This is a genomic window from Paenibacillus sp. J22R3, from assembly GCF_056269305.1.
Genome location: NZ_JBWDNS010000001.1, coordinates 230,687 through 288,357, shown reverse-complemented (window position 1 = coordinate 288,357; position 57,671 = coordinate 230,687). Strand labels below are relative to the sequence as shown.

Genomic DNA, 57,671 nt, shown 5'->3' with positions numbered 1-57,671 from the left:
GATGATGGCAGTATTGATGATGGCAATACAATTATTGGAACCGATAAGCTATTCTACTAATATGGGCTGTCCCAAAAGTGCGAGTACCGGCTTCTGGGGCAGCTTTTTTTCGGCTTTACCTACCACATCAAAAAAGAGGCTGCACCCGGGCAGCCTCCTTCCCATTTAATCCCTATCGTACAGTAAGCCGCCTTTGGTCGTAGACGCACTTCCGTAAAACTCGGTATACACCTTCTCCGCATAGGCATCCGTCATTCCCGCGATATAATCGGACACCATCCGCTCCCATGACCACACGTCCTTGAGGCGCTCGTAGCTCTCCAGCCAATCCGGCGGTATGATGAGACGCCCCGAGTCCTGCACTTTGAAGCTGTCCCATAAACGTTTAATGATGATCTCACTGCGTTTATGAAGCCGCTGCACGCGGAAATCCTTGATCAGCATGACCCATGCCAGTTTCTTCAAGATCTCCATCGTACGGAGCAGCTCTAAGTCCTGCACCCCGTCGCGAACGAAGGTAACTCGTTTCCAGCCTGTTGCCGGATCGTCAATGATCCCTACTCCGCTGACAAACTTCCTCACCCACCGCGCTTTCATCTCTCTGCGCGTGCGCGACGGCTCCCTGCCGCATTCCACGTAGATGCTTTCCCACTGCTCCAAATAATGATGCAGCGCCTGCTTCACCATGAGCTTCATATCGACTTGCTCCCAGTGCATCACTGCATTGCCGGGATCGTTGATGATTTCCTGCATGACGTTCGCAACGAGACGATCATCCTCGAACAAGCTGGGATTCATCTGAATCTTCCCTGCCCGAATTCCATCCTCTATATCATGCGTCGAGTAAGCAATATCGTCACACAGATCCATGAGCTGCGCCTCAAGCGTCGCACAGCCGTCAGGCATCCCCCAAGCGGTTCGCAGCGCGCTGATCCCTTCCCATTCCATGCTATAGACACCTTTTAATCGACCGGGATCATCGAGGCAGAACGGGTATTTATTAATGGCGAGCAGTACCGCAGCTGTCAGATCGAGCCCGCTGTCACTTCCTGCACGCTTCTCCAGAAACATTAGGATCCTGTAATTCTGAGCGTTGCCTTCGTATTTAAGTCCGCACTCTTCCATGAGCAGTTCATTGAGCACTTCTTCCCCTTTATGGCCGAAAGGAGGATGCCCCAAGTCATGCGCAAGCGATGCGCATTCCACTACCTCCGGATCGAGCATCAGTCCCGGATGTTCTTTGTTCGCCAGGAACGAATAACTCTTCCCGAGCTTACGAGCCACTTCTCGGGCGATTTGCGACACTTCAAGCGAATGTGTCAGCCGTGTTCGATAGTAGTCACCGGAGCCTGCTCCGAATACTTGTGATTTGCCTTGCAGGCGACGAAATGCCGGGGATTGAATCAATCTGGCATAGTCTTTCTCATACTCATCCCGATCCTCGCTGGAGTGGATGTTCCCGAAATCAAATAACCGCATTTTGCGTACGTTCATCTGCATTCGCCTCCGTTTCTCGCTGTCTTACCCTCATTCTATGTAGAATGTGTACCAATAGCAAATAAAAAACCTCACAAGCTGACGTTCAGGGATAGATGCCCTAACGTCAGAAAGTGAGGTTGATGTTTGTCCGCCGAAAGAACTAGCCCTCAAGCAGCAATGATTCTGGATCTTCAAGCAATTGCTTCACGGTAACGAGGAAGCGAACCGCTTCGGAGCCATCGACGATACGGTGATCGTACGAAAGCGCAATATACATCATCGGACGGTTCTCCATGCGCACATCGTCAATCGCCATAGGACGAATTTGGATTTTGTGCATACCGAGAATACCGACTTGCGGTGCATTAAGAATTGGCGTGGACAACAGCGAACCGAATACGCCGCCGTTTGTAATCGTAAATGTGCCGCCTTGCAGATCATTCAGTGCCAATGTATTGGCACGTGCTTTACCGGCAAGATCAGCAATTTGCTTCTCGATTTGAGCGAAGCTCAGACGATCCGCTTCACGCACGACCGGAACAACAAGACCTTCTTTGGCAGATACTGCGATACCGATATCGTAGTATTGCTTCACAAGGATCTCATCCCCTTGGATTTCTGCATTCAGCAGCGGGAATGCTTTCAGCGCGCCGATTACAGCTTTCGTGAAGAAGGACATGAAGCCAAGACCGATGTCATGCTTCTCTTTGAATGCGTCCTTCCGGCGTTTTCTAACCTCAAGAATCGCCGTCATGTCGACTTCGTTGAACGTTGTCAACATTGCAGCGGTTTGCTGCGCTTCTACTAGGCGTTTCGCGATCGTAATCCGGCGACGGGACATCTTACGGCGTTCAGCCGGTTTGCCCGGCTCCGCTGCAGGAGCAGACACCGCAGGAGCTGCTTGTACGCTAGGCGCTGCTGCCGGGGCTTTCGCCGCTGTGTTATGAGCTTGAATATCCTCTTGACGGATACGGCCCATCGGATCTTGCGCTTGCACTTGCGTAAGGTCAATGCCGCGCTCTCTTGCCAGCTTGCGTGCTGCAGGCGTAGCAGCGAACACAGCTGCATTCGCATCGGAAGCAACCGGAGAAGGCGCTGCTGCAGGTGTAGGAGCAGCCACTGGCGCTGCAGGAGTCGTTGCAGGCGCTACAGGAGCTGGTGCTGCTGCAGGGTCGCTGCTAGGCGACATTGGCTGAGAAGCCGCTGCACCGGAGCCGCTTCCGATCGAGCCGATCGTCTCGCCTACCGCTACGGTTTCCCCTTCGCCGCGAAGAAGCTGCTCGACAACGCCGGCTTGCTCCGCACTGATTTCGATGTTAACTTTATCCGTTTCCAGCTCAGCAAGCACATCGCCTACATTAACGCTGTCACCTGCTTTAACATGCCATTTAGAGATCGTGCCTTCTACGATCGATTCGCCCATTTCGGGTACTTTAATTTCACTCATGGCTGTTCTCCCCTTTAGTCGTCGTTGTTAGAGTACTGCGATTCAGCGCAACGGATACGATACGTTGCTGCTCCATGTTGTGTACGTATTGGAATCCGCTTGCCGGGCTCGACCGTTTCGGACGACCGATATAACGAACGGTTGTATTAGGTGTTACACGCGCGCGGATCCGCGGCTCGACATAGTTCCATGCACCCATGTTTTGCGGCTCCTCTTGAACCCACAGCACTTCTTTCACATTCGGATAACGGTTAATGATTTGCTCGATATCGGATTTCGGGAACGGATACAGCTGCTCCACGCGAACGATATGAACCCAGTTCCATGTATCCGCTGCTTGACCGTCTTTAAGCTCTAACGCAGCTTCCAGATCGATAGCCACTTTACCTGTACAGAAGATCAGTCGCTCTACTTGCGCCGGTTGCTTGCCAAGACCTGGCTGTTCCAGCACTAGTCTGAACGAGCCATTGCTGAATTCAACCGGATCCGAAGCGACGCTTGGGTTTCGGATCAAGCTCTTAGGCGACATCACGATGAGCGGACGCGCTTCGTCCGTATTGATAATCGCAGCTTGACGACGAAGCAAATGGAAGTATTGCGACGCTGACGTCAGGTTTACGATAGTCAGGTTATCTTCCGCTGCCAAAAGCAAGAAACGCTCAAGTCTCGCACTGGAATGCTCTGGACCTTGACCTTCATAGCCATGAGGCAGCAGCATGATCAGACCGGACTTCTGCGACCATTTCACACGGCCAGCCGTGATGAACTGGTCGATAATAACTTGCGCACAGTTGGCAAAGTCTCCGTATTGTGCTTCCCAAATAACAAGTGTTTCCGGAGAGAACACGTTATATCCATAATCAAACCCAAGTACAGAAGCTTCAGCTAACGGACTGTTATGCACCGCGAAGGAAGCATTGGCTTGAGGTAGCTTGTGAAGCGGCGAGAACGTTGCATTCGATTCATAGTCATGCAGCACGATGTTACGGAATGCAAAGGTTGCGCGCTCCGAATCTTGTCCGCTCAAACGAATTGGCGTACCGTCGGATAGGATGGTTGCAAACGCAAGCGTTTCTGCCAAGCCCCAATCCACTTTGCTGCCCTTATCCAGAGCATTAGCACGGCGCATCAGAATACGTTCAAGCTTCTCGTGCACCTTGAAACCATCAGGCCATTTAAGCAGCTCTTCGTTAATGGCACTGAGCTTCTTCAGCGGAACGGAAGTAATGACTTCTTTCTTGCGACGTTTGCTCGTATCGTCGATCTTAGGCTGCTTGAACGACTTATCGCTCGACTTAACCTCATCTAGAGCGGCTTGCAGCTTCGCAAGACTTGCTTGTCTAATGGCGGTGACTTGATCCTCAGACAGAAGCCCTTTCTCTTTCAGCTTCTCACTGTAAATTCGGCCGACAACCGGGTGGTTGCGAAGCTTCTGATAAACAAGCGGTTGCGTTGTTTCCGGATCATCCGTCTCGTTGTGACCGTAACGGCGATAGCCGACCATGTCGATCAGGAAGTCTTTGTGGAACTTCTGACGGTATTCACAGGCCATCCGAACCGCAGCAATACACGCCTCCGGATCGTCGGCGCTAACATGTACGATTGGGATTTCATATCCCTTTGCAAGGTCACTCGCATAATGCGTGGAACGCGAATCCCTGCTCTCGGTCGTGAAGCCGAGTTTATTGTTTACGATGATATGAATCGTTCCGCCGTTCTCATAACCTGCAAGCTTCTTGAAGTTTAGCGTCTCAGCCACGATACCTTCACCTGCGAACGCCGCGTCACCATGCATCAGAATCGCTGCTGCGCTGCCGAAATCAGGCTTCGGATAGCCGGCTTTGCTGCGATCATCTTGCGCTGCACGTGTATAGCCTTCAACAATCGGATTTACGTATTCCAAGTGACTCGGGTTGTTTGACAGCGAGATACGTGTTTCAACGGTTTCATTCTCTTTAAGCGAACGATGCGCGCCTAAGTGATATTTCACGTCGCCTGTCCAGCCGATATTAATACCCATCGCGCCTTCGGATGGCAACAAATCCTTCTCTTTGTTTGGCGAATGATGGAATTCAGCGAAAATAGCTGTGTATGGTTTGCCGAGAACATGTGTCAGTACGTTCAAACGTCCACGGTGCGCCATCCCCATAAGAATGTGACGAGCGCCGTCATGCGCGAGCTCACGGACAATCTCGTCCAGCATCGGCACAAGTGTATCCGTTCCTTCGATGGAGAAACGCTTCTGTCCTACGAACGAGCGATGCAGGAAAGTCTCGAATTGCTCGACATCAACTAACCGTGCAAACAAAGCGATTCGTTCTTTGGCACTCATCGGTTTGCTTGCCATGCCAATTTCAGCTTGGCGTTGCAGCCAAATGCGCTCATCTTCAGCATGAATATGACCGAATTCGAAGCCGAATGACTTCGTGTAAACTTCTTTCAAATGAGCAATAGCTTGGGCACCTGTCCGAATCGTCTCCGGTGCTTCCTCCCAGATGAGAGAAGCAGGAATCGATTCCAGATCTTCCGATGACAGTTTGAATGTCACGGGCTCAAGCAGCTGTGTATCCGATGCGGCAGATAAACCGAGCGGATCGTTGTCGGCTGCCAGATGGCCGTAAGTACGGATGTTCCTTACAAGCTTGCCAGCGTCGACGATTTTCTTCAAGAACGCAGGATCAATCGATTTGATGCTATCAGAGCCCGAAACGCCGGATGCGAGTGGTGGATTCACGTTCACAATGCCCTTCGCCGATGTGGACGGCGGCGGTCCCCACTTCGCAAAAGAATCTCTGAATGCTGGCTCAACCGTTTCAGGGTTTATCAGGAACTTTTCATACATTTCCTCGATATACCCTAAATTCGGGCCGTAATAGAGTTCCCATGGCGACTTCTGACTATTATTCTCTGCTGTCATTACAGGCTACCTCCAACTATTTAGATGCGCTTATTTAATTAATTAACCCTTTGTACTTCCATCCATACATGATAGCAGAAACATCATAGTTGGGACAAATGAACAGGCAAAAGTCCTTGGAATGTTCATATTTAAAAGCCGGATTCCCCGTTGACTGAGAAAATGCATACTCACAACCGCATAATGCAAGTAAATTAGCTCCTAATTTCACAAAAAAAAGAAGTCCCGAAGGACTTCTACTCTTATTATAAGGTGGAACGTTCACCCAGCTCTTCATCCGACTCGTCTTGCTCGGAATCCTCATTGGCTTCTTCAGCCGTGCCGCGCGCATTCAGCATCAGCATCGTAATCAGGGCGAAAGCGATCAAAGCCAGGAATGGAATGGTGACGTAACCGCCAAACCAATCGAGGTAATCTTCGCTGCACGGAACACCGACGGTACAAGGAAGCATTTTGGCCAGTGCCGGAATTTGCTGTTCCGCATAATGATACAAGGCAATCAACCCGCCAATTAATGAAAGCGGCCAAATATAGGGGATCAGCCTCCGGTCATTGCGGTAACTCGCTATTCCGAGGAGTACGACAAGCGGATACATGAATATTCGTTGATACCAGCATAAATTGCATGGAATAAAGTGCATGATTTCGCTTAAATACAGACTGCTGCCCGTTGCGACGATCGACACGATCCACGCCAAATAGAGCGCGTATTTGCTAAAGAACCCAAGGCTCTTCGACGTTTGGATCATTTGTCCCCGCCGGCCAGCGCGTCATCGATGGCTTTCTTAATACCGGGATAGTCACCGAATTGACCTGTAAATTCTTCTCCGTTAATAAACAGAGTCGGCGTGGAGTTTACGTTAGCGGCGATTGCTTTGGATTTATGCTTGCTGACCTCGGACGCATACGTGCCTTCTTCGATATCTTTCTTCAGCAAATCCAAATCGACATCGATCGCGTTATCTTTAGCTAGCTGAACCAAATATTCAGGCGTTGCCCAGAGAGTATGCTCGTCTTGCTGGTTCTTATAAAGGATATCGAAATATTTCCAAAAAGCGTCATTATTCTGATGATACACGGACTGAGCGGCCAGTGCGGCTGTCGTTGAATCCTCACCGATGAACGGGAAGTTCATGAAGTAGAATGCAACTTTGCCCGACTCCACGTAGTCCTTCTCGATCTGCGGTTTAATTTGCTGACTGAACACTTGGCAGGATGGGCATTTGTAATCGCCGAATTCGACGATCTTCACCGGCGCATCTGCTTTGCCCAGAATAGGCAGCTGTTCATAATCAAACGCGGTCGGATCAGCCTTCGGTGTGAATATCAGGGCTGCAATAATACCCAGAATAACAACGATACCTGTACCCCACATCAGCTTCTTCATAAACTTGCGCTGCTTCTCCAGCTTCTCTTGCTCGGCTTTGCGTTGACTCTTATACGTGGATTTCTTCATTGGCTGCGACATTTGCTCCCCATCCTTTTCTATGAGCCTATTCTAGTTAAATTGTAGAGATCGATTTACTAGATGTCAATTCATTCAAACGCTTAGCGTCTCCGGCTTAACGCCTGCCGGAAGAATGCGCTCTACTTGCTCCATTACGCGTGCATCCGCCAGTTCTTCGCCCATTATCGTGATCATCCCGCTATCCTCACGACCACGAATCAATCGGCCCAAACCTTGCTTCAATCGAAGCAGCATATGAGGCATGTCCACCGTTTCGAATGGAAGTTCGGCATCTTTGCGTTTGGCTGTGAAGACAGGATCATGCGGTGGATAAGGAAGCGACCACATCAGCACATGAGACAGCGACGGACCCGGAATATCAAGCCCTTCCCATAACGTAACCGCACATAGAACACTGGCTTCATCGTGTTGGAACGTCTCGATGAGATGACTGATCTCAGCGGTCCCTTCAAACAGAAACCGGAAAGCATCGAAATCGGGAATCGAAACGATATCTGTTCTGAACTGCAGCAGCTCCTCCTTGGACGGGAACAAGATAAGCGCTCGTCCTTCTGATTGCTGCAGTCTTCGCAGCGCAAGCTTCAATTTGTCAGCTTGGCTGCTAATCGGCGCAACCGCCGCACTCATTTGCGTCTCATAATCATATGGCGACGCTACCGAGAAGGATAACGCCTTCTGGATTCCAAGATTGTCTGCAATATAATCAAACGAATCATTGACGGACATCGTCGCAGAGGAGAACACGATCGGCATATGCTTCGAGAAAACGCGCTCCTCGAGAATCTCCTTCACCAGCTTCGGCATAATGACAAGCGTAATGCCGTCCTGCTCTTCTTCGATCCAAGTAATCAAACCGCTCGGCTTTTTGAATAAGTTCAATGCCAGCTGGAGCATCTCGATGTGCTCTTCCACAATGGTGAGCTGGTAGGCATCGATCGTGAACATCCCGCTCTCGAAGACAAGCTCCTCTTCAATCGCTGCAAGCACCGCCCCGAAGCGAGTGACTTCCTTCAACAACCGATCTGACATGATCACTTCACGCCGGTCCGAAGCTGCAATGGAACGGCTGCTGGAATCCAGCAGTCTAAAGAGATGCTCGCTCTGATCAATGGCTTCATCTATCGTGACAGCAAGTGTCTCGCGGATCTCTCCTTGAAGCAGCCGCGTGATGATAGATTCAAACACATTGTGCTTCAGCTTATAGGTGAGCGCCTTCTGAGCCGCAGTCTCCAGCAGATGGCCTTCGTCAAATACGACAGAGCTATGTTCAGGCAGAAGCGGCAGCTGTCCTTCGCGCTTACGCGCCTCATACGTCCACACATGCTCCATATAGAAGTCATGCGAGCAGATGATAATGTCAGCTGCTTTGCGGTAATGCTCGCGCGAGAGCGTCTGGCCGCAGCGATGTCTCCGAGAACAAACCAGGCAGTCCTGGAATACGTCCCAGCCAACCGCTTTCCACTGATCGTCGGTCAGATTCGGGTAATCTTTGCGATTGCCATAGGGGTAGAAGGCTTGCATCGTGCCCGGATTATGGACGAACTCAGGCAATGCCGCATGCATATCCCGATAAATTTCCGTATCCGTGAAGCCGCCTCTTGCATCTTCAAGCTTATTCAAGCAAATATATTGATCCATCGATTTGCCCAGCCGCGCATCAATCGTCAAATCCAGATATCGTGCCAGCTTCGCGATATCGCCTTCCGGCTTCACCAGCTGCTCGATAAGCGATTCATCCGCGCAGGCAATGATGGCCGGTTTGCGCGTATATCGTGCATAGTTAATGGCATAAAGCAAATAGACGAACGTTTTCCCCGTCCCTACGCCAGCCTCTGCAAAAATCGTTTGTTTCTCGCTATAAGCCCGTTCCAGCTGAAAAGCCATATAAATTTGCTCATCTCGGAGTTCAAATCCGGCCTCAGGAAGCCGTTCATAGAACACATCCGCAATCCAATCACTGGCTTGCTGGACGAAGGATTCTTTCGGGTCAAAGTCAAAAGGGTACTTGTTCACCAGTTTCAAAGCCTCCAGCACTACTCAATTTCAAACAACTTCAAACCGTTATCATAACATGTTTTCACTCAAAAAGGCTAATCCATCTCGTGGATTAGCCTTGATGAAAGAATTGCCACATGTGCTTACACGACATCGAATCCTTGATCTTCAATCAACGTTTTGATGCGGTCCAGAGAGATCGATTTCTCTTCATAATCGACCGTAACCCGGTTGCCGGGCAAATCAACCTTTGCCGCTACGCCGTTCTTCTTCAGTGCTCCCTCGATGCTGTTCACGCAATGCTGGCAGGACATGCCCTTCACTTGAATGGTAGTTGTCATTCGAAATCGCTCCTCTAATCAAAGTTATTTGCGGAATCGTTGAAGTCTTAAGGCGCTGAGTACGACGGAAACAGAGCTCAGTGCCATCGCAGCCCCTGCCACCCATGGGGCGAGCCAGCCGGCTGCGGCAATCGGGATCCCGACTGCATTATAGGCAAGCGCCCAGAATAAATTCTGCTTGATGTTGCTCATGGTTTTGCGGCTAAGCGCGATTGCTTCGGGAATGCTGCTTAAATCGCCGCGCATCAGCGTAATATCCGCAGCCTCTATGGCAACGTCTGTACCTGTTCCCATGGCCATGCCGATATCTGCGGTAGCGAGTGCCGGTGCATCATTGATGCCATCGCCAATCATCGCTACTTTAAGTCCGCGCGCTTGAAGCTTCTTCACTTCCTCTGCCTTACCTTCCGGTAAAACTTCGGCAAGGACGGTACCGATCCCTGCTTGTTCCGCGATTGCCCGCGCGGTTGAAGCGTTGTCCCCTGTGATCAATACAACTTCCAAACCAAGTGCTTGCAGCGCCTCGACGGCCGCGCGAGATGTCGGTTTGATCCGATCGGCAACCGCGAGGTAACCTGCATACACGCCATCTACAGCTGCGAGTACAACCGTATTACCGGCATTCTCCAGCTCTCTAATCTGTGATTGATCCGCAAACTCGACGCTATGCTGCGCTAGCAAGCGCCGAGTGCCGACAAGCAGTTCCTTCCCTTCGATACGCACCTCGATCCCGAAGCCAGGTATCGCCGTGAACGATTCGATGGCCGCTGCCTTCTCGATCCCCCGCTCAAGAAGACCTGCGACAATGGCTTCGCCAAGCGGATGCTCCGAGCTGCTCTCTGCTGTAAGAACCAATCGAAGCAGCTCTTCCTCTTGAAACCCCGCCTCAACCTGATAACCCGTCAGCTTCGGTTTCCCTTCAGTAACGGTTCCCGTCTTGTCGAGCAGCACAGCGTCAATGAGATGCGCTCGCTCAAGGTGCTCTCCGCCTTTGAACAAGATGCCCAGCTCAGCAGCCCGACCTGACCCGGCCATTATTGAGGTTGGCGTAGCGAGACCAAGTGCACAAGGGCAGGCAATAACAAGCACAGCAATCGCTTTGCGCAGCGCCTCCGGGAATGCACCGGGCTCGAGCGCAAAGTACCATACGAGGAACGTCACTGCAGCGATTCCGATCACAATTGGGACGAATATGCCGGAGATAACATCCGCAATTCGCTGGATTGGCGCCTTCGAGCCTTGCGCTTCCTCCACGATACGGATAATGGAAGCCAGTACGGTTTCTTTGCCCACCTTCGTGGCTCTCATGACAAGAGCTCCGTTTCCGTTAATCGTTGCCCCGATAAGCGGATCATCCGCTTGCTTGTGAACAGGGAAACTCTCTCCGGTTAGCATCGATTCATCCACGGATGAGCTGCCTTCCAGCACAACGCCATCGACGGGGATCTTCTCCCCCGGCTTCACGGCGACTAAATCACCGGGCTGCACCTCTTCAATCGGCAGGCGAACCTCGATTCCTTCTCTTATGACGACGGCTTGCTTAGGTGCCAGACCAATTAAAGCACTAATCGCTTGTGAGGAACGACCTTTCGCCAGCGCTTCGAGTAACTTCCCGAGCAGCAGGAAGGTGATGAGCAGCGCACTCGTTTCATAGTAAAGTTCAACACTATGCATGCTATCCCCCAGGGATGCCAGCGTCTCGACCAAACTATAGAAATAAGCCGCAGATGTTCCGATCGCCACTAACACATCCATATTGGCGCTTCTTCCGCGTAATGCCTTATAAGCGCCTATATAGAACGGAGCTCCGATTACAAATTGAACCGGTGTAGCCAAAGCGAGCTGCAGCCAAGGATTCATTAACCAGCCCGGAATGTGAAGAAATGATGCAAAAGCGAAATGATCTGCCATAGCTAACAGCAGCGGCAAAGAGAGCAGCGCCGAAACAAGTAACCGAAGCTTCAGCTGCTTCAAACCCGCTACGCGTTGTTCGCCGAGCTGCGACATCTCTTTATGTAGCTCAGCATGAAACCCAAGCTGATCCACTTTGCTCATCACGTCGCCTACGGCGATGACATCTTCATTATATTCCACACGAGCGGTTTCCATCGTCAAATTCACGCTGGCACTCGTGACACCTTCAAGTCTCGATAGCCCCTTCTCGATTCGAGCTGCGCAAGAGGCACATGTCATGCCGCTGATCTGCAGAGTAGTCTTCTGTGTCGCCACGATAGGTTCCTCTCTCCCTTCCATATACCTCTGGAGGGTATGTTCTCAACATCATCTTATCATACCCCATGGGGGTATTACAAGTGGTGTAAAAAAGACCGCACAGCCTGCTCTTCCGGTCTGTCGGTCTGTTATTTCATCAGCTTGTTCATGGTCACCAGCAGTTCCTTAACGACATCATGATCTCCCTGCTGGATGCGTTCGATAACGCAGCTATTCATGTGATGCTCCAGCAGCAGCTTCCCGACCCCATTTAAGGCCGACTGAGCAGCGGCAATCTGATTGAGCACATCATCGCAATACGTATCCTTCTCAATGAGCCCTTTCAAACCGCGAATTTGACCCTCAATTCGGTTCAATCGCGTAATTAAGCTGTTCTTGATTTCATCGGTATGCGCACTGCGCCGGACAGAACCGGCTTGATCGTTGCAATGCTCGTGCTCGGTATGGTTCATCCCACATCCCCCTTTTCCTATCTTTCACTATATCATACCTCCAGGGGGTATACAACTTCACTCTCCCGCCTCTTCGCTGCGCTGCGTTCGCTTAACCTTGATACAGAAACACGGCTGCAAGCACGAATATGCCAAGCCCGAATACGAGCGGATGCAGCAGCGACGTCTGTTTACTGCTTTCCTGCGCTTCTATGTTCACTTCCTGTGATTCTTCCCGAATCAGCTGCAGAACAACCAGATGAACGAACAGATACAGCACATCGACGAACATCACCATCATCACGGCATGAGTGCCCATCATGACGCCAAGCATGGCACCCATCATGCCTCCCATAATCCCTGCGAGCATGCCGTCAAGCGCTGCCATCGTACTGACAGGCTTCCCTGCCAAGTAACCGCAGACAAGCCCAACCAGCACCGAGGCCGCTGTAGGGAAGGTTAAATCCTTAGGATACATGACCCCTGCAATTGTACCTACAGTGACGCTGGTCATCATCCCAATCGTCATTGCAATCATCATGCCGGCCATACAGCTAATGAACTGACTTCTTAAATATGTACGAATGATCGACCAGACGGACATGCCTGCAACCCCAACAATACTGCCGATATAGAAGTAATTCATCAATCAAACGCCCCTTTGTCACCCCATCATTCCATGATAGTATTCCGCGGCGTCTGTCAATATTCGTTCGATGAAGAATTTCTAATGCATTTCTCATACTTCGGCTGAAACCCTTGTCATTCCTTGTGAATCCGCTTTCCAAGTAAATGTTGGGATTTTTTTATGTGCTATGATGTTCCTAGGTCGTTTGTCCCAAGGCAAAGGCAATTAAAACTACTTAGATGAACATCACAGGGGGAATTCAACATGAAAACAAAAATCAGCAAACTTGTAATGAGCATCACATTGAGCTTCACTTTACTTACAGGCGGTACAGTGGCATTACAGGCTACTCCGGCTCATGCAACTTCAGCTTCGAAAGCAAGCAGCGTTATCAGCACAGCCAAAAAATATCTCGGTACACCTTATAAATATGGCGTTTCCACTTCGACAACACGTTACTTTGATTGCTCTTCTTTTACCAAATACGTATTTAAGAAGTATGGTACAACGCTTCCGCGTACGTCTAAGAGCCAATCCAAAGTCGGTTCTTATGTAAGCAAAAGCAACTTGAAGCCAGGCGATTTGGTTTTCTTCTATAAACCGATTCACCATGTCGGCATCTACATCGGCAACGGCAAAATGATTCACACCTACGGTAAGCCGGGCGTCATGATCTCGAGCATCAATTCCGGTTGGTGGAGCGATCACTACGCTACAGCACGCCGCGTATCCTAGAAGCAGGTTAACTTAAAAGGGAAGAAACGCTCACCGCTGAGCGTTTCTTCCCTTTTCTCGTTTCGAATGCAGCATGCTTAGACCGGGCACTTTAATATAATAGCGCGGCTTGGCGACGCCGATTAATTGCGAGCTGTAGATGCCGTTATGTCCGGAGAACATATAACTGACGAGGCATGCCAGAAGCATATAGCCGGCTCCGGAAGTACCGAACAGCTCTATACCAAGAACGGCGCAAGCAAGCGGTGCGTTGGCAGCTCCGCTGAATACCGCAATTAACCCAAGCCCGGCTAGAAAGGCAACACTTACATGCAGAAGCGGCGCGAGCGCATTGCCGAGCGCGGCTCCAATGACAAACAGCGGAGTAACTTCTCCTCCAAGGTAACCCGTGCCTAACGTAATAACTGTAAACAAAGTTTTCCATAGGAATGCTGCACCCGGCACCTGCTCCTGAAACGATTGCACAAGAAGCGGTAAGCTTAACCCCAGATACTCTCGTGTACCGGCTCCTAAGACTAATCCAATGATGAGCAATCCTCCGACGAAAGCTCTAATCCAGCCTAGTGGAATATGCTTCGAGGAGATTCGCTTAACGAATTGAATCGCGGCCGTGAAGATCAGGCTCATCCATCCGAACAAGATCGATGCAATCAACACCTTCAGCAATACAACCCAGCTAAGTGAAGGAATATCACTCCCCATACTGTACTTGATATGGTGAATCCCCCAGGCCAGTGTCGTATAATTCGCTACGAATGCTGCAACGAGGCATGGCAAGATCGCGTTATAGGCAAGCTTCCTGCCCCTAATTACAACTTCAAGCGCAAAGACCGCACCAGCCCATGGCGTCCCGAATACAGCACCGAATCCGGCACTTATGCCACCTAACAGCAGGATTCTTCTGCCTGCTGCATCAGCTTGAAATGTCCTTCCAAACCAATCGGCAAGGCTGCCGCCCATCTGAACAGCCGTTCCTTCTCGGCCGGCTGATCCGCCGAATAAATGCGTGATCCATGTACCCAGCAGGATGAGTGGAGCCATCCGAATTGGGACTCGTTCATAGAGATGGAGATGATCATCGCGCCTGCGTATTTGTTCAATAATGAGATTATTACCCTTTGCGGTATTCGCTCCATATTTCACAAATAAGCAGCTCATCCCTGCTCCGGCAACAGGCAGAAGCAGCATCAGCCAAGAAAAGGAATTCTGAAGATAAGTTGCATATTCGAGTCCGGCTAGAAATAAAGCAGCAGCCGAGCCCACCGCAATTCCCGTTACCACACTATACAGCATCCACAGGATACTCTTTCGCATCATCGTCATCGTCGCCCTTGCCATCTATTTGCTCCCTATCATAGCCGCTTCACAGCTATACAGGCAATAAACTTCTGCAACAGCGTATAAAAGGCATGCCAAAACGACCATCCTAAATGAGAACGGAGGTGAGTTCAGATGGCGAAAGATGTACTTTGCGAAGTTAACTCCTGCAAGTATTGGGCTGCAGGCAACCATTGCAACGCTTCTTCCATTTATGTGGTGAGTAACCGCGGGAAACAAGCAAACAATTCCGAAGAGACAGATTGCAAAACCTTTGAACCGAAAATCTAGCTGAATGTTCCGATTGTGTAATAATTCCTGATGAAACAACAACGAGCCGCCTCGACCAGAAGGCGGCTCGTCCTGTCCTTCTATACCGTAGTATAGCCAACAGTGATAATAATTATCATTGAGAATGGAAATTGCAATTTTTTTTTACGCTTACCAGATCTTCACGTTCTCACGGAAACGTTTGTAGATCCAATCGTTCACTTCCCACAGATCTGCAACCGGTTGGTTCGTGTGTGGAAGTGTGTGCATGTAGCCCGGAGGTCCGAATTCAGGCACGACCGTGGAAACAGCATGTCCTTGTGCCGCACGGCTTTGGATCATTTCTTTCCACCAGCCTTCGAACAATGACACTTCGTAAGCGTATTCCGGTGCCGATGGATCCGGTACTTGCGGTCCTTCCGCATATCCTACACGCGCATGAATATGAAGCGTACGGGAAATCGCAAGCTCGATATCCGCTCTGTTATCTTCCAGATGCGACTCACAAACGCAAGTCCAGTGGCTGAAGTCTGCTGTGATTTTGAGCTCAGGGAGCGCTTCAAGCAAACGAGCCGTTGTCCATGGCGTGAACATCGCACGTTGACGGTGCGTTTCATGACCAACCGCAAGGCCGGTTGCACGTTCTACTGCAAGCGCTTGTTCGAAGAAGTTAACTTGCTGCTCGAATGTCATATGATCACGTGCGCTATGGGAGTTTACGAAGAGCGGTTTAAACGAAACCGCGCGCTCCACTTGCTCAGCGAAGCTTGCTGCATGATCAGCGCCGCCTGTGAAGATTTGCGGGATAAAGTCAAATTTGAACTCTTCCAGCAGTTCCTTGAATTCATTCTCTTGATCGGCCTCAGGCATCGGTGTTTCAACACCGTCAAAACCTGCTGCTTGAATCCGGGTAAACATATCCCGATATGTGCCTTCCATTCCCCACAATGCTTTCAGAAACTTCGTTTGCATTTCATGTTCCTCCTCAGACCTATACCTGTTTTAAAATTACCACAGTTTACTATACACGTGCTCGTCCACGCTGACTACTCTAATTCTACGGTTTCTCGTTCATTTAAACGAAGCTGCTGCGTGGCAAATTCCAAGTATAACGGATGAGATTCAAGAAGCTCATCATGCGTCCCGCTTCCGGTCAGCTTCCCTTTCTCAATGAACAGAATTTGATCGGCATCTACAACCGTTGATAACCGGTGTGCAATGACCAGCGTCGTTCGCCCCGCCATTAAATTCTTCAGCGCTTCTTGAACAACAACCTCGGATTTACTGTCAAGACTTGATGTCGCTTCGTCCAGCATCAGGATCTTCGGATCACGAAGCAGCGCTCTGGCAATGGCAATACGCTGACGCTGACCACCGGAAAGCTTGATGCCGCGTTCGCCGACTTCCGTATCATAACCATTCGGCAGCTCGCTGATGAATGTATGGGCATAAGCCATTTCCGCTGCATGAACAATTGAAGCTTCGCTGACTTCATGATCCATGCCATAACACAAATTGTCTCGGATCGTGCCTGCAATCAATGGACTTTCCTGCGACACATACCCGAACTGACTTCTCCAAGACCTCAAGTTGTAGTTGTCGATGGATTCCTTACCAAGCTTGATTGAACCGCCTGTCGGCTCATAATACCGTTCCAGCAGAGAGAACAGGGTTGTTTTCCCGCCACCGCTAGGTCCCACGATTGCCGTAACCGTACCCGGCTCCACGCGGAAATTCAGCTCAGCCAGCACCGGCTCGCCATTCGCATAATTGAAGCTGAGATCATTAACGGATATCGCTTGATCTGTACGATCAACCGGCTTGCCCCCCTCGTGATCTTCTTCCGGCGCTTCCAATATCGTAATGATCCGTTCCGTCGCACCGACTGTTTTCTTAAACTGCGTGAAGAATGAAGTGATTTGCGTCATCGGCATGACAATTTGAATGAGGTACAGAATAAAGGCAACGAGTTCGCCTGCCGATAAGGCACCTGAGGACACCCGCACACCGCCGTAACCGATAATGACCACAAGCAGCATCATCATAACGAAAAACATGAGCGGTGCAATCATCGCTTGAATTCGCGCTTCTTTCAAGCCGAAGCTGAACAGACTGCTGATTCTCGTGCTGCCTGCCGTGTATTCGCGTTTCTCGGCATTCATGGACTTCACAAGTCTGACTTCAGAGAGAACCTGTGTCAGCGTAGTCGTGAACGATGCGGTTTCTTCTTGCAATCCTTTCGAAACGATATACATTTGACGTCCCAACGGGATCAGGAATACGGCAGCAATCGGAATAACGCCGAGCATGACTGCGGTCATTTGCCAATCCATATAGAACAATACGGCAACCGATCCGATCACCGAGATAATCCCCGTTAAGAAATTCGTTAAATTCTCAGAGATCAGCTGCTTCACGACGCCGGTGTCATTGGTCATTCGGCTAATCGTCTCACCTGTACGATGATTGTCATAGAACGGAATCGGCAGCTTCAGCAGCTTCTTCCACAGCCTGTCGCGCAAGTTGGCCACGATGCGCTGCCCTATCGCATTCAGCATATACATCGAGAACCCGCTGGCTAGAGCTTGTAGGACAAAAATACCGCCGAACAGCGTTATTTGCTGCCAGCTGAGATTGCTGATCGAGAAGCCGTCCACGAGATTTTTCGTAAACAACGGTATGATAAGCGAAATTAATGTCCCGATTAAACTCATCGATATGGCTGTAATAAGTAGTCCTTTAGACGGTCTTGTTTGTCCGATCAATCGCAGCAGCGGTTTCCAGCCGCCGCTTGGTTGTGCCTGGTCTTTCATTGCAATCAGTTCCTTCCTCTGCGTATCTATTCTGTAGTACGCGTTAAGCATATCAGCGGTTTTTGAACAGATTATGAACAGAACGGAAGGATATGCTGGAACAGAATTTGTTTGGCTGCCACCGCGCTGCTCTTGCCCTCAGGCTCTTTACGAATAGCAGCAACGAGATCGTAAGACGGTACGATGAAAATATATTGTCCCCCGTAGCCCTTGGCGAAGCAGTAGTCTACCACACCATTATGCGCCTCTGTCGATATCCACCAATGGTACCCGTATTCGCCGAATATCGGAGGCTCATAATGAGCCAGTCCTTTATGATGAACCGTGGTTGAAGTTTCGACCCAGCTCCGTGGAATAACCTGCTCCCCCTCCCATAGCCCGCCCTGCAAGTACAGCTGACCGAAATTCGCCATATCTCTGGACGTCATATGCAGTCCCGCTCCACCTTCGTAAATGCCATCGTGACTGTTCCATCTCGGTTTACGAAAACCCAGCTTCTGAAATAAATGCTCCTCAGCGTAGGCATAGGTTGATGCTCCTGTTGCTTTCGTCAGAATGGCAGATAATAAATGAGAACCTCCGGAATTATAGGCAAAAGCTTCTCCTGGTTCATGCGCCATTGGCTGCGAGAGAATGAAAGATATCCAATTGTCCGCACGCTTCATTTTCCAATACGGCTTATCGAAATCCGGCCAATCCAGTCCGGACGTCATGGATAGCAGATGCTTGATTCGAATGGAACGTTTGCGTCGATCATCAGTTGCTGCAAGCGCGGGAAAGTAGTCGGCAATCGGCTCGTCAATGCTGTTAATATGGCCATGCTCTATGGCGATGCCGATTAAGGCAGAGAGAATACTCTTCGTACAGGAGTAGATCGCGCTGACTCGGTCCGCATTCTTGTCATGCCACTCCCATAGCAGCTCGCCGCCCCGCAGGATGACGACATCGTTTATTTTCCAAGTTTCCAGATGATTTCGTAATTCATCCGTATCGAGTTTAGCCCTATTGGATGACGCAGGCGTAAGTAAGTCCATATGTATTTAGTTCCTTTCTGACTGGCTGAATGGAATGCCGGCATGTAAAATAAGAATAGCTTGTCCAATCCTTACAAATGCGAATAAACCGGAGGTATTGAACTGTATGGCTCTTATTCAATGTGATTTCTATTCGGAAGTGCTTGGCTTGTCCATGTCGATGAACGTTATATTACCACAGGTTGCTCCTTCACAGATCGGAATGGCATCTCATGCCGGCCAGACGAAACATAAGACTTTATTCCTGCTTCACGGCTTATCGGATGACCACACGATTTGGCTTAGACGAACGTCAATTGAGCGTTACGTAGCCGCGCTTGGCATCGCTGTTGTTATGCCATCCGTACACCGCAGCTTCTATACGAATATGGCCTTAGGAGGCAATTATTGGACTTTTATTAGCGAGGAGCTTCCTGCCATTGCCCGTTCCTTCTTCCCGCTGTCGGACCGCAGAGAAGATAATTTCGTTGCAGGCTTGTCTATGGGTGGTTATGGCGCATTTAAGCTCGCACTGAATAAACCGGAGTCCTTCGCGGCTGCGGCCAGCTTGTCAGGCGCGCTTGACTTGAGTGACTTAAACGATCGTGTCTCCCTTGATTATAACTTGATTTTTGGCTCACAGGAAAAGGTCGATGAGCTGCCCAACAATTTGTTCCTGGCTGCGGAGAAGCTTGCTGCATCCGGCAAACCGATTCCGAAGCTCTATCAATGCTGCGGAACCGAGGATTTCTTATACAGCCACAACGTGCGGTTCCGTGAACATGCCGAGATGCTTGGACTGCCCCTTACCTATGAAGAAGGGCCCGGCGAGCATGAATGGGGCTATTGGGACGAGCACATTCAGCGTGTGCTTGCATGGCTGCCGCTGGAATAAAGACAACAAAGCCGCGGAAGGATTGAGCTCTTATGCTCATTCCTACCGCGGCTTTGTTTGGTCAATCCAGCAGAATCGGCGATATCGCAACACCGGACGGGAAACTGCCCGTTGGCAGAATCGCAATCGGCAGTTGACTGGCAACCTCAATTACCGCAACATAACCAAAGGTTAGTATCGTCACATATACCTTCAAACCATCTGCAGTAATCGCGATATCACTCGTATTGCTCCCTGCCGGCAGCTCGATACGAGTTAGAATTTCATTTCGCGACAGATTGATGACCACGATCTCGTCGCCACCACGGCTCGCCACATAAGCTAATGCACCATCCGGCGTAATAACAAGCTTCTGCGGATCATTGCCCGTATCCAGCTTGATTGTAGCCGTAATGGTGAACGTAGAAGTCCGAATCGCATATACTCGTTCAAATTGCACATCGGTTACATAGGCGATTTCACCGTCTGGGGTAAACGCGATCGCGGATGGCTTGGCCCCATGAGGCAGCTTGATCGTGGACACAATAGTATGGGTGATCGTATCTACGACCGCGATGCAGCCTTTGTTAATTAAGCAGCAATAAGCCTTCTGTCCATCAGGCGCGATTGCCACCGCAACCGGATCACTGCCCGAAGGCAGCGAAATCAGCTTAATAAGCGAACGGGTTTCCGTATCAATGACGACGATGTAGTCCTCTACCATCGTCGTCACGTAAGCTTTGCCGCTATTGCGCGATACGGCAACCGCAAGCGGCACTGCACCTACCGGGAACGTGATTTCTCCTGCGATGGTATGCGTGAGCGTATTGATGATTTTGACCGTTTTATCCCCTTGGCAGGTCACTAACACTTCTCGCCCATTCGGGGTAAAGTCCAGCTGACGCGGACTGCTTCCAACCGGGAACGGGATCGTTGCCACTCTCGTATTCGTTGCCGTCTGAATTACGGTTACGGTGTGACCGGTATGATTGGCTACGTAAGCGTGCATCATCTCATCCATCAGCGAGGACATGACCTGCAAGTTATGCTGGGCGATCACCTCTCCTTGGTCATCAACCTCCGCCATCGTAGCAAACACTTCACCGGCCGCAAGACCGTTCGCCGTAATACTAACGCCAAATTGATCCAGTTCTCTGACCTCATGCTGGACCGTGAACGTGCCGCTTGAATAACCGACAGGCTGAAGCTCTACGATAGCCAGCCTGCGCATCACAAGCTTCCCGTACTCCCCTCCTACTTGATCACTGTTTACCAGTTTCGAATCCATTGAAGCTGCCGCTTCGGTTGCAATCGTATACACTTGAATGCCTGCCGATGCTTGCTGTCTTCCGCGATTCATGACCGTAATTCTAAGGCTTTCCGTTCGTCTTCGTTCTCGATTAATCAGCAGCCCGGTGTCCAAGATCGGCAAAGGGGACGCCTCCTCTACTCTTCCATTCCTCTATCCTATGAGATGCTAGAGTAAATGGCGCGAGACATATCACTATCTCGTGCTGGTAGATTATGCAGGCTCGGTTGCATCCTGTATCTTCAGTAACTTATTTTAAACCTTTAAAACCCATGCCATATACACCGGGGATCGACGTTTCTTTGCCAAGAACGGCAGCTGCCTCAAGCGTCCAGTATGGATTTCGCAGCATGCCTCTTCCGACAGCTACGAGATCCGCGTCTTCATTGCCGATGACAGAGTTAGCGAGCGATGGCTCGTCCAGTCTGCCGACGGCGATAACCGGCACATCCAAGGCATTCTTGATCGCTCTGGCCATCGGTACTTGGTAAGCAACATGCGTTCCCGGTCTGCCATGCGCAAGAATAGGTCCTTCGCCTCCGGAGCTCACATGGAACATATCCACGCCGGCGTCGCGGTACGCTTTAGAGAATGCAATGCTTTCATCAAGGCCATAGCCGCCATCCACGTATTCTCTGGCCGAAACGCGCATGATAAGCGGCATAGTCTCCGGCATTACACTTTTGACTGCATGGATGACTTCGCAACCGAACAGCGTCAAATCCTTGCCGTATTCATCGGTACGTTTATTCGTGAAGGCGGATTGGAATTGGTGAATCAGATAGCCGTGAGCACCGTGAATCTCGATGGTGTCTACGCCGGCTTTGATCGCTCGTTCGGCGGTCAAACGGAATTTATCTACCATTGTCTTTGTTTCATCCGTCGTCAATGCCCTCGGCGTTTTGGATTTCTCGTCGAAGGGAATTGCCGATGGAGCGACGGGAACTTCCGCATGCTCGGCTTTACGTCCGGCGTGAGCGATTTGGATGCCTACTTTCGCACCGTATTCATGACATGCGTCAACAATGCGTTTGAGCGGACCGATTTGCTCGTCGGACCACAAGCCTAAATCGAAATCCGTGATGCGGCCGTCCGGCTCGATATCGGTCATTTCGATAATAACAAGCCCCGCTCCGCCGATCGCCCGGCTTACATAGTGCACGTAATGCCATTCCGTGGCGATACCATCATTATTTCGGACGGCATATTGGCACATCGGAGGCATGACGACTCGATTTTTCAGTGCCATGCCTTTGATATGAAAATCATTAAACAAATTGTACATGGTTCCGCATGCTCCTTTATACCCTCAACTGCTTCTCGGCAGAAGTGGCGTTGATTTACTTAATAGGAATGTGAGAAACGACGATAAAGCTACACAATCGTACCATTACAAAATGGTCAATTGTACTTCGTTTATGTTAGGTCTGACATAACCAATCGTTATGACGTATGCGACTATATGAAATCTAACAGCTGTCTGCTGACTGATTCTTCGCGTGTAATGACTGAGATTTGACGCGTCGTTCCAAAGTCCGAAATCGGAACGGCTTTTATCGTATCCTTCTTCTGAATAATGAAGATTTCAGGTAAAATGGCAATCCCCAGGTTGGCGTGCACGAAACCAAGGACGCTTTGTCCCAGTTCGATCTCGATTGCGATATTCAGCTCTTTCCCTCTTTGCGTAAATTCCTTCTCGACTAACATCCTGACATCGCAGCCTTCCGGCAGCATCACAAACGATTCATTCTGAATCTCATCAAACAGCACTTCTTCTTTGTTGCCATATAGCGGGTGGTTGACATGAACAAACAAGAAGAACCGCTCCGTAAACACTGGCGTCGTGTTGAAGGAGTGCTTAACACCTCTGTCATCAAAAAAAGCGGCATCGATCGTTCCATTTTCCACATTGGTTAACAGGTCATGAAAACTATAAAACACCCGTACCTTAATCTCCAATTTTGTTTGTGCCTGTTGATTGCCTGCTATTCGACCGGGCAAGTAAATCGTCGCGATACTCGGCCACGAACCAATTGTGAGGACGACCTTCCCTTCGTCTTGACTAAGCGCAATCTCGCGTCGCAAGGCGTTCACTTCATTAAGGATACTTTTGCTTCGTTCAAGCAAAATCTGGCCGGCTGCCGTTAACGTTACGCCGACGGTTGAACGCAGCAATAATTGTGCCCCTAATTCATCCTCCAAATTGCGAATTTGCTTGCTTAAAGCCGGCTGACTGATATGTAAGCCTTCGCTGGCCTTCGTCAAGCTCTTCGTTTCCGCCGTCTGCTGGAAGGCCTCCAACCATTCGATCCTCATCTTCATCCCTCATAACTTTGGGTTACTCCCGATCAACATAGCGGAAGTACGGCTAGTGACCCATCATCATTGCCGCATCCGCTTCGTCTCCGGTGCTTACTTTATCTTCTTCCTTCAATCTAGGCTTCCGAAGGATCAGCGAAAGGACAACACCTGCGGATGCAATACATGCGGAGAGAAAGAAAGTATCTCCATAACCCGCCACCACCGCGGACAGGGGATTTGCACCTTCCGCCCCGCCTGCTGCGTGGGAAGTAATTTGCGAAGTCAGATACCCGGTAAGGCCAGCAACCGCGAACGAGACGACAACTTGCTGCGCGGCTGTTGTAAGCGGCGTTACACGGCTGACCAATCGACGTGGTGCCGAGTTCAGAACATGGGTATTCAGCGGCATCATGGAGAAGCCCATTCCGAGTCCCATCATGCAGATGGATACGATAATAAGCCACAGGCTGGTGTCTACCGAAACGCCGGATAAAATAAACAATGCGCAGGATACTACGGTCAAACCGCAGAAAGCAAGCGGTCTGGCCCCGATTTTATCAAACAGCCGTCCGCTGATCGGCATGCCGATGCCTGCGCAAAGCGCTTGCGGCATCAGAATCCAGCCGGTTTCAAGTGCTGTATAATGTTTCACGCTTTGCAGGTAAAGCGGGACAATCAACATAGCACCAAACAACGCCAGCTGTACAATCCAAGTTAAGATGATACCGCGGGTAAAGTCCGAAGATTTGAACACTTTCAATTCCAGCAGCGGCTGCTCCTGTCTCAGCTCCACGAATATAAAGGCGATCAATGCAGCTCCGCCGACTGTCAGTCCAGTAATCGTAGCCGTTGAAGACCAGCTTGTTCCTCCTTCACTCACACCAAAGGCAAGCATCGTAAACGCGATCGGAGCAAGGAACATGCCGATAACGTCCAGATGCGGTGCTTGATGACGATCAGACTTAGGCAAGTATTTCACTCCGAGGATGAATGCAATGATGCCTATTGGCAAATTGATAATAAAGATCCAATGCCAGCTGACCGAATCCACCAACCATCCGGACAAGACTGGGCCAAAAGCCGGCGCCATCAGCATCGGAATGCCTAATACGCCCATAATTGAACCGCGTCGTTCCGGAGGCGCAAGCTTGAACACCATCGCCATCCCAATCGGAGATACCATACCTCCCCCCAGCCCTTGAATAACACGGTAAATGATCAGTTGTTCCGGGCTTTGCGCAATTCCGCATAAGAGCGAACCAATCGTGAATAACGTAATCGTCAGCAGAAAGATCTGCTTGGAGCCGAATTTATCTGTCAGCCAACCGGCAAGCGGAATGACAGCGGACAAAGCAAGCGTATATCCTGTAACTGTCCACTGAATCGTCTTCAGATCGGTATCGAAATAATCCACCAGATGCGGAATGGCATTATTGACGACCGTGCTGTCGAGTATGACCATGATCATCCCTACGATAATAGCCATAAGCGGCGGAAGAATGGCTTTAAATGAGAAGTCGTCATCTTTATTCGGTACTGGTCCCGATTGTGTTCGTGCAGACATGTGCGTCCTCTCCTTCTTTACTACTGCTGATTAGGTTCTCCCGCGACCCGCAGTAATAATTGATGAAGACCGCAATTGTATCTGCCAATTGCTGCACGATTATTGACGGATTACCATGTTCCCCTATTCCTAACTCCCCGGCACCACTCGATAAACGTTATTTTTCCCAACCTGCTGTATAATTCGCGTTCTCACACGTGACATCCTCACCACATCTGTCACGCCTTTCGCATTTTTCGTTATGGTTAACAGCAGGATTGCGCCTCTAAGCCTGGCTTTGTGCTGGGGGAGTTCGGTGGATACGAAGTTACCGAGTGACGATGCAGCAACCCGGTTTCGTATTTGTCCATCGCGATCCTTCATCTTAAACATCTTTATCGGATGCAGCACATGAGGATGCGCGCCCAACACGACATGTACACCATTTCGAAATAACAGCTGCATGAGCCGGATTTGTCCGCGGTCGGGGTAAGCTCGAAATTCTTTGCCAAAATGGAGGCAGACGATGATTAAATCCGTTCTACGCTTCAAACTGCGCACGTCCGCAATCATTTTGTTCCGGTTTAACCGGTTGACCATCCACGTCTGAGGCACGGATATCCCATTCGTTCCTTTGGTATACGCCAGAATGCCGATGCGAATTCCCTTCACATGAACAATCAGTTTCTTGCGTGATTCTGAGGCTGAGCGATTCGTCCCCGTATGTCGCAGCCCGTTACGATCGAGGATGTTTAATGTCCGCTTCAAACCGGAGACTTTCCCGTCCATACAATGGTTGTTGGCTGTGCCTAAGACATTGAAGCCCAAGCTTCGCAAGGTAGCCGCAAATTTGTCCGGGGAGCTGAACAACAGTTTTCCACGCTCGGAGCGGAAGCTGGGACCGGAGAAGGTCGTCTCCAAATTACCTATCGTGAAATGGGAATTCCGCAGATAGGGCTTCACTTTGGCAAAGATCGGTGCGAATCCGCCTTCTCGCTGGGCCGAGGCGATCATCTTCCTCTTCATCAGCAAATCCCCGACAGCCGCAATTGTGATTCTCATTCATTCACCCACTCCTCTCGCGTTACACCACCTTATTCGACGGACAATCGATCCGCTTGCAAGTTGGGCAATCCTAGATACGGAATCGGGCAGAAAAAATCCGCAGTTCATGAAACCGCGGATCGTCTGCTGTCTATCTGGTTTCTCTATGCAGCGTTACCTTCTTATGCGTCGGGCAATACTTGCGAAGCTCGAGTCGCTGCGGATTGTTTTTCTTGCTCTTGGTCGTCATGTAGTTGCGTGTCCCGCATTCCGTACATGCCATCGTAATAATGACGCGCATGCTCTCATCACCTTCCTTTATCCATAAGTTATGAATGAAGGTGTCTGGGTGACAATCACAAGTTGACGATTTACTGCTCGTCATTCCTCTGGCTGCTCTAACGAAACGTAGAGGTCTTATTCGGGAGAAAAAGTTAGAAACACTTGAGTTTATGGCCAAATAAGACCTGTAGGATTCGTTAGAATTTCAAATCTCTATTTTCCAATCAAATAAGACCTGTACGGTTCGTTACAATAATTTCTCGTAAGCAAATTGCCGGCAAGCCCTCGCTGGTCTCAGCCTGACCACTAACAAAAAGAGCCAAGCGCAACAAGCCGCTTAGCTCTTTCTCTACCATCTAACCTGTCGGACCATCTGCGAACAAGACACGCAGCTCTTCCAGCCTCGCCAGCATATGTTTAAGCTCAATCGCCAGAAACTCTTCGTTCGCGGCTTCAAACGCCGTTCTCAGCTTCGCTAAACTCTCCGTTGCTTCCGGAAGCAGCTTGAACGCCTCTTCAGCATGTTTGTAGAAGGGATGGACTTGGACCGCCTGATGATCTGTCATCGATGCTCACTCCTTGCACGTATGTAGGTACTCTACACTCTACCATCGCGCAAGCCATTTTGCAAAATCCTGCCAGTTTAACTTCCTCTATATGTGCTGTAACCGCCTGGAGCGACTAGCAACGGAATATGATAGTTGGAGCTCGAATCCTCGACGAGGAAGCGAACAGGAACAAGAGTCAGAAACCGTATGTCCCCGCCGAAATAGCCCCCAACATCGAATATGAGTTCATACTCGCCTATGTGCAATTCGCCTCGGCCTAACAACGGCGCATCCACACGTCCATCGGCATTCGTTTGAACCTCTTTGATCAACTGCGGCGGTTTGCCAAGCGAGGAATGAACCCATAGTTGAATGTTCATCCCGGCTGCCGGCTTTCCCTGCGACATGTCCAGTACATGCGTGGTTAATTGTCCCATCATGGCGACGAAACCGACTTCGCTGAAGGATTAGCAGCCAGCGCCTTCAGAAAATCCTCACGCTCCAAATCCGCTCTGCTCAGCGAGAACCCTTGGAACCCAAATGGAGGCCTCGGCTCCGTATACACACCTGCTCCAGTAACCGGATCACGATCGACGATCGTTTCCCATGTGCGGTTGTTGGATTCGAAGCTAACCTCCTCCAATTGCGGGAACCTCGTTAACAGCTGTAAGCCTATTTGACAGACTAGATATTGAATAGATGGAGACTGGATCGAGTGGAACGCATATTGAGCCAAATCACGGATTTGCTCCGCTGCTACATACGCACCACCATTCCCGTCCAACGCATCCGTAACCTTCGAATATCGCCAATTAAGATTCAAGAAAATAAATAAAGGCCGATCATAGCTCTCGGGCAACGTCGTATATTCATCACGAATGAATCCGTAGAACGAGCTTCCGCTCACTTTGATAAGCTGCAAATCCGCTATACCGCTGGAATGATCGACAATGACCGCTCGTGCATCAGCCTCACAGTTCATCTTCAGAGAAGCATGTGAATGCTCGTTATGAGATCGACGAAACACCAATTCACTCTCGTTAAATCCAGCATCTCCACTTCCGCCAACCTGAATGGTCTGAAAGGGAATGCGATCCGCAGCAATTTCAATATCCGTAACGTGCGGGTATTGAGCGAGGAAGGCTTCTGCTACAAAGGCTAAGAAGCCTTCGGTCGTACAACCGTCATAAACAGCAGCATGTCGGAGTATGAAATTCTTCATCGAGTCGGTAGCCACAACCTGCGTATTGTCCCCTTCGCTAAACGAGCTCAACAGCACCTCGCTGCTGACGGAGAACGTCACATTATGCGCAAAAATAATATTGGATTCGCCACAATAAGGTGATTCCGGAATCGGCGCTACAACAAGCGGAGCCGCATAGGTTCGATAGGTCAACACATCGCCTTTGCCATAATAAAGCGTCCGTCCATCACGAAGCTTCATCATGCATCATCCTTTCACCTCAAGACTTATTCTTCGATTAAATCAATTAGACGCAGCTGGGTGATCCGCTGAATTTCGAGCAGTGCTTGTCTGCGCTCCTGTACGACAGAATGCTGCAGCCTCTCTTGCATGGCCGCTAATAAATCGGCTTTCGTTCTTCCGCGTACCGCCATGATGAAAGGAAATCCGAATTGCGTGGTGTAAGCCGCATTAAGCTGCGCAAATCGCTTATACTCGTCCGGAGACAGCTCATTTAGTCCTGCCCCTTGCTGCTCGGAAGAGGAGTAAGATGTCATCGTCATTCGAGTTGCCAAATCCGGATGCGCGCGAAGCAGCTCCGTCACCTGATCTTCGGGCGCTTGCCGCACTACGGCCAGCATCGCTTCATGCAGCTCATTCACGGAATGAAAAGGCCTTGCTTCCCAAGCCTTCTCCGCAATCCAAGGCGAGTGCTCAAACACACCTCCGATTTGACCCACAAACATCTCTTTACTGAGCGTATTCAGCTGCCATAAACTTATGCTCATGTCCAGTACCCCGCATGTACGGCAGCCGTCTCCGCATCGATTTCCGGAAATGGTCCCATGACTTCGATCGGCTTGCGACCGCAGGCAAACACGTCTCTGCAGGGCAAATTCAACGTTAAATTCCGTTCATCTTCTCCGGTCAGCTCCATCAGTCTTTTCTCCGACATGCCATATACGACCGTCCCCACGTTCCCCCAATAGATCGCACCTGCGCACATGGCACAGGGCTCAACGGAAGTGTAAAGCGTGAACTGCCAGAGCTGCCGCTTGGAAAATGTTCGAGAGGCGTTCACCATGAGCGTCGTCTCCGCATGACCGGCACAGCTGCCTGTCGTCACCTCCACATTGCCCTGCTCCAGAACAATCGTGCCGGACGGATCGACCAAGATCGCGCCAAACGGCGTATTGCCCGAAGCCAAGGCCTGCTTGGACACCTCAATGCTTTTGCGCAAATAATACAAATGCCGTTCCTTCTCATTCATGGCTGATCCCTCCCTTGTTCAATCACCCGGTGCACCGCACGGATAATTCCCCCATAGCCCGTACACCGGCATAAGTTGCCGGACAGCGCCTCCTCGACCTCTTCAAGCGTCGGGTTCGGCTGTTCCAGCAGCAATGCGGTTACCGAAACTATCATGCCTGGCGTGCAGTACCCGCATTGATAGCCGCCTTCATCGAGAAAAGCTTGCTGGACAGGATGCAGCCCTTCGCGATCGGCAATACCTTCTATCGTCGTAATTGCCTTCCCGCTGCATTGGTACGCCATCGTCAGGCAGGCGTTGACCGCTTTGCCGTCCACCATCACCATGCATGCGCCGCAGCGCCCGATTTCGCAGGATATTTTCGTACCGGAGAGCTCTAAGTCTTCTCGAAGAATAGCCAACAATCGTTTACACTCGGGTACGTTCAACTGTATTTCTTCGCCATTAACGGTGCAGCTTAACGGAGAAGGCGAGGACCACTGCTGAAGCTCGGATTCATTTTTCATAGGTCCATCACCGCCTTCACCGTGAAAGTCGGCCGCTCCAGCAGTTCCAATGGATCGATTGGCAGCTTATTCAATCGCTTTCCGGTTGCATCATTCACGGCTGCCAGTATTGCAGGCGCGACGCCAACCGAACCGATTTCCCCGACTCCTCGCGGACCGTAATCATCGCCTTCAGGCAGCTCCTCGATCGCTTCGACATGAACAATTCCGTTAGCATCCTTGATCGTCGGAATGAAATAGTTATCGAGGTTAGTCGTCAAATAACGACCTTCGTGCATGAGCGCTTCTTCAGTCAACGCGTAACCGAGCGCCATGATGCTGCCGCCTTCGATTTGCCCCAGATATCCTTGCGGATTCACGACCGGACCGGCTGCTACAGCATGGTATTGCTCTAGTACGTGAACACAGCCTGTCAGCGTATTAACCTCCACCTTCACGACCACCGCAGCAAATGTGTACAGATAATGGGCTCCTGACCGTGGAAAAGTCGTGACAGGGAACGCAAACTTCGTCTCGGCGCGAATTTCCCGTCCGACCGCGCCATCCGCCAGCGCTTTGTAACTCAGCAATAGAATACCGCTACCTTCGCCCGCTTCGCCTTTGCTCCAGATACCACCTTCGCCAACGCGCAGCCCATCCTCGGGAAGAGATAATAGTTCAGCCGCTGCGCCGAGAAGTTCACTTATAAAAGGAGACCGCAGCTGCTGCAGCGATTTCCACATCATCGTTGTCGCTCTGGAGGCGGTCGTCGAGCCGCTGTTCGGTACCGCATCCGTGTCGCCTATAATGAGGCGCAGATCTGTCGCCGCAAAGCCGAACTGTTCCATCAGCATCAACTCAAGGGAAGCTAGCAGCCCTTGCCCGCATTCTTCGTAGCCGAATTGCGCTTCAATAACACCATCTCCGGTGAGCACCAGCCTGCCGCCTGCTGGGTCGGGTATGCCAGCTCCAAGCCCTGCCCCATGCATGATGAACGCCGCTCCGATGCCGGTATGAAGCCATGGTTCCGACGGAGTAAGCCGCTGCACCCGTTGCTTTTCCTGCCACAATGGTGAAGTCACTACCGCATCCCATACCTGTCTGGCACCGTTTGTTGGTGCGATCGGATGACCGAACGGTCCCGGATCATCCGGTTTACGCAAATTGTGCAGCCGGAATGCCCAAGGCTCCATCCCGCACGCTTCCGCCAGACGATCCATCTGACCTTCCAGCGCAAATATCGCCTGATTGCCGCCAAATCCGCGAAACTCGCCGGACATCCCATTGTTGGTGTAAACGGAGACACTTTGAACATCGAGTGCTCCATATCGGTAAGGCCCAATCACATGCTCGGTTGCAAAATGAAGCACTTCCGCCCCAAGCGTCGCATAAGGCCCGGTATCCGCAGTTATTGATACTTGATGAGCCAAGATGCTGCCATTCCCATCAATGCCTGTTTTCATCGTAATCGTCATCGGATGCCGTTTAAGTCCGGCTCTGACTGACTCTTGCCTCGAATTGTGAATTTTAATCGGCCGATTCGTCTTAAGTGCAAGCAAAGCGCCATAGGGCTGAACGTTCAGCTCATCCTTGCCGCCGAAGGAACCGCCGATCGGACTGGACAAGATGCGGATGGCCGCCTCCGGCAGCGCCGTAATGCGCGAGAGCTGCAAGCGATCCATAAACCCATGCTGGGTCGGGGAATGAACCGTCAACCGTCCATCCGCTTCCGGAACGAATAAGCCGCCTTCGGTTTCCATGTACGTATGCATCTGACGCGGCGAAATGTAGGTCTCCTCCACGATGTGAACGCAGCTCGCGAAGCCTTCCCCGATATCTCCGCAAGCAAACTCGGTTTGATGCAAAATATTCCCCTTCGGGTGCAGCTTCACCGCATCTGCCGCCATCGCCTTCGAAGGACTGTCCATAATCGGCAGCTCTTCATAGTCGACCTCGATCAAAGCCAAAGCCTGTTCTGCAAGCAGCGCAGACTCAGCCGCAACACAAGCAACCGCATCGCCGACATAGCGGACTCTATCCCAGCACAAGACAGGTTGATCTTGAATCGCAATGCCGTACCCATTCAAACCCGGGATATCCGCATGCGTCAGCACGGCATGCACGCCAGGCAGCTCCTTTGCATGATCCGTACGAATGGCTAGAATACGCGCATGCGGATAAGGGCTGCGAAGCACGCGTCCATACAGCATGCCCGGCGCTGTCCGATCCGTGAGATATGCAAGCTTGCCTGTCACTTTGCCAGGACCGTCAGGCCTGACTCGCCACCGCTCCTTGCCGGAGCTTCGGTTAAGCAGCATGTTCATCGCCCTCCCATCATTCCTGCGCTCTGCCATTGCTGCCACATTAACGCTGAGATAAGCCCGGCAGCCGTTCGTTTACGATACGCCGCGGATACGAATGCATCGCCTTTGGGCTGCGCCTCCAGCACAACTTGCTCATACAGCTTATCCATCAGCTCGGGGCTCATCAGGGCATTGAGCAGCAGCTTCTCTGCGCCGTACAGACGATGCGGAACGGTCTGTCCCCCGCCAACGGCGATCCGGATTCGGCCGATCTCCCCGCTAGTAATATCGATGTCGCTGGTATAAGCTGCCGTTACGACGGATGGAGTAAACGCCTCGCGTCTGCCAATCTTCTGATAGACTTCCATTCTCCGCACAAGCGGGTTCGTATCCGGCAGCTGCATCTTCACCTGCGTCAATATACGGCCCTGCGGCGAAGTCCCTTCGCTTACACGCTCGAGCCACTGGATAAGCGGTTCACGCTGCACACTACGTCCATCATGCCAGAGCAGCTCAGCTTCACTGATCATTAGCGCCGGGAGGATATCTCCTGTCCTGCAAGCGATATTTCCCCCGATTGTTGCCGCATTCCGGATCGATGGCGCGGCGATGCCGGTCACTGCATGGACGATGCTCTTGTAATGCTCGCCTAGAAACGGGTCTCGCCGAAGCGTCGTTAGAGCGGTTAACGCGCCGATTGTGGTTTCCTTCGAGCTGACGGTGATCCCTTTCATCCCGGGGATACAGCTTAGATCAATCAGATGCCGCGGTTTGGCTGCTCCATTCTCCCACTGCGCGGAGAGCCAAGTGCCGCCGGAGATATACGTCGCTTCATCGCCATAGCTCTGCTTCAATCGCCAAGCTTCCACCGCGTCTATCGGATGCCAGACCGAAGGACCGTCTTGGGAGCCCTCATTGTCGGTAATGCTCATCGTTCGATCACCTCCTTACCCAAACGAACAATCGAATCAGAATCGTTGTTCCCGATAATAAGGTATGCCGAGCGCTTCAGGCGCACCGGACGGTTTGTTGCGGTTACGCCAGCCCAAAGCCATAAGAACGAGAATGGTGACGAGATACGGGATCATTTTCAGAAAATAAGAGGGGATTTCAACGCCAATGAGCTGCAGTCTAAAGCCGATTGTACTAAGCAAGCCGAAGAAATACGCGCAGAATAACGCACGAATAGGGTTCCATCTGGCAAATATAATGAGCGCAACGGCGATCCAGCCTCGTCCGGCCGTCATCCCCTCCGTCCAGGTCGGGGTATACACAAGCAGCAGGTCGGCGCCGGCAATCCCGATCAGCATCGAGCCCGCGATCACACAACCGTAGCGGAATGCATAGACTCGGATCCCCATCACATCCGCTGTCGCCGGACTGTCGCCCATCGCGCGCAGATGCAACCCCCAAGAGGTTCGATAGATATACACATGCATCGCGATAACAAGCAGGAAACTAAGCCATGTAACCAAATCCAAGCGGGCAAACAGATCACCGATCACCGGCATTTGCATAAGCCAAGTCAACCGAATCACAGGGACGGCATGAGCAATGGGAATACCGCTGATTCCTTTGCCCAGATAAGCACTTAGTCCTGAACCGAATAACGTCAGCGCAAGCCCGGTCACGATTTGGTTCGTTCGCAGCGAAATCGTAAAAGCCGCATGCAGCAAACCAAGAATAGCGCTAATTCCGATGACGGCCAGCATGGTGAGTGCCAGATTTGCGGTATGCAAATAGGTCAGCCCTGCCATCACAGCGCCGAGCAGCATCAATCCTTCCGCTCCTAACTGAATGATGCCGGAGCGTTCAATCAGAATTCCTCCAAGCGCTGCAATCAAGAGCGGCGTACCGGAGGAAATGGCGACCTGTATCAGCTGTATGATGGTATCCATAGGCATGGCACTCCCCCGTTACACGTTTCGTCGCAACCGCAATCGGCCAATGAAGCCCCCCGCTATGAGAAAAAACAAGATTGCGCCTTGCAGCATATTCGAAATCGATGATGGCAGGCCGATGGTTTGAACGCTGTAGCCGCCGACGATCAACCCGCCGAATAATACGGACGATACCACCAAGCCGAGCGGGTTCAGCTTAGCGAGCCATGCCACGATAATCGCTGTATACCCGTATCCCGGTGAAATTCCGTACATCAGTCGATGCGTAACGCCTGACACCTCGCTCATCCCGGCAATGCCGGCTAAGCCGCCGCTAATCAGCATGACAAGCAAGATATGTTTGCTCAGCGGAATTCCCGCATTTCTGGCCGCTTCCGGGTTTGCACCGATCACTCGAAGCTCATACCCCCATTTCGTATACCGAATGGTAATGGCGTACAGCGCCACTGCGATAAGTCCGATAATGAGTCCGGCATGGAGTCGTGTGCTGCCGAATACGGGCAATGTCTGTGCGGCGGTGAACATTGGTGTGCCGGGGAAGTTGAAGCCTTCCGGATCACGCCAAGGGCCGAATACCACGTAATCCAGTGCAAGCAGAGCAACATAATTCAGCATCAATGAGGTAATCAGCTCGTTGACACGAAAGTAAATGCGCGGCAGAGCCGTGAGTAAGCCCCATATTCCACCGGCAAGTATGCCGAACAGGGCCATTAAAGGGATAGAGACGTACATTGGCAATGTCGGAAAATAAACCGTGACTGCAGTTGCCGCAATAGCTCCTGCAGCAAACTGCCCTTCTGCTCCAATGTTCCAGAAGGAGATCCGATAAGCGATGGAAACGCCGATCCCGCATAGGAGGAGCGGTATTGCTTTAACAAGCGTTTCCGATAGGCCATACGAGGTGCCAAACGCACCGGTCACCATCTTCTTATATACGATGAGCGGGTTCATCCCATTCATGGCAATGAAGATGCCGCACACGATCAGTGCCAGAAGGATGGAAACAAGGACGATCCACCACGGATTCCGGACGGAATCTCCTCCCGGTTCCACTACGAGCCGGAGAGGAAACCTGCGCTTTGCTTCAACCTGCGGCGGCATTGTAAGATCGGCAACGGGATGGTCGTTCATATCACTTCCTCCCCTTCACCGCTCTCATCTGAGACTCCTGCCATATAAAGACCGATTCGCTCCCGCGTAGCTTCCTCCCGCTTCATTTCCCCAACAATGGCTCCTCGGCTTATGACAAGAATACGGTCAGACAGACGAAGCACCTCATCAAGGTCCTCTGAGATCAGAAGTACACTTCCACCTGAATCGCGAAGCTGAAACAACAACCGGTGCACACTGCTTGCAGCCCCTACATCCAAGCCTTGTGTCGGATGAACGGCAATCATCAGCTTCGGTGACTGATGGATTTCACGCGCGAATAGGAGCTTCTGCTGATTGCCGCCGGAGAGCTGACTGACGGGCGTATCCACATCAGGCGTTCTTACATCGAATTGCTCGATAAGCTGCTGCGACCAAGCCAGATTGCGTTTCATCCGCAGAAATCCAAGACTCGTCCGTTTACCGGAACGATAGGACTTCAATAACAGATTATCCGTAGCCCCCAAGCTTCCGGCCAACCCGCTGCGCATCCTGTTCTCGGGAATATGCGCAATACCGGCCTCGATGAAGTCTCTCACGGAAGTGGAACGCATATCCTTGCCTGCCATACGGATAGAGCCTCGAGTCGGATGGCGAAGTCCCGTCAGCACTTCAGCCAGTTCTTTCTGTCCATTGCCTGCGACTCCGGCGATACCGACGATTTCTCCTTCGTGTACTTGAAGCGTCAGCTCCTTGCACGCCACGCGGCCGTGATCGGCTATCACTTCAAGCTCTTGCGCGGAGAGCAGCAGCTCCCCGCGCACATTCATGGCTGAGCTATGGTGCATTTCGATGATCGCTTTACCAACCATCAGCTTCGCTAAATCTCGTTCATTCGTTTCGTTTGTTTCCATCGTGACGACCATCTTGCCTTTGCGCATGACGGAGATTCGATCGGAGGCTTGCATCACTTCACCCAGCTTATGCGTCGTCATAATGACGGTCTTGCCTTCCTTCCTCATCGCTTCGAGCGTCTGAAAGAGGAGCTCCGCCTCGCCCGGCGTGAGTACGGATGTCGGCTCATCCAAGACGATGATATCCGCTCCGCGATATAAGGTTTTCATAATTTCAACGCGCTGCTGCTCACCTACGGAGAGCTGCCAGATCGGACGATCGACATGGATCGCGAGGCCAAACCTTGTCGCGATGGCTTCAATCTCTTCCTGCTTCTTCTTCAACCACCCGGTACCTCGCCAGATGGAGGATTGCTCGCCGAGCACAATGTTCTCGGCAGCCGTCAATGTCGGAACAAGTCGGAAGTTCTGAAAAACCATCCCGATACCTTGCTTCAAGGCATCCTTCGGCGAACGAATTTTCACCTGCACGCCGCGCAGATAGATGGCGCCGCCGGTCGGCTGGTACACACCTGAGAGCATGCACATCAGGGTGCTCTTGCCAGCCCCGTTTTCCCCTAGCAGCGCGTGAATTTCGCCTGCGCTCGCCCGAAAGTCCACCTCGTCGCTCGCGATCACGCTTCCGAAGCGCTTCACAATGCCTCGCATTTCAACAGAGAAGCTTCCTTGCATGCTGAACCGCCTCCCGACGATTGACGATACAATTACTTCGGAATCGTACCTTCGACTCCTTTGACGAACCAGTCCATGGTCAGGATGGTATCCAAGCTCATCGTTTCGCCGGCTTTCAGCTTCTCTGTTCCGCTTGCATCAACAATCGGACCGGTAAACACTTGCAGCGATCCGTCCAGAACCTTCGCCTTCGCTTCCTCGACCAGCTTCTTTACGTCATCCGGAACCTTCGCCCCAAGCGGCGCGAGATCGACCATCCCATCTGCCATCGAGCCCATAAATTGTTCGTTCTTCCACGTTCCGTCCTGTACGGCTTTCACGATACTCGTGTAATACGGACCCCAGTTCCAGACGGGGTTGGTCAAATACGCATCCGGTGCATATTTGCTCATATCCGAGTCGTTGCCTCCTGCGAACGCACCGCGTTCAGCCGCCGCTTGAACGGTAGCTGGTGAATCTTGATAGGCCATCAATACATCCGCACCTTTGTCCAGCAAACTAATCGCTGCTTGGCGCTCCGTATTCGGGTCAAACCAAGTGTTGGACCATACGACATCGACCTTAATGTCCGGGTTCACGCTCAGAGCTCCTAACGCAAACGCGTTGATATTATAAATAACTTCCGGAATCGGAAAAGCGCCTACATATCCGAGATGATTCTTCTTCGTCACTTTACCCGCCGCAATGCCTGCCAGATAACTGGCTTCAAAGTTTTTCCCGAAATAAGTACCCATGTTGTCAGCTGTTTTGTAACCAGCCGTATGTTCGAAGATGACCTTCGGGAATTTCTTCGCCACGTTCAAGGTGTAATCCATGTAACCGAAGCTTGTTGTGAAGATAATATCGTGATTCTGCGCCAGCTCCGTAATGATTCGCTCCGCGTCCGCACTCTCCGGTACATTCTCTACCGTGTCAGCTTTAATGCCTGTCTGCTCCTCCATATACTTACGCCCTTGATCATGTTGAAACGTCCAGCCGCCATCCCCCGGCGGTCCGATGTAAACAAACGCGACACGAGGAGCTTTAGTTTCTGTTTCCGTAGTTGTCGTGTTCGCGCTTGTCGAAGTGTTTGAATCCGAATCTTCTGTCTTAGACGCGTTAGTAGAGGTTGATGTCTTATCTTCGTTGTTCTTGATGCTGCAGCCGGTCAGCACCATGACAAAAGCAAGAATGGCAGTCAAACCAAACGTCATTGCCCGGTTACGAAGTTTCATACCGTTCCTCCCCAAACCTATCTATATTCATCCCAGGTTCTGCCTGGGACGTAATTCCACTATAAGTCGGTGTCACTAATACGTCAACTTATATTACATAAACATAACTTACACATCACTTTGCTTTCAACTGCATCTGAGACCAAATCAACTTCGCTTTCTCCAGCTGTTCTTTCGTATCAATATCAATGAAAGCCCATTCCGCCGCATAGCGAACCACTTTCCCCCGATAATCCGGCGATTTCAGCAGCTTCCTCGCTCCCGCGTCCCCCTCTAGCTCGCACAGCAGCGGGAACATCGATTTGTTGAAAATCACCGGCGGACCCGCTATATCCCCATATCCACTGGCCACGTAATCTACTGACGGATCTTCTTGAAACACCGAAACAAGTCGTTTAAGCAGTGTCGCGTTAACAAACGGTTGATCCGCAAGCGCAATTAACACGGCATCCGGATTCTCCGGCTGCAGCGCTTGAATTCCGCTTCGGATGGAATGCGACATTCCGCCGTGCGCTTCTTTACAAGGCGTTATGCGATATTTAGGCAGCACACCGAGTCGTTCTCTGCGGTCATAGAGCCATAAGAGCGGATCATCCGGCCGTACAACTACCGTCAGCGGGTGAAACCCGCAGCTGCGCAGTTCCTGTAAACCTCGACTTCCCATTGTGATACCAGAGGCTAATTCGAGCGACAGCTTCGCCTCCCCCATCCGTTTGCTCGAACCTGCCGCGAGATAAATACTGCCTATCTTCATCCTAGTTTCGCCCCCTCTCCACTTCTTTTGCCGGCAAGCCGTGCAGAAGCACGTACCTCAATCAACTGTGCCGCTACACTAATTGCAATTTCCTCCGGGCCTTCTGCACGGATCGGCAGCCCCATTGGCGCATACAAATTCGCACTTCGATCTAACCCTTCAAGCAGCTTCGCTGCCCTCGAACTCGAACCCAAAAGTCCAATATAGCGCAGCCCTAGAGGAATTGACCGACTAAGCATCTCACGATCTTGGCGCATTTGATGGCTGCACACGATCAGATAGTCTTTGATTCCGAGTTGTAGTTGATCTGTTATCTCATGAGGAGTCCCCATTACAAACGCCACATCCATACAAGGATTAGTGTTATTCCCGCGCTCACCTTCATAATCGCGTTCACGCCAATCAGCGATGACGACGCGAAAACCAATTCCTACGGCTACCTTGGCAATTGCCGCAGCATCTTGGCCATCCCCGAATAGAATAAGCCGCGGCTTCGGCTCCCAAGTGCAGACGATGCTCCGTCCATGCTGCCAGGCATCCGTCTCGAAGGGAACTACTATATAGTCACTGCCAATTACAACGGCATCATCATCAACCAGCGTGAACTCAAATCGCACGCCATCCCACCGTCTGCTGAATGCAATCGTTTGCCCCTTCTGCAATCGACGTCCCGCTTCTCTGAGCAATCGCAGCAGTCCGTCATGCACAGACTCGAGCAGAACCGTTATTTCACCGCCGCAGCCAACGGTTTCTCCCCATATCGCATCCTCATCGGATCTCAGATTGTAACTAACCGTGACAGGCAAACCACTCACCAGCACATCCTCGACCCTCGCATGCAGATCATCTTCCAGACAGCCCGGACTTAAACTCCCGATCCTCCTGCCGTTAGCGAGAAACAGCATGGCCGCTCCTTCTTTGCGGTAAGAATGACCACTCACCCGAATAATCGTGGCCAGAACAGCCGACTCTTCGATTCGATGATCTGCCAGTTCGACTAATATTGGAGTCATATCCACCGCCGCCACCCCCTAAACCTAACATATAGGTTTCACGAAAGGAAACACCACCGCGCCTTAAATGTTATGTTATATAACATAATAGAATGCATGATCCATTTATTCAAGTGTTTAATGTAATGTTAATTTACATATTATATGCTAAAAAAACCTCCTCGCTGCACGTCCCAGACGTTGCAGCAAGAAGGTTTTAATGGGCTTATTCGATTGTTATTGCATATAAGGGTTCGGCTGCGAACCAAGCGAACTCTTCACTTGCGCCATCGCTTGCTGAATTTTCTGTTGAATGAGCTGAATTTGACGTTTCTGCGCATCCATTTGCATTTGCAGCTGATTCTCGGCAAGCTTCAACTCTCGCTCAATGTTGTACAGCTCCTGAACGACCTGCTGAACCTGTTGTGATTTCGGGTCCAGCCCTGCATTGCGCAGCGCCTGCTGCGCCTGCAGCTGCTCTTGCTGCTGTCTTTGCTTGATCTGCTCTTGGAACTGCTCGTAGCTAAGCTGTTGACTGTTCAAGTTCGATTGACCTTGCATCTCCATCGTGTGAGCCTCCTGTGCGGAATCCTTATTCCGCTTTAGATTGCCCCCTCATCGGCGTGATTATGTCATTTCGTACCAATCAGCGCTTTAGTCCACCGTCAAGACTGACGAGCTCCTCCACCATTTCATTCGAAATAGGTTGTTTTCCATAGCGCACGCTATGATAAGCGGCAAGCAGCGGATTCGCTTCAACAGCACCATTGTCTTTGCTCAGATCCGCGCCAATTTCATTCGGCGTCAGATGCGGCTTAAACGAATAGCCCTTCTTCACGAAGCTGCCCACCCAGCGGCGATACAAGTAACGAACACGCGCTTCGTTATTCGTAAGATCCTTCCACTTCAGCTTCTGCTCTTTGGAACGATTGCGCCACGAGGTGAACCGATTGCCGGTACTTCGGATTCGCTCGACTTCATCGACATAGCCGCTAGTCGTCCGTGCCGCATCCCTGCTGAACAGCTGTGCGAGTTTACTGCGGAGCAGCTTCAACCACTGCGGCAGTTCCTTCAGCTTGCGAAGCGCAAGCCAGAGCACGAATCCAACCATGATAGCTGCGATACCGTACAATATGATCTCTACCCAAAGCGGCAGCCCCTTCGATGCACCATCGATCGGCGGCATTTCAGGCATTTGCTGAGTTTCTGCTCCTGTTGGCGGAGTAGAGGATTTGTCCCCGCTTCCGCTCAACAAACCTCCGAGGAGATCCTTGACCTCTCGACCAAGAGCACCAAACATCGCCTGAAGCTGGTAACTGAGCACAATCAGCACGGATACCGCTGCTGCAACACCGACGAAGTACCGATTATGCCTGCGCACCGTATAGTCTACGTTCGGCTTGGCTTCTCCGGACAACGTTTCTCGGCTAACCGTACTGCGATTCGTCTGAAACAGCGTCAAACCCAGCGTCAGCAATCCTGCTATCAGATAGAAGGTATGATAGTCGTCGAAGCCCTCTTTAAACTGATATACGACCGATCCGGCAAAATAAAACGAAGTCCCCATCACATACGTTCGCGGCAAATGACGCAATAACGGATGCGTGATCGCGTAAGCCGAACCCCGGAACAGCGCAGCTGTCACATACAGAAACGGAACAATCGCGTCCACTGTCAAACCGAATAGCAAGAAACAACTTACGGCCGCAAGGATTGCAGCAAGTACGCTTCTGCCAAACGAATGCGCAAACTTTACCAGTAAGTTGAGGCCGCAACCGACCATATAACCAGCGAGCAGCAGAAGCATCATAGCAGGCAAAGGTACTTCAAATTGCGGTTTCCATACATAAACAGCGAGGTAAATCGGCATGAACAACAATAATTCGATCAAGCCTGAACCGAATAACGAGAAGATGGCCCGCATCACGTTCCCTTTCGTAGTCGAAGCACTCATCCGGCAGCGACCTCCACTCCCGCAATCGGCAGCCAATCAACAGAATGGCCGTCATTGCGAAGCTTTGCCATTTCTCGTTCTATAGGATCGCTCATGAAAGCTGAAATGATGACAACATCGCAGCGTTCCTCCCACTGGGACCTGAGCTGCTCCACCATCGCATCGAAAGGCTGCGTACGCACGATAACAAGCTTCGCGAGCTGACCGTACAAATGCGTCAAGTGCTCGCTTCCGCTTCCTCGCTCCACCTTCATCACCGTTCCCGGATGATCAAGCTCATGGCCATTGCTCACAAAGGCCGTTTCCACGCCTTGCTCCGTTGCGTACTGAAGAATCGCTGCCGCATAACGAATACCTTCCTCTATGAGAGCCGGGTTATTCACCGCTTCCCACATCCCGGCATGATCCTCAACATTGAGCAGAACGATAAGTCGGTAATCCGCCGTATAGTCGCGGCGGTGGACCTGCATCGAACCCGTGCGCGCAGTCGCGCTCCAATTGATCATTTTGAAAGAATCGCCCGGACGGTACTCCCGAACCCCGCTGATGTAAAAGGGATCTTCCACGATCCATCTGCGCACCGCGATATCCCCTTGCCAGCTCCTAGAAGGAAGCTGGATCAGCGAACAATCAGCAGGCTGCGGGTACACGAGCAGTTCCACTTCAAGCGGCACTGACCGCCACGAGCTGAACATCCCGAACAGATCGCCAAACGTCAGCGAAGCGCTGGTCAGCCGGTAACAGCCCCTCGATGCCGCCAGAACCGTATGGCGTCGCTTCAACTGTTTATTGCCCATAAGGCTGAATAAGCTGCGATGATTCTGATAGAACTGTCCGTGGCTGACTGCGAAATTGGTATCGCTTTCGAATTTCAATCCGGTGTGCAGCAAGGATTCAACCCGAAGCCATGGCACAGGCACAAATTTACGATTCGCTAACCGCTCCACCATCTCAATGCGGTCACCTTCAAAGCAAGTCGCCACACTGAACGTACGCGAGTATGTCACGCCTTTCATCCCGAAGTAGCGGAAAAGATACCGCTGCACCGCGATGACGAATAGCGCGCTTAGAATATACCAATGAATGCCCATCCTTCATCTCCCTCCTCGGCCGACTTCCTTAAGTCCTGCCGACAAGCGGTGAATCCGCTGGCACCGAGACGGATGCAAGAATACTGCCGATAACCTGCTCCGCTGCTTCAGGACGCATCCGCTGCACGCTTCGCAGGGCGATACGGTGTGCCAGCACCGGTACTGCCATAGCTTTCACATCATCCGGCAGAACATAGTCTCTGCCCTTGATAGCCGCATGCGCTTGGCAGGCACGCAGCAGCGCCTGACTGCTTCGCGGGCTTGCGCCGAGAGCCGCATCCGGATGTACCCGGGTCGCTTCTACGATCGCAAGCATATAGCCAAGCAGCTCCTCGCTCACTTGAATGCTCGTATACAGCCCCTTGGCCGCCTCGATTTCTTCCGCGCCGATAACCGGCTCCAGCTGCTCCAGCGGGCTATCCGCCATAAACCGCTTCATAATGGAGATGCCTTCCTCCGTCGTCGGGTAGCCCATCTTAATCTTGAAGAGGAAGCGGTCAAGCTGTGCCTCCGGCAGCGGAAACGTACCCTGCTGCTCGATTGGATTCTGCGTCGCAATGACAAGAAACGGACGACCAAGCGTATGCGTCGTTCCATCGATGCTTACCTGCCGCTCTTCCATACACTCCAGCAAGCTGGACTGCGTACGGGGTGTCGCTCGGTTAATTTCATCTGCCAGCACGATGTTCGCGAAGAGCGGACCTGGACGAAACTCGAATTCCCCGACTTTCTGATTATAGAAGTGAATGCCCGTCAGGTCAGACGGGAGCAAATCCGGCGTAAATTGAATCCGTTTGAACGCGCCGTCTATCGACTTGGCAAGTGCTTTAGCGAGCAGCGTCTTCCCTGTCCCCGGTACGTCCTCCAGCAGCACATGGCCGGATGTTAGAATGGCGATAATTAATTTGTCGACGATATCTTCTTTCCCTACGATGACTTTACTGACATTGGAACGAATTCGATCTGCCGTTTGACTGATTTTACTTAAACTCATCCTGCCTGCTCCTCTCGTTTTCCAGCGAATGGAAGTACATCCTCTCAAGTATACCCCCATTCTAGTAGAGAGGCTAGACCCGATTGAAGATGACTAGCGAAGCTCCGAGCGTCCTCTCATGTAGGGACGAAGTACCAGCGGGATATTAATCGAACCATCCTCGCGCTGATGATTCTCGAGAAGCGGAATGAGAATTCGCGGCGTGGCGACCATCGTATTGTTTAGCGTGTACGCGTATTGCGGTTTGCCGTTCTCATCCATATAGCGGATATTCGAGCGCCGCGCCTGAAAGTCCAGCAGCAGCGAAGCCGAATGCGTCTCCCCATAGCTGCCGCGGCTCGGCATCCAAGTCTCGATATCGTACTGCTTATAATTCTTCTGCGACATGTCGCCGGCGCACACCGAAACCACTCGATACGGCAGCTCGAGAAGCTGCAGCAGCTCCTCGCTCATCGCTGTCATTTGCTCCAGCAGCGATAACGCCAGCGGAAGATTCGCTTCACACAACACAACCTGCTCCACTTTCGCAAATTGATGAACACGGTAGAGACCTTGTACATCGCGGCCTGCCGATCCAACCTCGCTGCGATAACAGGGGCTGACAGCCCCAAGCCGCTTCGGGGTAGTGAGATCCACGAGTTCCCCGCTGTAATACGAGATAAGCGGCACCTCCGACGTCCCGATCAGCCACTTATCCTCGCCTTGGATGCCGAAGGTCTGATCCCGATTCGCCGGAAAATAGCCCGACGAAACGAGCGTTTCCTCCTTCACCATAGCAGGTACATCCATCAGCTCAAACCCTTTGTCCATCAGCATGTCGAGTGCGAGCTGTTGAACAGCCCGATGCAATTGCAGCCCATGATTGGCCAGCACATATTGCCGGGTACCGCCGATCTTTACCCCGCGCGCAAAATCAACCATCCCCAGTCGTTGCCCGATTTCCACATGGCTTTGTGGCAGGAATGTCGCAAAGTCGGGAATGTCCCCAACTCTACGCAGCTCAACATTGTCCTCATCGCTGGCGCCTACCGGAGTATCCGCCGACGTCAGATTAGGGACGCGCAGCATAAGATCCTCGTATCGGAACATCGTCTGCCGATACTGCGCCTCCGTTTGCTTAAGCTGCTGCAGCAGCTCCGTCGTTTCCAGTTTCAACGGTGCCGCTTCTTCCTTACGGCCTTCCAGCATCAGCTGCTCAATCGCCTTCGAGCGTCTGTTTCTTTCCGCACGAAGCGTTTCCGTTAATTGAAGCAGCTCCCGCCTGCGGTCATCCACCGAGAGGAGCTCTTCAATCGATATCGAAATCTTCTTCCAATCTGCGGCTTGTTGATACGCCTTCGCTTGCTGTCTGATCACTGTGATGTTTAACATGGTTAGCACTCCCTTTGATTCCTATTGTCGCTGGGACAAACAAAAATACGCGTTCCTTTTGTCCCATAACAATGGGACGAAGAACGCGCTCGCGGTGCCACCCAAATTAGTCAATCGCATGATCGACTCTCTCAGATCCGCCGATAACGGTGCGGTACCGGAATGCTTGGAGAGCCTGGAACGGCAACGGAATTGCCGTCAAACTCTGTACGCAACGCCTCCGAGTTGGATGCTCATCATCGGCCTGTGTGCTTATTGCTCGTTAGTATAGCAGAGCCATACTCACGATGCAAGGGGCAGTCATCAATGACTGCTTGAAAATTACAGAACGGAAGAAATAAGCTCTTTGTCGAGCACTTCACGCTCAAATGCTTCTACATACTTAGTCATGCAGTTGCAATAGTAATCTCTTCTGCAGATTGGGCAAGGAACCGTAAGAAGACGGTTAACGCCAATCAGCTTCCAATCCGGTTTCTTCGTGAAGATCAATCGGCATTGCGTGTTATCGGACATCGTAACGACAAAATGATATAGTCCATCTGCTACATTAATGTCTGCAGCTGCAAAATCTTTAATTTTCATATTGAATTTCATAATCAATCTCCTGTTTTGTAGATTTGAAAATTCCTTGTAAGCTTATTAAATTTGCGGGTGAATGTCAATTCATTTATATAGTTTACCCATGTGGGAACTGCGCGAAACGTGAACTTTGGTCTATTCTCGCAATTCAAAGCCTATCTAGCGCGAAAGAAAGAGCAGCCCCCGAAGTCGGGGGCTGCTGTTCAAGCGAATCTTAAGCACCCGTTTGCATCGCAAGCGACTGCTGCATCTCGAATTGCGTCATATACAGCTTCTTATAGAGGCCGTTTTGACTCATTAGTTCATCATGTGAGCCTTGCTCGGAAATACGGCCATCCTTGACGACGAGAATGATATCGGCATCGCGGATCGTAGATAACCTATGCGCGATAATAAACGCCGTACGACCTTCGAGCATCGTGTGAAGCGCGGCTTGAATGTGCTGCTCCGTCTCTGTATCTACACTCGAGGTAGCCTCATCCAGAATCAGAATGCGCGGATCTGACAGCAGCACCCGCCCGAAGGCAAGCAGCTGGCGCTGACCGACGGACAGTTTCGAACCGCGTTCCTCCACCTGTGTCTGATAACCGTCTGCATATTGGGAGACAAACTTGTCGATGCGTACATTCTCGGCTGCGCGGCGCAGCGCCTCATCGGATGCATCCTCGTTGCCGTAGCGCAGATTCTCTTCTATGGTTCCGGAGAAGATGAAGGAATCCTGCAGCACGATGCCCATCTGACGTCGCAGCGATTCCAATGTAACATCCTTGACCTCTTGACCATCGATCAGTATCCGGCCTCCGGTTGTATCATAGAAACGCATGAGCAGATTGACGATCGTACTCTTCCCTGCACCGGTCGGACCCACAAGCGCAACACGCTGACCCGGCTTAATATGAAGATTAATATCCTTGAGCACGTCCGGTTTATCCGCTTCATAGCGAAATGCTACATTCTCGAATATAACCTCGCCCTGGATCGTCTTCATCGATTTCGCATTGGCGCGATCCTTCACTTCCGGCTCCGAATCCAGAATCTCGAAGATGCGCTCAGCCGAAGCCATGGCGGACAGCACCTGGCTATACACTTTGGATAGCGCGCTAAGCGGTCCCCAGAAACGCCACAAGTAATTGATGAAGGCCATAATAAAGCCCAGTGTCAACTCTTTATCCATAACAGCTTGCGCACCGAACCATAACACGACGCAGGTTCCGATCATCCCGATCATCTCAACGGATGGGAAGACGATGGATTCCAGCGTCACAGCCCGCATGAACGCATTCTTGTTGCGTGCATTCAGCTTCTCAAACCTCTTGTTGTTCTCGGATTGGCGAGAGAACGCTTGAATGACGCGAATGCCTTGAAGCGTCTCATTCAAATTGCCGTTGATCGCGGACATCGTTTTGCGTGAACGCGACCAGGAGCCTTCGATTTTGGATTGCATTTGGCCGAAAACCAAGTACAGCAGCGGCAAAGTAATGAAGGATAATAATGCCAGCTTCCAGTCCATCCAGAGCAGAATGACTACGATCCCGATTAGATGTGTAAACTCCATGACAAGCGTAATCAATCCACCATTAATGAGCTCACCGATTGAGTTCGTATCATTCGTGATGCGGGACATGATTTTCCCGGCAGGTCTGCCATCGAAGAAGCGGAACGATAAGGATTGCAAATGATTGAACAGCTGCTGACGCAGATCAAACAAAATCCGTTGCCCGGTAAAGTTGATGAATCTGGTGTGCAGGTAGCCAAACAGCCACCCCGCTACCCTAATCCCCAGCAGCGTTAGACCGACCATATTAATCAAGAAGAAATCTTGTTTCAAGATCCCTTCGTCAATGATGTATCTTAGCAGCAGTGGCTCTGCGAGACTGAGACCCATATTGAATAGGACAATAATGAGGACGATGGTAAGGACTTTGCGATAAGGGAGTACATAGCGGAACAATCGCTTCATGTACTCCCGGTTAAACGGCTTCTCTTCTAAATCTTCGTCGGAATCCCATTCGACTTGACTCATAGAGGTTTCCCTCCTTTATGGCGTTAATCATATTTTTTATGCCATTAATTGAACGATTATCTGGCTGCGGCAGCCTCTTGCATCTGGAACAGATTCCGGAAGAACCCTTCCTGCTCGAACAGCTCTTTATGCGTTCCCTGCTGCACGATCTTGCCTCCGTCAAGCACGACTATGCGATCTGCCCGTTTCACAGAGGATAGTCGCTGCGCGATGATGAACGTCGTGCGTCCCTTCATGACCTCCAGCAGCTCCTCGTGAATCGCGGATTCCGTAGCCGTATCGACGCTTGCCGTTGCTTCATCCAGCACAAGAATCGGCGGATCCATTAGAATCGCGCGTGCCAGTGCGACACGCTGACGCTGCCCGCCGGACAGCCCGACCCCACGTTCGCCGATGATCGTGTCATAGCCATGCGGCAAGGTGTCGATAAAGGCATGAATCTGAGCTTTGCGTGATGCCCATTCAATCTGCTCCTGCGTCGCTTCCGGCACGCCATATGCGATGTTCTCCCGAATTGTCGCGGAGAACAGGAACGTTTCCTGCGGTACGATACCGATTTTGCGGCGGAGTCCTTCAAGCTCATAGTCACGGACATCGACGCCGTCAATCAACAGTCGACCTTGGCTGACATCGTAGAATCGCGACATCAGCGCGATCAAGCTGCTCTTGCCGGAGCCTGTTGCGCCAAGCACGGCGACGACTTCCCCCTGCTTCACGCCAAGCGAGATATCCTCCAGAATACCGGCGTCTTGCTCCGGATCTTGATCGGCGAAGTGGAAGGAGACGCCTTCAAAGCTGACATTCCCTTCTATGCGATCCGTATCCGCCTTAGCGCCTGTCTCCGAGCTGATATCTACCGGAGTATCCAGCACTTCAAACACGCGTGGCGCAGCTTTGATTGCCTGCTGCATAATGTTGATTTGCCAGCCGAGCATGTTAAGCGGCCAGATAATTCCCCATGTGTACCACTGGAACGCCATGAATGTACCCAGTGTCATGTGCCCTTTGGCCACGAAATACGCCCCGACCCACACCATTGTCAGAAAGACGAGACCTCCATAGAAGTTCATGAGCGGGAACGATTTGGCCTCGAGCTTCGCCCGGTCCATATTCGTTTCGAAGTTCTGATCGTTGCGTTCCTCGAACTTGGATTGTTCAACATGCTCACGAGCGAATGCTTTAACAACACGAATTCCTGAGATATTCTCTTGCAAGGTTGTCGTCAGCTTACCCATTTGCTCTCTAATCTGACCCCAAGCCGGACCAACCCTTTTGTTAAACTGATAAAGTGCCAGCAGCAGCAGCGGAACGCTAGCCATACAGAGCAGCGTAACCCGCCACTCTATGAACGCCATGAAGACGATCGTACCGACAAAGGTCATCACCCCGGTGAACATCGCCATCGCGCCGAAACCGATGAAGTTCTTCACGGATTCGATATCCCCTGTCATGCGCGACATCAGCTGTCCGGTCTGGGCTTTATCGTAATAGCTGAAGGACAACCGCTGAAGATGATTATAGAGCTGCTCCCTAAGCGTATAGACGACATTCTGCCCGACAAGCTCTTGCGCTCGGCCTTGGATGAACATGGCGATACTTTTCACGACTTGAATGCCTGCCAGACCTAATATCAATGCAAGAATCAGCTTCACATTGCTATTGGCGATCCCTTCGTCGAAGATCAGCTTCAGCATCCATGGCGCGATCAGATCGATCGCAGTTCCGAGCACCATCATCACAAGCGAGATGACGACCCAGCTCGTGCTCGGGCGCAAATAACGCAATAAGCGAACCAAATTTTTCATTGATGTATTCCCCCTTTAAACAGAACATGCGCAGCTTCCTTGACGGCAACAAAAAAGGAGACCCCGAGCCGCATGGCTCAAGATCTCCTTATACACAGACGGGTACACAGCTATTTAAGGCTGCAGTCTGTGAAAGAAGTCGGGCCGATGGACTCGATAAAACGCTTCATTGTGCACGTCAATAAAAATGTTTACCATATCCATCGCCCTCCTTTCATCGTTTTCCGTTAATTGGAACAACCAAATCTTAACATCACTTCCGGCAGTGCGCAAGAGGCTCTCGAGAATTTTATTTTCAACCTAAAATGGTCTAAAATGACCTATTCGAGGTCATGCTTCCTTAAACAACAGGCTACAAATCGCTCGTAGGCTCGAAATCCGCAGCCGTAATTCCTTGTTCCACCGCGAATTCAAAATCCTCTATATCGTACACCTGGACAGGCACCTCAGCCTCCAGAAGCTTATCTTGAAATTCGAATTGATCCGACAGCAAAGGCACGCTCAGCTTGATCGAAGTTAACAGCAGCTCGGTCTCAATCGGGTCAAAATATTCGCCGTAGTGCGCGTTATCCACCGCATGCACGATGGTAAATTGAATCCTATCATCGAGCAGCAGAGGCGAACTCTGGCGCCAAGGCATCTGAAGCGCACGCTCGATCTTCTTCTTGTTGAACGGGTCTTCGAAGAATGCGATAAGCTCTCCGATTTTGGCTTTCACATGCGCATCGTCCTCGGGATCATCCATCACAGGGTCTGTGCCTGCTTGCATATCGTAGAGTTCCATAATTGTCGAATAAGGCAAGACAAAATCGACCGGCCGGCTTGGTACGAGCAAATGACCATAGGTTGCTACCATTACGGCTTCAATGACAAATCGCCGTCGCATTCTATCTCCCCCTTGTGATAGGGAGTTTGACTTTAGTCAAACTCTCTCTGTTAATGTAATAGGGAGTTTGACTTCAGTCAAACTCTCTTTGATAAGTGTTAGCTTATTATACAACATAACCTTTCACGTACACAGAGCTAAATGCTTGTTTTACAGGAAGCAACTGTTTGGAAGCTGTGCTAAAATAAGACTGGTCCCTGCCCTAATGTTAAATGTGTATTGGAGTTGATCCCGAACTTATGCATAACGAACAAGTAATCATCGTCGGCGCCGGTCCATGCGGACTAGCCGCAGCTATTGAATTGCAGGCAATAGGCATCGATCCGCTCATGATCGAGAAGCGCAATGTCGTTCATTCGATATCGCAATACCCAACCTATATGCACTTCTTCAGCTCCCCGGAGCTGCTCGAAATCGCCGGCATTCCGTTCACGACAGCCAACGAGAAGCCTTCTCGCATTGAAGCGCTCAACTACTACCGCAGCGTAGCTCTGCGGCGTGAGGTGCGCATACATGCCTATGAGGCTGTCACGTCGATTCATCCGCAGCAGGATGGCAGCTTCGTGCTGGAGAGTTCGAATCGTCATGGCGAGTTAAACACGTATCGCGCCAAAGCCGTCATTATCGCAACCGGATACTTCGATCACCCAAATGAGCTTGGTATTCCCGGCGAGAAGTCCGATAAAGTGACACATTTCTTCCGAGAAGCCCATCCGTATACGGGCATGCAGGTCGCCATCATCGGCGGCAGCAATTCGGCGATCGATGCGGCTCTGGAGCTGGAGCGAGTTGGCGCGAAGGTAACCGTCGTGTACCGTGGCGAACACTATTCTTCGAGCATCAAGCCATGGGTTCGTCCGATCTTCGAGAGCCTCGTCTCGAAAGGCCGTATCCAGATGCGATTCGCTTCCCGCGTTGTTGCCATCCATTCGCGAAGCGTCACGATCGAAAGTGAAGGCGGTGTTGACGAGCTGCCGAACGACTTCGTGCTGGCCTTGACCGGTTTCCATCCGGATCGCGCATTCCTTGCCTCCTTCGGCGTAACGATGGAGGAAGAAGGTTATCCGACCTTTAACGACGAAACGATGGAGAGCAATGTACCGGGTATTTATTTGGCCGGCGTTGTCGCTTCTCGGCGGGAAGCCAATGAAATCTTTATCGAATCCGGTCGGTTCCATGGGCGGAAGATCGCCGCACATCTCGTACGTACCGGTGCTCTAATGCTATAGACACCATCGCGGCGAATAAGAAAACTTAAAGAGGCTTTGTATCCCGAATCGAGCAATCGCGCATTCGGAAGATTCAAAGCCTCTTTGGTATTCTCATAGACTCACGATCGGCTGCACTCCGTCCTTATCGATGCCTTGGAAGGTCATCACTGTCGCAATCTTCTGCAGCCGGATATATTCATTATGAAGCAGTTCCGTTCGGAAATACGCAAACATATAGACGGCTTCGATGAAGGTTAATGCAGGATATACGGTAATGTTCTGATTGCTAAACGGATTATCGAGCAGCACCTGCCACTCCCCGCTTCGCTGGTCCTCCGGTATGGATTCGAATACATGCCGCTTGGTCCGAATAATGCCTGCGAACTCACGCCAAACGTACGTCCATGAAGGGCTTGTCCGGCCGGGCTCGGGTACTGCCAGTTGACCGCGTCGCAGCAGTTCTAACGCAAACCCCACTTCCTCATCGGTAAATGTACGCAAATACTGTCTAAAGTCATCCAGAAATCGTCTTATTGCAGTGAATCCTTCCGTTCTGAGCGTCAGGCCGAACGCTTCTATTTCCACATCGGAGCCCAGCCCCTTGATCTGTTGAAAATAGGATTGATCCGTCACATTCATTCGCCTCTTACCCTCCTACACGTACGCTATGACTTCAGCAGCCTGATAGTCCCATCTTGCTCCAGCACTATTCTTCTGGTCGGATTGTTGTTCAGCTTCACATTAAACAGCTTCAACCGCTCTTCCTTCACTTCAAGAAGTTCCCATTCTGAGTAGGGTTGGGCGAAATCCCTCTCCATCAGGGCATGTTCTGTCAGCTGTTCAGCCACATCAATATCCTCCCACCAGAGAGCGCCATAGTATGCAAAATCATACACATTTCTCAACATTCCACATGCGATCTCTCCGGTTATGCGATGACGCAATACGATGGGCATTGTGATTCAGCTCTCCTTCTAACGGGCATAGTGTGGGCCATAATGAAAGGCGCGGCCGCTTATTCGCCGCCGCGCCTTCACAGATGCTACAAGTACATATTCTCGTGTTTCGCTTTCAAGCGAAGCCAGCGGCGTTCCACTTCATCCTCGAACGCTTTGAGCGCTTCGGCATATTCCGGACGCGTCATATGTTTGGTTTTCCCCATATTCTTCAGCCAGTCGCCAAGCGGGATCCGTTTGCCCTTCTCTTCCGGGTTATACGTAATCGTCGTGACGCCTTCTTCAACCTCATACATCGGGAAGAAACAGGTGTTCACCGCTTCGTCGATTAAGGTCTGACCGATTTTCTCCTCCGAGAGCCAGTTCAGCGGACAAGAAATGAGAATTTTCCCATACACAAGGCCGACATTCTGCGCATAATATTGCGCCTTGGCCGCTTTACGGAGCAAATCCTGCGGCAGCGATTCCGAGCCTGTGAACACATACGAAATATTGGTTGCCGCCATAATTTGCGCCGTATCCTTATGATGGAACAGCTTGCCGCCTTGATGTTTGCCTACGTTGGAAGTTGAAGTACGATGACCAAGCGGTGTTGAATACGACATCTGCGCGCCGGTATTCATATAACCCTCGTTATCGTACTCGAGAATGATCATCTTATGGTTACGCAGCGCGCTTCCGATTGCCGGCCCCATACCGATGTCCATCCCGCCGTCGCCTGTAATCATGACGAAGGTGAAATCATCCTTCAAGCCATATTGTTCAAGTTCGCCGCGGCGTTTGCGTTCCCAGAACATCTCAACCACACCGGAAAGCGTTGCAGCACCATTCTGGAACAAGTTATGAATATAGGTTGCTTTATGCGAAGAGTACGGGAATCCGGTCGTAACAACCATCGCGCAGCCGGTTTGGTAGAGGGCGACAATATCGCCTTCGATGCCCTTGAAGAACAGCTCCAAGCCGGAGAAGATACCGCAGCCCGGACAAGCTCCATGACCCGGCGCAAGCCGTTTCGGCTTCTTCGTCAGCTGGCGAACCGGTGGAACTTTAACCTTCAGCTTGCCGGTAGCCTCATCGCGGTCAACCGTAATCAGTCCGGTCTTCAGGTCCTCATACTTAAGCGGCTCCAGCACACGCTTCGGTGCTTTCTCCGGATCGCCCGGTGTATGGCCCCAGTAATCGAACGGAACTTCGACTTTGCCCGATTGCGCTGCTTCAATCGCCAGCTCAAACAGGTGATGCCCGTCTTCGGCGTAGAAATCTTTGCCGCCCAGACCATAAATCCGACTGATGACGAGCGTATCCCGAACGCCTTGCGTAAACAGCGCCGCTTTAATTTCGTTCGTCATGTTGCCGCCATGACCGCCATAGGAGTCCGCGCGGTCACCGATCGTTACGGCTTTGACACCGCGCAGCGCCTCGGCGATTTCTTTGGCAGGGAATGGACGAATGATATTCGGCGCGATGGAGCCTGCTTTGATCCCTTTCGCGCGCAGCTGATCCACGACATCCTTGATGATTTCGGATGCAGAATTCATCAGGAATACCGCGACTTCAGCATCGTCCATCCGGTACTGATCGAGAATCGGATAGTCGCGGCCTGTCAATTCGGCATACTCTGTGCGGATGCGATCGAATACTTCTCCCGCGTTGTACATGGCCACCGACTGCTGGTAGCAGTTGTTGATATAATCCGGTTCATTCATGTAAGGACCGACGGTAACCGGATTGTTGCGGTCGAGCACATGTTTGAAGCCTTCCGGGGAATGTTCGCCAACGAAAGCATGTACATCGGCGCGATGTGCAAAAGTTTGGACGCGGCGTTTCTGATGCGAAGTAAAGTAGCCATCGGAAGCAACAAGAACAGGCAGGCGCACCTGCGGATCTTCAGCCAGCTTGAGCGCAATAATGTTCATGTCGTATACGGCTTGCGGATCGCGGCACATCAAGATCGGCCATCCGGTATTCAGCGCGAAATACAAATCGGAGTGGTCACCGTGAATATCGAGCGGTCCGGAGACGGAACGGCAGACGAGATTCATCACCATCGGGAAGCGCGTGCCGGATTGAACCGGCATTTGCTCCAGCATATATAAATATCCATTGGAGCTGGTTGCATTAAAAACGCGGCCCCCGGCTGCGGACGCGCCATAGCAAATCCCTGCAGAGCCGTGCTCGCCGTCCGCGGGAATCAGTTTAATGTCATGCTGCCCGTTCGCTTTCATCAGATCGAGAAACTGGGCAACCTCGGTAGAAGGTGAAATCGGAAAGTACCCCATAACGTGATAATTGATTTGATGCGCGGCATACGCAGCCATCTCGTTACCTGACTCATAGACCATACGCTGCTCTACTTTACCTCTGCTCACTTCTTTGTTGATTTCAATGGCCATGTTATCGCTCCTCTCTTCCGTGCAAACCTACACGACTTTAATTCGCTTTTGCCCAATCGAACTTATGTGGCACTCGGTTTTGTTCGCCGTAACCGTCCGTCTCACGTTCAGAAGCGAGCGCTTCGGTCGGACAAGCCACAACGCATTTCAAGCAACCCTTGCAATATTGATAATCGATCCCCTGCAGAAACATTTGCGGTCGGCCCTTCTTATCCGGCTGTTCCTCCCATACGAAGCAGAAGTCCGGACACGCGGTGTCGCAAGCTGCGCAATGGATACATTTCTCATCGTCAAAATGCGGCATCATGCCTTGTCTTGAAATACTGATATCCTTCAGCACGCTGTTCCCGGGATTGATGATCATCCCGCCCATCGGCTGCGTCTCGTAGCCGAGCGATGGAACATCCCACCGAGTTGGCTGCGGCATGCTCTCGCCTTCGGCAAGCGCATACGTCTGGAACTTCACTTCATCATATCCGCGCTGAAACGTTCTCAGTGCCGGCTCGACAGCCTGCGGATATTTCTTCTCCAGCGACTTTCGGATTATTCCTTTCATATGCTCAAAATCCAGGAAGGTGCAGAGTCGGAATAGACCCCCAAGCATCGCCATGTTCACGCGATTGTTCTCCTCGAGCGAAATGCTTGTAGCATCAACAACAGCAAGTGTACCAGCGGACAAGTTCATTTTCTGCTTCAATTCATCGGTTGTTTTACTAGAATTGACTAACACCACGCTGTCTTCATAAATCCCACTGATGACATTCACGGTCTTAGACATATTCTCGTGAAACACCCCAACGATATGAGGGCGCTCTACCGGTGTAGTATCGCGGATATTCGTCTCCATATCACAGAAACGAATGTGCGCCTTTACCGGCGAGCCCTTCTTCTCTGATCCGTAAGAGGAGAAACTGACCCCATTGAAACCGCTTCCAACTACGCCTGCTTCAGCTAACATCTTTCCGGCCAAGTTAGCGCCCAATCCGCCTATTGATTCCAATCGAATTTCAAAGAATCCAAGATCATTCTGTTTTGGAAGTACCGCCACTTGCTCCACTCCCTCCGAATTAACTGAATACTTATATAATTCACAACTATCAGTATATCACCACGAGGAAGTGGCGAATAGCGTTTATTTCCAAAACAGGAGTGTTCAAACAGTAATACAGGCGAATGTCCGCTATGCTGTTCTAGTACAGCTTGTCCGATTTCAATAAACAAAGCTAGCACAGCAGCTGTTCATTTCCGACATGGACAGCCTTGCATGCTCGAATTATGGCCTCGAATTACGACGTTGATAGTGACGCAATTCCTTCCAGCCGATTTGTTTGATTCCCTCGTAATGCATCACTTCTTGTACTTCTTTATCACGAAAAATATCCATTTCCATCCCGCGCTTTAGCGGCTCCGAGTGAAACGCGGTCAGCTCGTCAGTTACAAGCGCCGGGTGCAGGATCAGTTCGGATACGCCAGGCTTTAACCGTTTCAGCAATGCAATCATTTGCGACTTGAACTGTGCATACGTTTCACCCGGCTTTGAATGAAACGGCAGCGCTACGAGATAGTCCAGCACGACGACTCCGCGTCGATCAGCTTCAGCAGCATGTTTAAGCGCCTGCAAGGCCAGCTCCGGAGGCGCCGGCGCACCCGATTCCAGCTGCAGGAACCGAGGAAGTCGGAAAGGCAGCCCATATCCTGCACACACATCAAACACTTCCGCCAGCAAATGTCTGCCCGTCTGCAATCCATATAAGCTTCCCATATGGTTATCCGCGTGAGTCACGTTAACGCCCATCTGCAGCGCCATCTCCACTTGAGCGATTAGCTCCTGCTTCACCTGCTCCCCATCAGCTCTGCGCTCGAACGATTTGGAATCCCGATGAAAATACCCTTCACCCGTCACTAGCGATTCCGTTGATCCGCCGCGGTAAACCGGTCCCCACTTCATCAAATCCCATTCACTTGTCAGGGTGAAATGGACGCCGACATCCAAGAGCGAATGGCTTGCACTCCATACTGCAGCTTCTCTTGCCCAGGCGCAAGGCATCATAATCGTAGAGGATGAAACAATCCCGCCTTCAAGAAGCTTCTGAATTCCTTTATTGCTCGAGTGACACAAGCCGTAATCATCCGCATTAATAATTAACAAGCGATCACTCGGTCCGTAACCCAGCAGCTCTGCCGTACTCTTCATATGCATGCCTCCCCGCCTTGCTTCAGCATGAATGCTTCCGGTCCACCGAAATTGCACATGTTCATGTTATCTATATGAATAAAACAAGGCCGATCATTCTCCACAGCGGAGATAGATCGGCCTTACATGTCCTTGCAGTTTAATTCAACTGACGACGGAACACCTTCATTAGCTCTTCATGCCAGCTATCGACCCAATGACAAACGAATGCAGCGCGTTCGATCTGATCACGCCAGACTTCGTCTGAATCCAATCCCTCGTATAACCTGCCGGCAAAATGAAGCCAAACATCGATCATCCGAAGCTTAACTAACGCAGGCAGCATCAGCACTTCTTCCTCCGTCAGCTTCGCCGCCCTACCATAGCCGCTGCAAAATAACTGTATGCGCCTGATGGCTTCTACATGGTCTTCACTTGGAAACTCGGCTAATGCAACAGCCAGCTCCATCA

Annotated in this window: 53 protein-coding genes and 1 pseudogene (2 of these 54 running past the window's edge); 5 read left to right on the top strand and 49 right to left on the bottom strand. The window is 51.2% G+C overall.

The genetic code is table 11. The features are described 5' to 3' along the window. Positions 1-60: the end of a C40 family peptidase gene (locus AC0YN4_RS01325; RefSeq protein WP_475834913.1), read on the top strand. It extends 594 nt beyond the left edge of the window; only the last 60 of its 654 coding nucleotides appear in the window; the start codon falls outside the window, past its left edge; its stop codon occupies positions 58-60. Positions 61-165: 105 nt separating this feature from the next. Here the strand turns inward: AC0YN4_RS01325 and AC0YN4_RS01320 are convergent, their stop codons facing one another. The 10 genes from AC0YN4_RS01320 to AC0YN4_RS01275 form a co-directional block, all read right to left on the bottom strand. Then, the gene (locus tag AC0YN4_RS01320) at positions 166-1,494 is read right to left on the bottom strand and encodes a deoxyguanosinetriphosphate triphosphohydrolase family protein (RefSeq protein WP_475780669.1); all 1,329 of its coding nucleotides are present in this window, start codon (positions 1,492-1,494) and stop codon (positions 166-168) included. Positions 1,495-1,639: 145 nt separating this feature from the next. Then, positions 1,640-2,926 carry a 2-oxoglutarate dehydrogenase complex dihydrolipoyllysine-residue succinyltransferase gene (gene odhB, locus AC0YN4_RS01315; RefSeq protein ID WP_475834912.1) on the bottom strand — a complete coding sequence of 429 codons (1,287 nt, stop codon included), beginning with the start codon at positions 2,924-2,926 and terminating at the stop codon, positions 1,640-1,642. Further along, positions 2,919-5,843 (bottom strand): 2-oxoglutarate dehydrogenase E1 component, encoded by a 2,925-nt coding sequence (locus AC0YN4_RS01310; RefSeq protein WP_475780667.1) that lies wholly within the window; start codon positions 5,841-5,843, stop codon positions 2,919-2,921. Before AC0YN4_RS01310 ends, odhB begins: the two co-directional genes overlap by 8 nt. 245 nt (positions 5,844-6,088) lie before the next feature. Beyond that, positions 6,089-6,592: a disulfide oxidoreductase gene (locus tag AC0YN4_RS01305; protein ID WP_475834911.1), complete on the bottom strand. Its 504-nt coding sequence runs from the start codon at positions 6,590-6,592 to the stop codon at positions 6,089-6,091. Further along, on the bottom strand, positions 6,589-7,311 hold the full coding sequence (locus AC0YN4_RS01300; RefSeq protein WP_475780665.1) for a DsbA family protein: 723 nt from the start codon (positions 7,309-7,311) through the stop codon (positions 6,589-6,591). The genes AC0YN4_RS01305 and AC0YN4_RS01300 overlap by 4 nt, the downstream gene beginning before the upstream one ends. A 72-nt stretch (positions 7,312-7,383) precedes the next feature. After that, entirely contained in the window at positions 7,384-9,324 is a 1,941-nt protein-coding gene (locus AC0YN4_RS01295) for an ATP-dependent DNA helicase (RefSeq protein ID WP_475834910.1), read from the bottom strand. A gap of 125 nt (positions 9,325-9,449) precedes the next feature. Continuing rightward, the gene (locus AC0YN4_RS01290) at positions 9,450-9,647 is read right to left on the bottom strand and encodes a cation transporter (protein WP_475780663.1); all 198 of its coding nucleotides are present in this window, start codon (positions 9,645-9,647) and stop codon (positions 9,450-9,452) included. 24 nt (positions 9,648-9,671) lie between these two features. Further along, on the bottom strand, positions 9,672-11,900 hold the full coding sequence (locus AC0YN4_RS01285; protein WP_475834909.1) for a heavy metal translocating P-type ATPase: 2,229 nt from the start codon (positions 11,898-11,900) through the stop codon (positions 9,672-9,674). Between the two features lie 107 nt (positions 11,901-12,007). Beyond that, positions 12,008-12,331, bottom strand: coding sequence for a metal-sensitive transcriptional regulator (locus AC0YN4_RS01280; RefSeq protein ID WP_475834908.1), 324 nt, complete (start codon positions 12,329-12,331; stop codon positions 12,008-12,010). Between the two features lie 91 nt (positions 12,332-12,422). Beyond that, positions 12,423-12,956 carry a hypothetical protein gene (locus AC0YN4_RS01275; protein WP_475780660.1) on the bottom strand — a complete coding sequence of 178 codons (534 nt, stop codon included), beginning with the start codon at positions 12,954-12,956 and terminating at the stop codon, positions 12,423-12,425. Positions 12,957-13,202: 246 nt separating this feature from the next. Here AC0YN4_RS01275 and AC0YN4_RS01270 point away from each other — a divergent pair, with 246 nt between their 5' ends. Then, on the top strand, positions 13,203-13,673 hold the full coding sequence (locus AC0YN4_RS01270; protein ID WP_475780659.1) for a C40 family peptidase: 471 nt from the start codon (positions 13,203-13,205) through the stop codon (positions 13,671-13,673). Between the two features lie 30 nt (positions 13,674-13,703). Here the strand turns inward: AC0YN4_RS01270 and AC0YN4_RS01265 are convergent, their stop codons facing one another. Then, positions 13,704-15,011: a chloride channel protein gene (locus tag AC0YN4_RS01265; protein WP_475780658.1), complete on the bottom strand. Its 1,308-nt coding sequence runs from the start codon at positions 15,009-15,011 to the stop codon at positions 13,704-13,706. A 114-nt stretch (positions 15,012-15,125) separates the two neighbouring features. Here AC0YN4_RS01265 and AC0YN4_RS01260 point away from each other — a divergent pair, with 114 nt between their 5' ends. Then, the gene (locus tag AC0YN4_RS01260; protein ID WP_475780657.1) at positions 15,126-15,281 is read left to right on the top strand and encodes a DUF1540 domain-containing protein; all 156 of its coding nucleotides are present in this window, start codon (positions 15,126-15,128) and stop codon (positions 15,279-15,281) included. 150 nt (positions 15,282-15,431) lie between these two features. Here AC0YN4_RS01260 and AC0YN4_RS01255 read toward each other — a convergent pair whose 3' ends face one another. The 3 genes from AC0YN4_RS01255 to AC0YN4_RS01245 all read right to left on the bottom strand — a co-directional run bounded on the left by AC0YN4_RS01255 (position 15,432) and on the right by AC0YN4_RS01245 (position 19,107). After that, positions 15,432-16,232, bottom strand: coding sequence for a sugar phosphate isomerase/epimerase family protein (locus AC0YN4_RS01255; protein WP_475834907.1), 801 nt, complete (start codon positions 16,230-16,232; stop codon positions 15,432-15,434). A gap of 74 nt (positions 16,233-16,306) precedes the next feature. Then, positions 16,307-18,079 carry an ABC transporter ATP-binding protein gene (locus AC0YN4_RS01250; protein ID WP_475835555.1) on the bottom strand — a complete coding sequence of 591 codons (1,773 nt, stop codon included), beginning with the start codon at positions 18,077-18,079 and terminating at the stop codon, positions 16,307-16,309. A gap of 65 nt (positions 18,080-18,144) precedes the next feature. Next, the gene (locus AC0YN4_RS01245; protein ID WP_475834906.1) at positions 18,145-19,107 is read right to left on the bottom strand and encodes a serine hydrolase domain-containing protein; all 963 of its coding nucleotides are present in this window, start codon (positions 19,105-19,107) and stop codon (positions 18,145-18,147) included. A 106-nt stretch (positions 19,108-19,213) separates the two neighbouring features. Between AC0YN4_RS01245 and AC0YN4_RS01240 the strand changes: the two genes are divergently transcribed. Continuing rightward, positions 19,214-19,981: an alpha/beta hydrolase gene (locus tag AC0YN4_RS01240; protein WP_475780654.1), complete on the top strand. Its 768-nt coding sequence runs from the start codon at positions 19,214-19,216 to the stop codon at positions 19,979-19,981. Between the two features lie 61 nt (positions 19,982-20,042). Here the strand turns inward: AC0YN4_RS01240 and AC0YN4_RS01235 are convergent, their stop codons facing one another. The 29 genes and pseudogenes from AC0YN4_RS01235 to AC0YN4_RS01095 all read right to left on the bottom strand — a co-directional run bounded on the left by AC0YN4_RS01235 (position 20,043) and on the right by AC0YN4_RS01095 (position 50,467). Further along, positions 20,043-21,392, bottom strand: coding sequence for a beta-propeller fold lactonase family protein (locus AC0YN4_RS01235; protein WP_475834905.1), 1,350 nt, complete (start codon positions 21,390-21,392; stop codon positions 20,043-20,045). Between the two features lie 127 nt (positions 21,393-21,519). Next, on the bottom strand, positions 21,520-22,554 hold the full coding sequence (locus AC0YN4_RS01230; protein ID WP_475834904.1) for an NADH:flavin oxidoreductase/NADH oxidase: 1,035 nt from the start codon (positions 22,552-22,554) through the stop codon (positions 21,520-21,522). 173 nt (positions 22,555-22,727) lie between these two features. Beyond that, positions 22,728-23,585: a LysR family transcriptional regulator gene (locus AC0YN4_RS01225; protein WP_475834903.1), complete on the bottom strand. Its 858-nt coding sequence runs from the start codon at positions 23,583-23,585 to the stop codon at positions 22,728-22,730. Positions 23,586-23,637: 52 nt separating this feature from the next. Further along, a pseudogene (locus AC0YN4_RS01220) lies at positions 23,638-25,137 on the bottom strand (DHA2 family efflux MFS transporter permease subunit); the annotation flags it as partial. Between the two features lie 126 nt (positions 25,138-25,263). Further along, positions 25,264-26,175, bottom strand: a complete 912-nt coding sequence (locus AC0YN4_RS01215; RefSeq protein ID WP_475834902.1) for a CapA family protein — start codon at positions 26,173-26,175, stop codon at positions 25,264-25,266. A gap of 133 nt (positions 26,176-26,308) precedes the next feature. Continuing rightward, the gene (gene rpmG / locus AC0YN4_RS01210) at positions 26,309-26,458 is read right to left on the bottom strand and encodes a 50S ribosomal protein L33 (protein WP_090983819.1); all 150 of its coding nucleotides are present in this window, start codon (positions 26,456-26,458) and stop codon (positions 26,309-26,311) included. Positions 26,459-26,795: 337 nt separating this feature from the next. Further along, positions 26,796-27,005 (bottom strand): hypothetical protein, encoded by a 210-nt coding sequence (locus AC0YN4_RS01205; protein ID WP_475780649.1) that lies wholly within the window; start codon positions 27,003-27,005, stop codon positions 26,796-26,798. A 77-nt stretch (positions 27,006-27,082) separates the two neighbouring features. Then, on the bottom strand, positions 27,083-27,424 hold the full coding sequence (gene uraH, locus AC0YN4_RS01200) for a hydroxyisourate hydrolase (RefSeq protein WP_475835554.1): 342 nt from the start codon (positions 27,422-27,424) through the stop codon (positions 27,083-27,085). Further along, on the bottom strand, positions 27,424-28,434 hold the full coding sequence (pucL, locus tag AC0YN4_RS01195; RefSeq protein WP_475834901.1) for a factor-independent urate hydroxylase: 1,011 nt from the start codon (positions 28,432-28,434) through the stop codon (positions 27,424-27,426). The genes uraH and pucL overlap by 1 nt, the downstream gene beginning before the upstream one ends. Before the next feature lie 23 nt (positions 28,435-28,457). Then, complete coding sequence (gene uraD / locus AC0YN4_RS01190) at positions 28,458-28,958, bottom strand: 2-oxo-4-hydroxy-4-carboxy-5-ureidoimidazoline decarboxylase (RefSeq protein ID WP_475780646.1); 501 nt, start codon at positions 28,956-28,958, stop codon at positions 28,458-28,460. Further along, positions 28,955-29,440 (bottom strand): nucleoside deaminase, encoded by a 486-nt coding sequence (locus AC0YN4_RS01185; protein WP_475780645.1) that lies wholly within the window; start codon positions 29,438-29,440, stop codon positions 28,955-28,957. Before AC0YN4_RS01185 ends, uraD begins: the two co-directional genes overlap by 4 nt. Then, a complete protein-coding gene (locus AC0YN4_RS01180; RefSeq protein WP_475780644.1) occupies positions 29,437-29,946 on the bottom strand; it encodes a (2Fe-2S)-binding protein in 510 nt (169 codons plus the stop codon). The genes AC0YN4_RS01185 and AC0YN4_RS01180 overlap by 4 nt, the downstream gene beginning before the upstream one ends. Continuing rightward, on the bottom strand, positions 29,943-32,243 hold the full coding sequence (gene pucD, locus AC0YN4_RS01175) for a xanthine dehydrogenase subunit D (protein ID WP_475834900.1): 2,301 nt from the start codon (positions 32,241-32,243) through the stop codon (positions 29,943-29,945). Before pucD ends, AC0YN4_RS01180 begins: the two co-directional genes overlap by 4 nt. 2 nt (positions 32,244-32,245) lie before the next feature. Beyond that, complete coding sequence (locus tag AC0YN4_RS01170; protein ID WP_475834899.1) at positions 32,246-33,160, bottom strand: FAD binding domain-containing protein; 915 nt, start codon at positions 33,158-33,160, stop codon at positions 32,246-32,248. A 36-nt stretch (positions 33,161-33,196) separates the two neighbouring features. Then, entirely contained in the window at positions 33,197-34,126 is a 930-nt protein-coding gene (locus tag AC0YN4_RS01165; RefSeq protein WP_475780641.1) for an ABC transporter permease, read from the bottom strand. 18 nt (positions 34,127-34,144) lie between these two features. After that, complete coding sequence (locus AC0YN4_RS01160) at positions 34,145-35,260, bottom strand: ABC transporter permease (protein WP_475834898.1); 1,116 nt, start codon at positions 35,258-35,260, stop codon at positions 34,145-34,147. Beyond that, a complete protein-coding gene (locus tag AC0YN4_RS01155; RefSeq protein WP_475834897.1) occupies positions 35,257-36,804 on the bottom strand; it encodes an ABC transporter ATP-binding protein in 1,548 nt (515 codons plus the stop codon). The genes AC0YN4_RS01160 and AC0YN4_RS01155 overlap by 4 nt, the downstream gene beginning before the upstream one ends. Positions 36,805-36,836: 32 nt before the next feature. Next, positions 36,837-38,018, bottom strand: coding sequence for a BMP family ABC transporter substrate-binding protein (locus AC0YN4_RS01150; protein WP_475834896.1), 1,182 nt, complete (start codon positions 38,016-38,018; stop codon positions 36,837-36,839). A gap of 115 nt (positions 38,019-38,133) precedes the next feature. Beyond that, complete coding sequence (locus AC0YN4_RS01145; RefSeq protein ID WP_475780637.1) at positions 38,134-38,772, bottom strand: nucleotidyltransferase family protein; 639 nt, start codon at positions 38,770-38,772, stop codon at positions 38,134-38,136. Further along, the gene (locus AC0YN4_RS01140; protein ID WP_475781007.1) at positions 38,769-39,785 is read right to left on the bottom strand and encodes an XdhC family protein; all 1,017 of its coding nucleotides are present in this window, start codon (positions 39,783-39,785) and stop codon (positions 38,769-38,771) included. Before AC0YN4_RS01140 ends, AC0YN4_RS01145 begins: the two co-directional genes overlap by 4 nt. 216 nt (positions 39,786-40,001) lie before the next feature. Next, complete coding sequence (locus AC0YN4_RS01135) at positions 40,002-40,331, bottom strand: hypothetical protein (protein ID WP_475780636.1); 330 nt, start codon at positions 40,329-40,331, stop codon at positions 40,002-40,004. 79 nt (positions 40,332-40,410) lie between these two features. Beyond that, positions 40,411-41,718, bottom strand: coding sequence for a DUF4129 domain-containing protein (locus tag AC0YN4_RS01130; RefSeq protein ID WP_475834895.1), 1,308 nt, complete (start codon positions 41,716-41,718; stop codon positions 40,411-40,413). Next, the gene (locus tag AC0YN4_RS01125; protein WP_475834894.1) at positions 41,715-42,809 is read right to left on the bottom strand and encodes a DUF58 domain-containing protein; all 1,095 of its coding nucleotides are present in this window, start codon (positions 42,807-42,809) and stop codon (positions 41,715-41,717) included. Before AC0YN4_RS01125 ends, AC0YN4_RS01130 begins: the two co-directional genes overlap by 4 nt. 28 nt (positions 42,810-42,837) lie before the next feature. After that, positions 42,838-43,803, bottom strand: coding sequence for an AAA family ATPase (locus tag AC0YN4_RS01120; RefSeq protein WP_475780633.1), 966 nt, complete (start codon positions 43,801-43,803; stop codon positions 42,838-42,840). 93 nt (positions 43,804-43,896) lie between these two features. After that, complete coding sequence (gene serS / locus AC0YN4_RS01115; protein WP_475834893.1) at positions 43,897-45,174, bottom strand: serine--tRNA ligase; 1,278 nt, start codon at positions 45,172-45,174, stop codon at positions 43,897-43,899. A 321-nt stretch (positions 45,175-45,495) separates the two neighbouring features. Further along, a complete protein-coding gene (locus AC0YN4_RS01110; protein WP_210658353.1) occupies positions 45,496-45,768 on the bottom strand; it encodes a hypothetical protein in 273 nt (90 codons plus the stop codon). 199 nt (positions 45,769-45,967) lie between these two features. Next, the gene (locus tag AC0YN4_RS01105) at positions 45,968-47,776 is read right to left on the bottom strand and encodes an ABC transporter ATP-binding protein (RefSeq protein ID WP_475780631.1); all 1,809 of its coding nucleotides are present in this window, start codon (positions 47,774-47,776) and stop codon (positions 45,968-45,970) included. 56 nt (positions 47,777-47,832) lie between these two features. Next, positions 47,833-49,581, bottom strand: coding sequence for an ABC transporter ATP-binding protein (locus AC0YN4_RS01100; protein ID WP_475834892.1), 1,749 nt, complete (start codon positions 49,579-49,581; stop codon positions 47,833-47,835). 352 nt (positions 49,582-49,933) lie between these two features. Next, positions 49,934-50,467: an ADP-heptose synthase gene (locus tag AC0YN4_RS01095; protein WP_090985453.1), complete on the bottom strand. Its 534-nt coding sequence runs from the start codon at positions 50,465-50,467 to the stop codon at positions 49,934-49,936. Positions 50,468-50,706: 239 nt separating this feature from the next. On the opposite strand from AC0YN4_RS01095, the gene AC0YN4_RS01090 reads away from it, so the two are divergent. After that, on the top strand, positions 50,707-51,696 hold the full coding sequence (locus AC0YN4_RS01090; protein ID WP_475834891.1) for a YpdA family putative bacillithiol disulfide reductase: 990 nt from the start codon (positions 50,707-50,709) through the stop codon (positions 51,694-51,696). Positions 51,697-51,789: 93 nt separating this feature from the next. Here the strand turns inward: AC0YN4_RS01090 and AC0YN4_RS01085 are convergent, their stop codons facing one another. From AC0YN4_RS01085 to AC0YN4_RS01060, 6 genes are all read right to left on the bottom strand, one after another. Next, entirely contained in the window at positions 51,790-52,317 is a 528-nt protein-coding gene (locus AC0YN4_RS01085) for a hypothetical protein (protein WP_475780628.1), read from the bottom strand. Between the two features lie 26 nt (positions 52,318-52,343). Then, entirely contained in the window at positions 52,344-52,634 is a 291-nt protein-coding gene (locus AC0YN4_RS01080) for a hypothetical protein (RefSeq protein WP_475834890.1), read from the bottom strand. An 86-nt stretch (positions 52,635-52,720) separates the two neighbouring features. Next, complete coding sequence (locus AC0YN4_RS01075) at positions 52,721-55,027, bottom strand: thiamine pyrophosphate-dependent enzyme (RefSeq protein ID WP_475780626.1); 2,307 nt, start codon at positions 55,025-55,027, stop codon at positions 52,721-52,723. 37 nt (positions 55,028-55,064) lie between these two features. Beyond that, positions 55,065-56,075, bottom strand: a complete 1,011-nt coding sequence (locus AC0YN4_RS01070) for a 2-oxoacid:acceptor oxidoreductase family protein (protein ID WP_475780625.1) — start codon at positions 56,073-56,075, stop codon at positions 55,065-55,067. A 225-nt stretch (positions 56,076-56,300) separates the two neighbouring features. Then, positions 56,301-57,221: a polysaccharide deacetylase family protein gene (locus AC0YN4_RS01065; protein WP_475780624.1), complete on the bottom strand. Its 921-nt coding sequence runs from the start codon at positions 57,219-57,221 to the stop codon at positions 56,301-56,303. 139 nt (positions 57,222-57,360) lie between these two features. Beyond that, a protein-coding gene (locus AC0YN4_RS01060; protein WP_475834889.1) for a phosphotransferase crosses the window boundary here: on the bottom strand, positions 57,361-57,671 show its final stretch. 703 nt of this gene lie beyond the right edge of the window; 311 of the gene's 1,014 nt are visible here — the last part of the coding sequence; its start codon lies off the right edge, out of view; it ends in the stop codon at positions 57,361-57,363.

Coding starts and splice junctions, on each gene's coding strand:
- AC0YN4_RS01085 (WP_475780628.1), bottom strand. CDS start 52,317: ATGAATGTGACGGATCAATCCTATTTTCAACAGATCAAGGGGCTGGGC.
- AC0YN4_RS01170 (WP_475834899.1), bottom strand. CDS start 33,160: ATGAGCATTACCGACAATGAGGGCTCCCAAGACGGTCCTTCGGTCTGG.
- AC0YN4_RS01260 (WP_475780657.1), top strand. CDS start 15,126: ATGGCGAAAGATGTACTTTGCGAAGTTAACTCCTGCAAGTATTGGGCT.
- AC0YN4_RS01245 (WP_475834906.1), bottom strand. CDS start 19,107: ATGGACTTACTTACGCCTGCGTCATCCAATAGGGCTAAACTCGATACG.
- AC0YN4_RS01095 (WP_090985453.1), bottom strand. CDS start 50,467: ATGCGACGGCGATTTGTCATTGAAGCCGTAATGGTAGCAACCTATGGT.
- AC0YN4_RS01065 (WP_475780624.1), bottom strand. CDS start 57,221: ATGAAGAGTACGGCAGAGCTGCTGGGTTACGGACCGAGTGATCGCTTG.
- AC0YN4_RS01165 (WP_475780641.1), bottom strand. CDS start 34,126: ATGGATACCATCATACAGCTGATACAGGTCGCCATTTCCTCCGGTACG.
- AC0YN4_RS01120 (WP_475780633.1), bottom strand. CDS start 43,803: ATGAGTTTAAGTAAAATCAGTCAAACGGCAGATCGAATTCGTTCCAAT.
- AC0YN4_RS01225 (WP_475834903.1), bottom strand. CDS start 23,585: ATGAGGATCGAATGGTTGGAGGCCTTCCAGCAGACGGCGGAAACGAAG.
- serS (WP_475834893.1), bottom strand. CDS start 45,174: ATGTTAAACATCACAGTGATCAGACAGCAAGCGAAGGCGTATCAACAA.
- AC0YN4_RS01280 (WP_475834908.1), bottom strand. CDS start 12,331: ATGAACCATACCGAGCACGAGCATTGCAACGATCAAGCCGGTTCTGTC.
- AC0YN4_RS01285 (WP_475834909.1), bottom strand. CDS start 11,900: ATGGAAGGGAGAGAGGAACCTATCGTGGCGACACAGAAGACTACTCTG.
- AC0YN4_RS01135 (WP_475780636.1), bottom strand. CDS start 40,331: ATGGAGATGCAAGGTCAATCGAACTTGAACAGTCAACAGCTTAGCTAC.
- AC0YN4_RS01205 (WP_475780649.1), bottom strand. CDS start 27,005: ATGACAGATCATCAGGCGGTCCAAGTCCATCCCTTCTACAAACATGCT.
- AC0YN4_RS01080 (WP_475834890.1), bottom strand. CDS start 52,634: ATGCCCATCGTATTGCGTCATCGCATAACCGGAGAGATCGCATGTGGA.
- AC0YN4_RS01130 (WP_475834895.1), bottom strand. CDS start 41,718: ATGAGTGCTTCGACTACGAAAGGGAACGTGATGCGGGCCATCTTCTCG.
- uraD (WP_475780646.1), bottom strand. CDS start 28,958: ATGAGCATAAGTTTATGGCAGCTGAATACGCTCAGTAAAGAGATGTTT.
- AC0YN4_RS01075 (WP_475780626.1), bottom strand. CDS start 55,027: ATGGCCATTGAAATCAACAAAGAAGTGAGCAGAGGTAAAGTAGAGCAG.
- odhB (WP_475834912.1), bottom strand. CDS start 2,926: ATGAGTGAAATTAAAGTACCCGAAATGGGCGAATCGATCGTAGAAGGC.
- AC0YN4_RS01090 (WP_475834891.1), top strand. CDS start 50,707: ATGCATAACGAACAAGTAATCATCGTCGGCGCCGGTCCATGCGGACTA.
- pucD (WP_475834900.1), bottom strand. CDS start 32,243: ATGCTGCTTAACCGAAGCTCCGGCAAGGAGCGGTGGCGAGTCAGGCCT.
- AC0YN4_RS01270 (WP_475780659.1), top strand. CDS start 13,203: ATGAAAACAAAAATCAGCAAACTTGTAATGAGCATCACATTGAGCTTC.
- AC0YN4_RS01100 (WP_475834892.1), bottom strand. CDS start 49,581: ATGAAAAATTTGGTTCGCTTATTGCGTTATTTGCGCCCGAGCACGAGC.
- AC0YN4_RS01320 (WP_475780669.1), bottom strand. CDS start 1,494: ATGAACGTACGCAAAATGCGGTTATTTGATTTCGGGAACATCCACTCC.
- AC0YN4_RS01110 (WP_210658353.1), bottom strand. CDS start 45,768: ATGAAATTCAATATGAAAATTAAAGATTTTGCAGCTGCAGACATTAAT.
- AC0YN4_RS01160 (WP_475834898.1), bottom strand. CDS start 35,260: ATGAACGACCATCCCGTTGCCGATCTTACAATGCCGCCGCAGGTTGAA.
- AC0YN4_RS01300 (WP_475780665.1), bottom strand. CDS start 7,311: ATGTCGCAGCCAATGAAGAAATCCACGTATAAGAGTCAACGCAAAGCC.
- uraH (WP_475835554.1), bottom strand. CDS start 27,424: ATGGGACAATTAACCACGCATGTACTGGACATGTCGCAGGGAAAGCCG.
- pucL (WP_475834901.1), bottom strand. CDS start 28,434: ATGATGAAGCTTCGTGATGGACGGACGCTTTATTATGGCAAAGGCGAT.
- AC0YN4_RS01145 (WP_475780637.1), bottom strand. CDS start 38,772: ATGAAGATAGGCAGTATTTATCTCGCGGCAGGTTCGAGCAAACGGATG.
- AC0YN4_RS01240 (WP_475780654.1), top strand. CDS start 19,214: ATGGCTCTTATTCAATGTGATTTCTATTCGGAAGTGCTTGGCTTGTCC.
- rpmG (WP_090983819.1), bottom strand. CDS start 26,458: ATGCGCGTCATTATTACGATGGCATGTACGGAATGCGGGACACGCAAC.
- AC0YN4_RS01290 (WP_475780663.1), bottom strand. CDS start 9,647: ATGACAACTACCATTCAAGTGAAGGGCATGTCCTGCCAGCATTGCGTG.
- AC0YN4_RS01125 (WP_475834894.1), bottom strand. CDS start 42,809: ATGGGCATTCATTGGTATATTCTAAGCGCGCTATTCGTCATCGCGGTG.
- AC0YN4_RS01255 (WP_475834907.1), bottom strand. CDS start 16,232: ATGCAAACGAAGTTTCTGAAAGCATTGTGGGGAATGGAAGGCACATAT.
- AC0YN4_RS01105 (WP_475780631.1), bottom strand. CDS start 47,776: ATGAGTCAAGTCGAATGGGATTCCGACGAAGATTTAGAAGAGAAGCCG.
- AC0YN4_RS01140 (WP_475781007.1), bottom strand. CDS start 39,785: ATGACTCCAATATTAGTCGAACTGGCAGATCATCGAATCGAAGAGTCG.
- AC0YN4_RS01150 (WP_475834896.1), bottom strand. CDS start 38,018: ATGAAACTTCGTAACCGGGCAATGACGTTTGGTTTGACTGCCATTCTT.
- AC0YN4_RS01275 (WP_475780660.1), bottom strand. CDS start 12,956: ATGAATTACTTCTATATCGGCAGTATTGTTGGGGTTGCAGGCATGTCC.
- AC0YN4_RS01305 (WP_475834911.1), bottom strand. CDS start 6,592: ATGATCCAAACGTCGAAGAGCCTTGGGTTCTTTAGCAAATACGCGCTC.
- AC0YN4_RS01230 (WP_475834904.1), bottom strand. CDS start 22,554: ATGTACAATTTGTTTAATGATTTTCATATCAAAGGCATGGCACTGAAA.
- AC0YN4_RS01265 (WP_475780658.1), bottom strand. CDS start 15,011: ATGGCAAGGGCGACGATGACGATGATGCGAAAGAGTATCCTGTGGATG.
- AC0YN4_RS01155 (WP_475834897.1), bottom strand. CDS start 36,804: ATGCAAGGAAGCTTCTCTGTTGAAATGCGAGGCATTGTGAAGCGCTTC.
- AC0YN4_RS01180 (WP_475780644.1), bottom strand. CDS start 29,946: ATGAAAAATGAATCCGAGCTTCAGCAGTGGTCCTCGCCTTCTCCGTTA.
- AC0YN4_RS01310 (WP_475780667.1), bottom strand. CDS start 5,843: ATGACAGCAGAGAATAATAGTCAGAAGTCGCCATGGGAACTCTATTAC.
- AC0YN4_RS01185 (WP_475780645.1), bottom strand. CDS start 29,440: ATGAATGAGAAGGAACGGCATTTGTATTATTTGCGCAAAAGCATTGAG.
- AC0YN4_RS01215 (WP_475834902.1), bottom strand. CDS start 26,175: ATGAGAATCACAATTGCGGCTGTCGGGGATTTGCTGATGAAGAGGAAG.